Below are 57,671 nucleotides of genomic sequence, written 5' to 3' on the forward strand. Positions count from 1 at the left end.
GTGGGAGTGCTGGCTCTAATGATGTTGGCCAAGAGAACCGGCGCGCAGCAGAATATCAGTGGTTCCCTCGAGATCGGCCCTCGCCGCCAGACGAACGTAGACTAGAGTCTCCAACTAGGCGGGCGACGCAAGATCGGGAATCGCAGGCGCCTGACGATGAGTACACCCGAGTTGTTGAAAGATATCCACCGGTAGTACAAAAGGCCTTCGGACAGGGGCAAAGGGAAGAAGCCCGTGCGGTGCACGGACAAGTTTGTCCGCTAGCGTACCGACCTTTACTGGGCTTCCGAGGAGCATTGATCCGTCGGGACACCGATGAGGACTCTCTGCCCCCTACCATCCGTCGCTGGGTAAAGTTCACTTTGCGGATCAATCGAAATAGGAGTGAATATGCTCAGGATACTTACCTCCGCGAACCACGACAAATCGGAGGCCGCCGGTGGCAGTGCGAATGCGCTTTGTTTGAATGAGGACCACACCTACCAGGCTGCCGTGGACGCATCATTAGAGATGACGTTTCCGGCGAGCGATCCGATCGCTCTGTCCGCTGCGATGTACACCATCCGGGTCGCGACGCCACGTGACGAGACGGATTGGAAGCTGCCCGCTAGTGGACACAGTCAGCATGGTGCGATCGTCATGGTTCGGCATTGACGTGGATTCGCTTGGGATTTCTGTCCCCGCCCCCAGCGGCTGGAGCGTCAATATCAGTGCTTAACCGCTAGGCGCAACCTTCCCCATACTGTAGAAATAGCCGCGCCCATGCAGGTGGGAAGCCGCGATGACATGTTGGATTGCAACCGAGATAGACGGGGGGCGGCAGCTGACGCTACTAATATGGACCCTCGATAGGTGCGAACCTTTAGTCGCCGCTACGCTCCAGGAGTGCGAGCAGCGCTTTGATCGGCTTCGACCTCGCAACTGGTTGGCATAGTCGCGGCAGAATAGGACCACTGCACTTGGGAAGTGCGACCGTAGACCGAAACCCCAGGGGAGAGGGAGGTTCCGGGGTCGTAGCAACGGTATGCGTTGGCCTACGGTAGAATTGTTCGCCACGGCGCGCCTTCAGAGTCAGCCGGTGGGCCTGTCGTTACGAGTGCTACCCGCCCGCTGCATCAGATTTCGCCCTCCTTCAGCTGGAAATCGGCGTCACAGAGGACGCGGCAGTCGAACTTCAAAGGAGGTCTCGGCTTGGTCAGACCTCGCTTTGATCGACCCGTGATGGGCCTTGGCGATTTCGCTTGCAATATACAATCCCAGACCCAGTCCCGCCGAGTGCCTGTTGGTCTGATCGGGACCTCGCCACAGCGGGTCAAAGATCCGTTCAAGCGTCAGCCGATCAATAGCGGGTCCGCTATTACGGACTTCGAGTCGAATCTCTGCGTCATCTCCCGTAACTATGACGCAAACTGATTTGTCTGGCGCGCCATATCGCAACGCATTCAGTACGAGATTCGTGATCACTTGCTGCAGTCGACCACCATCCCACACACCCTTTACGTTGCCCAGAATCTGAAGGTCGATGCCACGGTCCGGATGAGCGGCGCGCAACTGTTCCACTACGTCTGCAACCACATCGGTCAGATCAACTTCGTCAGGAATGACGTTGATACCAAGTCCCAGTCTCGTTCGATTGAAATCGCATAGGTCTTCCAGAAGGGAATTCATGCTAACGCCGCTGCGAATCAATCGTCCCGCAGCTTCCGAAACTTTCTCCCCCGCATTTAATGCCGCCAGATATGATGCGGTCGCTAAAATGGTCTGTAGGGGGCTGCGCATATCGTGACCAAGCATTCCCAATAGTAGATTGCGAGCCTGTTCTACTTGGGCGTCGAACAAACTGACAGATTCCGCGACTGCTTGATCGATAGCTTCGTTGAACCGGATCATGTCGTCCAGGTTCGGGGAATCGGGATAACAGTCGCCTAACCACAAACGCAGTACGCTGGCGCGCAGTGCGCGATATTCTGCGACCATCTGGTTGATATTAAATCCATCGCGTGCCCTCATTAGAGCGTGTGTTTGCGCGGCAGTTTCTGAGGAATCAAGGACTTTCGGATGGCGCCCCATTGATTTTTCAGATTGAGTGTCACTTGTCTGTGCCGTCGATATATCTTTGGCCACCGCTTGGAGGATCTGCGGGGCATGATCGCGCAGGGTCCGGGAACCCAAGTTCCTCGCCGCCGGCAGGAGGCCAGTCGCAAACTCTTCCCATTCTTCCAGAATGCGCCCCGTATTCTGCTGAATGAAGTCGGCCAGTCGCATATTTTCTCCCGCAGAGATTGAGGTGCCAATTCCTTAGGAATCGGGCCTATCCTTGGCCCCACTCGTTGGCAATCCACCGGACTGGCATTGGGGCCAAAGCACAGTGAGGCATGCCCGTGGGTCGCTCCGGCAGGCGAAAAGGGATTTAAAAATCGTCGGAAATGAGGACGATAGGATCCAGTGATTGGTTCATTATCCATTTTAAGTGGGCGGCTTCTCGGATCTGATCTCGATGCTTATCGAAGACATCCCGTAGATTTCCGATATGACCGCCGGCTAGCTCATCAAGTGCCGATCGTGAAATGTACCCACTACTTTTTGCTGCATTTGCCTCGACCGTAAAATACACTCGCTCTCCGTCATCCGACGGTCTTGATGAGTGAATTGTAAAGGATGTTGACATTGCGGGCTCCTATGGTGGCCGCGGAAGTTCCACGTGTCCTGTGTGGATGAATCGAGAATTACAGCTGCGGCTCCATCGCAACCGAACCCGAGAAATATTGTCGTACAAACGCGCTCCTACATCCGTCCGACTCCGTACAAAAAATGGATTTTTCCAGGTTTGCGAACAATAATGTGACGCAGAGAAGGGTCGATAACGATTATCTTTGATGTGATGCCTAGTTATCTCGGTCTGCAAATCACACGCGATGGTAAAGGTAGGAACAAAGATTGCTCAGGTGGTCGGATCGGGCATTCGAAAGGGCCAGATGTACGCATAAAAGCGAAGTTGTCGTAACAAAGTTTTACCTCTTGTGATCTGTGAGTTATATCATTTCGTGAGCACCTTTTCATTTTTCCAGAGGAAATGTATATTAAATGCTAGATCAACTCGTCGATTTGGAGCGGGCGAATGTAATTCGCGCTCAGGTGCCTTTTTACTCTTATTAGGTGAAGCCGTGCCGTCTACAGATACCGCGAAAGCAAATCATCTTTTGTCTGTCCTGCCGGAAGCAGAGTGGTCGAAGATTGCGTCGCATCTGACAAAGGTTGACCTGCCGCTGGGCCACGTTCTTTATGAATCAGGAGATAAACTCGACTACGTTTATTTTCCGACGACTGCAATCGTATCGCTGCTTTATGTTATGGAAAACGGGGCCTCAGCGGAGATCGCAATCGTTGGCAATGAAGGTATTGTCGGCATCGCGATATTCATGGGTGGCGAGACAACACCCAGTCGAGCGATCGTGCAGAGTGCGGGAACGGCTTATAAATTAAGTGCTAGAATTCTAAAAAAAGAATTTGCCAGCGGAGGTCCCATCCAGAGACTGCTCTTGAGATATACTCAGGCGCTAATCACGCAAATGGCGCAGACTGCCGTTTGCAATCGACACCATTCCGTTATACAGCAGTTTTGCCGATGGTTGTTGTTAAGTATTGATAGACTTCCTTCCAATCAACTTAAAATGACGCAGGAATTAATTGCTAATATGCTTGGGGTTCGTCGATCTGGAGTGACGGAAGCTGCTTTGAAACTACAGAGTGCCGGAGTGATTAGGTACAGTCATGGCAATATCGAGGTACTGGATCGTCCCGCACTTGAGAGAAGCGTTTGTGAATGCTATGGCGTGGTAAAACGTGAGTTTGATCGGCTACTGCCCAATCAGCCCGCAGCCTGAAGTAATTCCAACGTGTGATCCATCTCGCTGTCCATTTCTACGCGTAGGAGAATCGTATTAGTGCGCGCGAATTGCTATCGAAGAGGCAGTCTGATGGGAGGGTGAGAGTATTTCTGCGTGATGGAGATGTAATGAACTGAAAAAGAAGCCCCCGGTCGGAGACCGGAGGCGCGACGAAAAGCAATTTTGTCCAGTATAAGTATGCACGCCCCGATAAGATCGTCGGCACCCACATGACTGGCTTTCGATATAAACCTCTACCCGCCCCCCTTTTTTCCAGCTTACGACTCGAACCCTCTCCAATTGACAGGAGATGGACTTCGGCCCCCGTGAGAAGCGGAATTTCGAACCAATTCCTGACGTTAACATAAGTCCACAATCGATTCACGTCGGTACGCTAACGTACCGGATGATGCTAAGCACGCCCTTATTTCAGGCTGCTGCAAGCGCTTGCGATTGGGTGGAGCGGAGCGGTCGACAATCTGTCGCCCGGAGCGGACCCACGGAAGGACTTGATTCAAGTGGCGACAGGTGCATCGACGAGTAAGGATGCTCCATATACTGCTGAATAGCGGAACATAGTTCCTGGGGGGTGGTTGATAACCCTTCGCGAGCGTGCTGTTAAACGCAGCCCGAAAGTCCCCGCGTCTCCCACCTCTCCGGGAGCGCCAACCTTTCCTGAGTCGCCGGCGGATTCTTCGCCAGCGGCGGCATCTGCGACGTACCTGGGACCGGTGTCGTTCGGCCACACCCAGCGCGTCATCAAGCACTGGCCGTCGGCCAGCAAAGTGGCCTTCAGCTTTGCGGACTCGGCGTTCTGCCTGTGGGGGGACAATTCTCAGCAATTTCGCGCTAGTTGGCGGCGGCATGACGGCGACCAGCTCCACGGCAGACAGAGCGGGCCCGCCTCCCGCGGCCCTGACGGCACAACTTGCCGGTATCCGCTTCTCGTTTGCCACCGAAGGGGGGCGATGTAGGGCGGGCTTTCCGGGATCCCCAATTTGCTGCCGGCCCGCTGCAAGCTGGCCGGAAATGTCTATGCCGGATTTACTGAGCAGGCGTTGCCGAGCTTTGTTGTTTTGAATGGTGCCGTTTACCACGTGATCCGGGTTCAGACGTACTTCGATGCAGTCACGGGCGCGCCCCTCGGCCACTTGCCTATGCTATGGCGCAGACGGGTGTGGGCAACTATTCGGGAACCAGCGCTTTGAAGTTCTGCTGGCGTGAGCCCTTCGACGCTGGATCGTGCTTCGGATTCGAGTATTTGACCTTAGCCTGGTGGACCAGACCCGTTGTCCGCGTGCGTTCGACATCTATGCAGGGCGCTATATATGGATACCAACGGCCGGTTGAGCCTGGACGAGAAGCAGTACAGCTTTATAGAAGGCCGCATGTCCACGGGGGCGTGGACGTTCGTGCCGCCCAAGCCGATTACTGTCGGCGGCGCGTGGCAGTGTTCGCGGCCTGGCTGGGCGAGCAGGGCCGGTAGCGCGGCGCCGGATGGCTCCCTCGAGATTGACACGCTGAACATCGCTGGCCTCGCGGTCACCTCCGCAACCGAAGGCGAGATGCTCGGCGTGCTGAAGCTCAATGTCGCGACTGCGACAGGATGCGATCCCGAGCAGGCTTAGCAAGAAGTTGGGCTCGGTCTGAACCCGCGCGGTGTTCGGTCGAACTGAAGGCAAAGACACGCTGATCTGGTTGTCAGTTGTGACGGTCGAGTTGATCGCGCGCTCGGTTGCTTTCGGACTGCCGGGCAAATGCCGGCGCCAGTTGCTCTAAGGGGGCACCCAGTGTGGTCGATGGCAGTTCGCCGAACTGTTGGAAGTAGTCCTGAGCAAAGCGGGACAAGTGGAAGAAGCCCCAATGCATGGCGACCGCGGCTACCGTGGCGGTGGTGCCGCGTGCTGCCTGCAAGGTGCGGCGCGCGCCGTTTATCCGCCGGATCCTCAGGTAGGCCAGCGGTGACATCCCATAGATCTGCTGGAAGGCTCGCTGCAGCGTGGCACGGCTGACATGCAGCGCCTCGCATAGCATCATCACAGTCCACGGCTCGTTAGGGTTGCTGGCGATTAGCGCCCGGGCGCCCTCGGCAATGCGGTGGGCTCCGATGGTTTGGACCTGCGTGGTACCCGAAGGCGCCTTGATCAAGATATCGAGCGCGCGCTCGAGCACGACGCTATCGAGATAGTCGGGATCTATCGTCGCCTGTTGTCCAGATGCCATCCAATCGCCCAGGGCCATCACCGTATCGGCCATCGCGTTGAGTCCCGCTGCATCAAGGCCATCCAGGAAGATCGGTCGCTTGCCATTGGAGGGGATGTCGTAGCCCAGCGCATCAGCGGCCTGCAGCAGGCGGGATTGCTCGAAGCCGAAATACAGGATCTCGCTGGGCGGCAGCTGGACTTCGTAATCCCTGCTGCCTGGCATATAGCCGATGCTCTGGCCGGATAGCGTGTGCATCCCGCACCGCCCCCGGCCGGATACCTTTCGTATGAGGCTGATGGTGCAGAAGTTGGCTGGAAAAGCCTGCTGCTTCAGCACCGTGCGGTTCTGCAACTCGGTGGCGACGTGCATGTGCGCCGTCCGCAGCATCCTCACTCGACCGGAGAAGGCGCCGCCGTCCAGCTGGTCGTAGTCAATCGGCATGAATTGCCGCTGTATGCGCGCGGCCTCGTTGGCATCGGACGTGGTCAGGTCCAGCCAGTCAATGGCGGGGCGGGCGAGGGCGCGTCGGGTTTCAGCCATGGGCCAATGGGCGTATGAACAATTTCGGATAAGGTTTGGCGTTATTGTCCCCGCACATTGCCGGGTTGGAACATCCTCCCACAGGCAGTTGCGCCGCCGCAACGCTATCGTCGGCCCTTCAAACAGCCACCCCCTCAAAAAACATCGGGGGCGGCTTGCTTGCACTGGCCAACAGCCTTCCTAACGCCTTCCGCGCCGACCGGCTGTCAGCATCGTTCGATGCTTGCACCGTGGTTGTGCGCCTTCCGCAGTATCAAATGTCAGCGGAATATGTCTTGGCCAGTGGTCGACGGGGCACGCTACCGTACCGACGGGTCGCCGAATTCGTGTCAGCCTCGGCATGTTCATTTACCCATGCGTAAAAGTTGGCGAGGAACTCATCGTCCCATGCAGATCTGGACGCACCGACTTTTCGCGAAGTTCAGGAGTTGATTCGTGAATTCATTTGACCGTGCCGGAGGCAATGGTAGCCCGCGCGCAGCAATTCTCGGCGCCATCGATTCGAAGAACGAAGGGCCAGGTCCCTTCGTGATGGCCTCGGATACATTGCAAGATAACCCCGTCGTTAGTCCCAGCGGCGACAGGCTTGGTACTGTTAAACACATCATGCTTGACGTCGTCAATGGTCGTATCGCGTACGCAGTGCTGTCCTTCGGGGGACCCCTTGAGTTTGCCGAAAAGCTTTTCGCAGTGCCTTGGTCTGCCTTGACGCTTGATACGGCACGAAAGAAATTTCTATTGGGTATTGATAAGGCGAGGCTTGAGGGGGCACCGGGCTTTGATAAGGACCACTGGCCCAGTATGGCCGATCCGCAGTGGGGTAGTAGCATCCACGGATACTACGGCCTGTCACCGTACTGGAAAGACTACCGTTACGAACGAGAGGCCAATCCTTGATTTCGGACGAATTTTTGCGAGTGCCGGCGACATGCGAGCCGGCGCGGACCAGTTGCATAGCGAGGTGGAATCATGCGCACAGTGCTGTACTTCCGGCTTCGAAACGCGACTGTCGCAAGGAGTGTTCACGCCCGACTCATGGCCCTTCCTGCCTCCCCTGTGCGAGTAAAGGGTCCATGGTTCATTCACAGTGACGGTCATGCCATAGAGGGATTAAAAAATGCCGACTCGCATCAGACCACCTATCGTGGTGAATTCGGTGCCTTGGGCACCCTGTGCGGTGCCGTGTCAGCAACGCTTTCCCTAGTCTACTTGGGCAGCACTGGCGCGATTATCTTAACTATTCCCGCCTGCGTTGTCATAGGAGCAATGGGAGCGCTGATCGGCTGGTGGTTGGGGCGCTGGGTGGGGGGGCTCGTTCACCGTGGTCGCATCGCTCGAAGTCGAGCGAAATTGGTACTAGCCGAAACGCTGATGGTTGTCAGTTGCACTTCCGGAACCAAAGACTCGGTCAAGCTGATGATCACCGAGTTGGGTGGTGAAACTATCGGTGAACACAATAGAGTGCTGCCCGACTTCGATCGGGCATGAAGGACCGATATTGGCTGCACGAACCGGGAGAACGGCACCGGCAGCTCATATCGAAGAAAAGCTAACATTGAGAATGTTCATCGGAAGGATACCTATGAAATACGTTTCTGCACCGCCGATCCCTAGGACGCTCGTTCGCGTAGAGAAGAATCGCCACCCCGAACAGCCCGATGAAGGGCGCAAGACCGCACAATTGGGGCAGGATGATCCGATGAGCAATCAGCTTTCTGATTTGAGCAGCGACGACGATCCCGTGGAGCTGCTTCGGCTGCGGCGCCATTAGCGCCATCTCGTTGGAGCCTCGAGGCCGGCGACAACGTATCGTTCTGTGAAGGTAAGCAACACACCGTGTGAGTCCTAGGCCCAAGCGGCCCCAGGTTGTTCAAGTACTCTGGTCCGACGTCCGCGCGAGGTAGATGCGGCCGCTTCAGTTGTTCCGCTCACTATGCCGCCGTGGCGTGTCTTCAGTGAAGGAACGTAAATAACGTAGTGAGGGGATAAGCGGTGGAATCCCCGAATTTCTGGGCAATGATTAGCGATGCGGGCGACTTCAGGGACGATGGCCGGCTAGCGGTCAGTCGCTGCGGAACGTGCCAGTACCTGTCTTTCGGCTAGATCAATAAGCTAGCGAAAGCGGGATCGCCGAATCTGCCCCGCCCCCTATCGAGACTTCATGCCATGCAAACTTCGGATCTCAAGGGCAGAACGCTTCCCTTCTTGTTAAGGCTCCTTGCAGCGCTTCCATTGTCAGTTCTGCACGGGTTAGGACGCGCTCTCGGCTGCTTGGCGTTTGCGATACCGGGGCGATACCGCAGGAACCTTCAGGCAAACGCTGCTCAAGCTGGATTCGCAGATCCAGCTTTTGCGTGGAAGGCGGCGGGCGAAACCGGAGCAATGATGAGCGAGTTAGCGAAGATTTGGTTCAGAAGTCCAACATCTCTGTCCCGCGTTCAATGCGAAGACTGGGAGATAATTCAAGCCGCGCTGGCTGAAGGGCGAGGGCTTATTCTGCTGACTCCTCACCTGGGTTGTTTTGAACTAGCGGCCCGTTACGCTGCAGAGCGTATCCCCTTTACGATCATGTTCCGCCCACACCGGAAGGCGATTTTTCGTCAGTTGCTCGAATCTGTGCGGGATTCGTCCAGAATGACAGCAGTACCAGCGGTGTATGGGCGCCATTCTTCGGCAGGATGGCCTACACCATGACGTTGCCATGCAAGCTTGCGGCTCAAACTGGAGCACCGATGATCGTGGCTGCGGGTGAGCGCTTGCCAGCCGGACGCGGGTGGCGCATGCACGTCAAACGACTTGAGGGGCCCGTACCTGAAACCTCCGATGCACAGGCGGGATGGATCAATGCGGAGATGGAGGAAATGATTCTGCGTTTTCCCCATCAATATCTTTGGGGCTATAACCGTTACAAAACTCCCGCTCACGCCTCCCTCGCTCCAGATCGCTAACTCACGCACTCAGGTTGGTACGCGGGTAATGCGGTCTTTCGCGTCACGTATTGCATCTGACATCGCGAGTTCTCGCGTTGCAAAAGGCGCGCCTTCGTTCGAAAACGTATCCGCGCCGTCAATCGTATATGTCCAATGCCATGCGCCATACGTTCGCTCAGTCAGGGAGAAATTTATATGTCGCCCCATGTAAATTAGACTCTCAGCCATATTATGGTCCCCCGTCGCTACTAACAGTATTTTACTTCTGATAGTACGACAACTACGGATGCATTCTCAAATGCTTGTTTGCGTTGGGGGTGCACCGAGGGAGTGCCCGGTTTTTTCTGACGTAGCCTGCACTTATGCAGTCCTCTTATCAGTAGCTTGACGAAGGGGTGTCGGTGGGACCCTTGAGGAAGAGCGGTTCTCGAATGCAGTACGGTTCGCTCAATCGAACTCAGCCCAAGGCCAACGTGTGATAGAAGACATTGACAATCCTCAAGCGCATTCGAGAGTACAGCGAAGAGGGCGATCAGAGCTCGCATTCAGCGCCGATCTGTCGCCTTACTGGAGACCGAAGGCGGATCATTTTGGCCCACGCACAAGATCAACGGCGGATTTCCCGTAGTGGGAAGCTGCTTGTTGAGCGGCCGCTTTGGTAAAGTAGTCTTCCCCAAATGCTTTATCCTCGTCGTCGAGAGCGCCAAACATTGTTGCATCCTTCCTTGCTGAGCACCGTATAGCGAGCCGGTATTCCCATTTCGGACCGAGCCTCGGTACGACAGGATCGTTGGATTCAAATACGATCGTGTGTACATACATGCCCCTGTAGGCTAGGCACTCATGCTTCGCATGTATATCCATTTCTTTCTCAAGAGAAGGTGAAGGCAGTCGCTCTATCGGAAAATCATCACAACGCTTTATATTAATCGATATGGGCGCTAAGAAAAACCACGGCTATTGCACGGCGAAATTATCATGTTAATAAGTAATGCGTCGGATGTCGACAGGCCGGTCTAGACGCGCGGGAGGCAATCGTACGACAAAGGTGTGTGAAGTCCGGTCGGTCGATGAAAATGCCACCGATGTTATCGCCAAATATGACGACTTACTTTACGCTGATTTTCAGCCTGGTGGCCGTTATATTTTTTGTGGTCCTTTGTGCTTTTCAGCACCGCTCAGAGTCTTCGGATCGTTTTGCCTTTCTGCCATGGGGCTGGAAATTGACTTGAGATGATAAGGTGGACCCGTTGAGGATAAATAGCGCAGACATTTCCTAACGACGTGGCTGCTAAGTGACCTTTCTTATTTTCAGCTGCCGTCGGATTCCGTGCGACGCAGGGTTGTGGCATCCGGCAGCGAGTTGCTGCGGCGGTATCCGGAGCCTTTCGAGGACTTGTCCGAATGCGTTGAGGATATTAATTACTTCGGATGTAGGGCGACGTGCGAGTCGATTTGTCCCTCAAGGGCTGAAACTTGTTTTCTTAGGGATGTGGTCCCTGCACCGATCTGGTGGTCTCCTCTCCGCGGCATTTCGCTCTGAAGTGGAGGGAGCATCGGCATGGCCACCGGTGCTTACGGGGTCTCCGCGCGAGTCAGTTGTCGAACTCACTCAATTTCAAGCATGACGTTGACGATGCGCATTCCGAAAGATATAGCGGCTTGTTCTGCGGCGTCGCGAGTGAAAAAGTCCAGATCGTCTTCCCTCTCACTGTCAAAATCAATATTTATTGAGGGCACGGCGCTGCGTCCGACACCGACCATATATGCCCATTTTGGCCCCGGACATGCAAGGGCGCGCTCTTGCCGCAATTGAAACGCTATGGCGTGGATATAAAGGCCGCGGTGCGAAGTTGTGATCCAGCGTAGTCGTTGATCCATTCGGGAACCTTCTTGCCTAATAGGGGTACGCATATTGTTTTGACACGGAAGCTCTCAAGGCGGGCATGGAGCATGGTCGCAAATGTATCAAATAATGATATTTCCTCCCATCGGCCAAATGGTGGGGTCCGGCACGAGACGTTGCTTCATGAGGCTGGCATCGGAAGTGCACGACAAATGCGTTGCAGAGCGCATACAACGATCAAGACGGGAGCGGGCTCATCGCGCCGGTCACGAATGCCCCACGAGGCTTCAGACGGGATGGGGCTGGCCAATAGCGAGCGCATAAGGCTTCCCGCCGCAGCGGCGACCCTCACCGGTCGCAGATGGAATACTGGTAGTGGACTGGAGCCAGTCGGCTGACCACGGCCCGCCGCGGGGTGAGCGAAAGGGCGGCGCGATCTTTCCCGCCATACAGCAATATCAACTTTCACGCCTGAAAGTTGATGATCTACTTCACGTATAAAGTGATGGAAGTGCTTATTGGGTCTCTTTTTTAGGCGGCTGTCATGTCCGTGTGGCTTCGTCTCACGCGAGCGGACAATTGCCCCGCTTACAAGGAAAAACGTGCGATAGCCCCATCTCGGTGTGGATGTACAGCTTCGGTCTCGACAGCGAAAGCACCCGCTTAACCACCGCCGGCACCAGGTGTTTCAGTCCAGGGGACAGCCGGACATTCCAGCAATGGCTAACCATGCTGCGCAGTGAGGGAGCTCCAACGGGACCACCCTCGCAGCGCGGCGGATTTGGAGCGTTTGAGTTGACCGATGCAGGCCCTGCGGACGGTCGAGCACGGTCAATGCCTATGCGTTGCCAGAAGACGCCACGATTCGCGCCAGCTGGATTCTTGCTTGAGAACCGCAAGCATTAGGCCGAGGGGCAACCTGCGCCTCCTTGGCTCATATGCGATTCGCGAGTGGTGAGCGTTGATGCAGAAGCGTTCCACCTGCGCGCATCTATGACAGCAGCAATAAGGCATGGTAGTTCGCCGCGCGGGTCAGGTGGTAGGTGCTGATCGTGGCTATCGGGGCGTTAAGGCACGTGCTCCATCTTTCGGAGGACAATGCGCGCCGCCATCTGGCGCTAAAAAATGCGAGGCATGCTCCCAGTCCCACGCGCGACGACCTGCGGGTCGTCAGGCACGCATCGCGCTTTGCGTTCTTCCACCCCACGGGCTTCGTCAGCCTAGTGGTGGCCGCTACGACCGTTCGTCGTCCCTTTGGGGCGGGTATAGCGGATGGCGCAGCGCGGCGTACACCAAGATCACAGTGCAGATGGCCGTGAACCAGTCCAGCAGATCCATCATGGCAAGAATCCCCGTGCTTGTCGATGCTGCATCTTGTGGCCGTGGACACCCACCGCGTCAACGAAGCTTTCCGACTAAGCAAAACTGTTCAACGCGTGTGGCCGGCGCATGTGACGCCAAGCGGGCAGGGGGCATATCGTTATCGGCAATTGTTCGTTCCTGAGCGTGCACGGCCACCCGTATCCTCGGCCTTGGTTTCCTGTCCACGATTCACGAACGCGCCGAACGATGCCCCACTATCTCGACGATCTGCAGCGCAACGAGCTTGCGAGCGCGGCCCGACACTGGCTGTGGCGGACCGAGCTGCCGACATGGGCACTGGTCATTGCCGTGTATGCGTCCTGGTTCGGCGTGGCAATCCACACGCGGCAGCTCGGCTTGCCGCTGGCGTGCGTACTGCTGACGCTGTGCACCACGTGGTACCTGTCGCTGCAGCACGAATTGCTGCACGGACATCCCACCCGCCTGCCATGGCTGAATGCGCTTCTCGGTGCGGCACCGCTCGGTGTGTGGCTGCCCTATGCGCTGTACCGAAGGGGTCACCTGCAGCACCATGACGCCGACCTCACGCACCCCGTTGCCGATCCCGAAAGCTATTTTCTCGATGCCGACGCCTGGCAGGCCATGCCTCAGGCACGGCGTCGCATTTATGCGGCGCGCAACACGATGGCTGGCCGCATTCTGCTGCAACCGGCGTTCTCCATTGCATCCATCGCGATCGATGCGGCGCGCCGTGTCAGGGCAGGGGACTGGCGCGACCTGCCACCGTGGACGGCACATCTTACCGCGCTGGCCATGCTGCTGGCGTGGCTGCAGGTTCATTGCGGCATGCCGGCATGGCTGATGCTCGTGGGCGTTGCCTATCCCGCGCTATCGCTGGCGGCGATCCGGTCTTTCCAGGAGCATCGGGCCACCGACGCGGGCGAGACGCGCAGCGTGATCAACGACGCCGGTCTCGGCTGGCGCCTCCTGTTCCTGAACAACAACTACCACCTCGTGCATCACGATCTGCCGGCCGTGCCGTGGTTTGCGCTGGGGTGGGTCTATCGCCGCCGCGCGCACGACTACCTGACGCGCAACGACGGTTTCTTCGTGCAGGGCTATCGCGAGTGGCTGGTGCGCTACGCATGGCGCGCGGTGGCACCTGTGGTGCATCCGCGGTTCGACGCGATGCTGGACCTTCGCATCGAAGGAGCGGGCGATCATGGCGAGGCCTGAGCGCTGGGTGGCTGCGCTGCCCATGTACAACGTGTCGACACCGTTGCGTGACGACTGGCTACTGCTGATCGACCGCGTCGGCGATCTGTTGTCGCGCGCACGGTCACCGGTCAGGCTCGCGGCCGTGGACCCCGGCGAAGGCCCCGACGCGCTTCACGCCTTCTGGCGCCGCGACGACCTGCTGCTGTCGCAGACTTGCGGCTTTCCGCTGGTACACGGGCTGGCGTCATATGTGCGGCTGATCGGCACGCCACGCTTTTCTGTATCGGGCTGCCATCGGCAAACCTATCGCAGTGCCATTGTCGTGCGCGCGGCGGATGGACCGACGACGATCGCGGCATGCCGTGGGGCACGCGCTGCCTGCAACGGGCCAGACTCGCACAGCGGCATGAACGCGCTGCGGCACGTGGTTGCACCGCTTGCAAAGCATGGACGCTTCTTCGGCGACGTGCTGCACACCGGCTCTCATCTCGCATCGCTGGCAGCGGTCGGCGATGGCCGCGCGGACGTGGCGGCCATCGACTGCGTGACCCTGGCATTCGCTGCAGAACACCATCCGTCGCTGGTCACCGGTATCCACCAGATCGGCGTGACCCGGGCCGTTCCCGGACTGCCATTCATTGCGTCGCGGCGTGCCCGGATTTCTTTGGTGAGGCAGGTTCGCGCGGCACTACGGGAAACACTGCGCGACGACGCCGACCTTCGATCACGGCTTCACATGGACGATGTGGTACGGACGACTACGGCAGCGTATCTGCCGATTGCGTCGATGGCGCGGGACGCTCATCGGATGGGATACGGCAAGCTGGGCTGATGTTATTTTCCCGGTAGAAGTCCTGCCGGCGGCAGCGGCAGTCCTAGATGTTCGCGTAATGTGCGGCCCGCATAGTTGAGCCGGAAGACGCCGCGATCCTGCAAGATCGGCACGACCTCGCGCGTGAAATCTTCGAAGCCGCCGGGAAAGTACGCGGGCATGATATTGAATCCATCGGCCGCGCCAGCTTTTTCCCATTTGATCATGTGATCGGCCACCTGTTCGGCGGTGCCGACGACAATCTGGTGGCCGCGCGCACTGGCGACTAGATGATAGAGCTGACGCAGCGTCAGCCCGCGCTCGCGCGCCAACCTGATGAGCAGCGCACTGCGGCTGTGCACGACGACGTCGGTGGGCAAGGGCGGTAGCGGCGCGTCGAGTGCGAAGCCGGAGACATCGACGGCAAGTTGCTCGGCCAGGATCGCCAGCGCATTCGACTGGTCAGTAAAGGATTGCAGCAGCGCGAGCTTGTCATGGGCCTCTGCCTCGGTCGCGCCGATGATCGGCATCAGGCCCGGCATGATCAGGCAGTGACGCGGATCGCGTCCCGCTTCGGCCACCTGCTTGCGCAGGCCGCTGGCAAATTCGATGGCGGCGCCGAGATCCTGTTGTGCGGTGAAGACGACCTCAGCATGGCGTGCGGCCAATGCCTGCCCCGGCCCCGACGAGCCCGCCTGGATCAGCACGGGCTGACCCTGTTCACTGTTGGTGACATTGAGCGGGCCCGCCACCGAGAAATGCCGGCCCTCGTGATTCAGCGCGTGCATCTTTGACACATCGATATAGATGCCGCGCTCCTTGTCCTGCACGTACGGGTCCTGGTCCCAGGAACGCCAGAGTCCCTTAACTACCGCGACGAACTCTTCGGCTATGGCATAGCGCTCTGCATGGTCTGGGTGACGGCTGCGGCTGAAGTTCACTGAGCCATCCGCAAACGTGGTCACGATGTTCCATGCGGCTCGACCGTGCGACAGCTTGTCGACGGTCGCCAGGGTCCGCGCCAAGTTGAATGGCTCACTGTACGTCGTCGAGGCAGTGGCAGCCAAGCCGACATGGGTGGTCACCATCGACAACGCGGCGAGCATGGCCAGAGGATCGGGTCGCGTGATCATCGACGGGTGGGCGTCGGAAGAAGTCAGTAGCCGGTCTCCGAAGAACACCATGTCGAACTTTGCGCGTTCGGCGGCCTGCGTCATGCGCACCACGAGGTCGATGTTCTCGGTGCCGGATTCGGCGTCCGGAAAGCGCCAACCGGCTGCGTGATGCCCAGCCGCGAGTAGGAACAATCCAAGTTTCATAGTGGCTCCTGCTCAATTGCCCTGTGCCGCGTCCTTGACCACACGCGCGGCAATCTCATGCACCTGACGGATGCGCTTCGTGGTCTGTTCCGGTGTCAGCATCTGCACATCCACTTGCACGCGACTCAGGGCTTCAACGGTATGGGGCTCGGCCAGGATCTCGGCGAGCCATTGGCGCAGCTTTGCCAGCACGTCTGGCGGCACGCTGCGCGGTGCGGTGATAAAGAACGCGCCTGCCAGCGAGTCTTCCCAGTTCTTGATCCCGGCATCGCGGATGCTAGGCACGTTCGGTAGATCTGTCGAACGCGCACCGCCAAAGTAGGCGAGGGCGCGCAGCTTTCCCTGTTTGATGAATTGCGTGCTGAGCGGATCGAACACCACGTCCACGTGCCCGGCCACCACGTCGGCTACGGCCGGGGCGCTGCCCTTGTAGGGTACGTGGCGAATATCGACGCCAGCCAACGACTTGAGCAGTTCGCCGGCTAGGTGACCTGGTGTGCCATTGCCCGAACTGGCAAAGGTGAGCTTGCCAGGATTGGCGCGCGCGTAGGCGATCAACTCCGGTAGCGTGCGTATGGGTAGCGAGGGATTGATTGCCACGGTTGCGAGCGAGTTGCCGATGTACGCCACGGGCACGAGATCCTGGAACGGATCGAACTTCACGCTCATCAATTGCGGAGCGATAGCCAGATTTCCGATGGATGTATTCAGCAGCGTGTATCCGTCCGCAGGCGACGAGGCCACAAATCCGGCGCCGAGCGTGCCACCTGCGCCTGCCTTGTATTCGATGACTACTGGCTGTCCCGCCTTCTCGGCCAGCCGCTTCGAGATAATCCGAGCGACATTGTCATTGGTTCCGCCCGGTGTGTAGGGAACCACGTAGTTGATTGGCTTCGACGGAAAGGCTTGTTGGGCCGAGGCGGCCACTGTGCCCGCGTGGTACAAGGTGAGCACTACGAGTGCGGCGCGCAGGGATGCGGGAATAACGGGGAAACGCATGACGATCGAACTCAAGGGGATTGGATGCATGAGGGAAGGCCGACCATCGTAGGGCGATACAACTGGGTCCGGAACTGCCAATTCGTCATGTCGTTAGGCGTTCAGGTGATAAGTGGGTTCGGCCTTAAGTGTTGATCCGGCCGCTGGTACCACATCGCCGCCAAGTCACGCGTGGAGGTCACAAACGTCTCTACTGGTCAAAGACGGGAATGGGCAGGCTTGCAGCGCCAAATACTATCCCGTGATGGACGGGCGCCTCGGCTCCCGGTGGCCGTCTTGCGTTTTTGAGGGGTGCGGTTCAGATCGTTCATACCGCAGTTGCAGACACGATTGCGTCGTAGCGTCGTGGGCTGACAATGAATCCACCACCGGGGAAATCGGCAACTGATTTCGCGACTGCGGGACGACAAGACAATACTTCGGTTGTGCTTTCATGTCGTCGAATGGTTCTCGCTTCCCAGTTGTCGACTAGCGCGCAGCGGGCAGGCATGGTCAATGCGTGCGAGGACATCGCGCCGGGGCCGCGGCCACATGATGGCCTTGGCAATCAAGACTTGCCTGGAGCCGAATATGAAAGCCCTATGCTGGCATGGAAAACATGACATCCGCTGCGACACCGTTCCCGACCCGAGCATCGAGCACCCCCGCGATGCGATCATCAAAGTGACAAGTTGTGCCATCTGTGGCTCCGACCTTCATTTGTTTGATGGTTTCGTACCTGGCATGGAAAAGGGCGACATCATGGGTCACGAGTTCATGGGCGAAGTCGTGGAAGTGGGCGCGGAGAACAAGCGATTGAAGGTGGGAGACCGCGTTGTCGTCCCCTTCACTATCATTTGCGGCGAATGCGACCAGTGTCGCCGAGGCAATTTCTCGGTATGCGAGCGGACAAACCGCAATAAAGCCACTGCCGACAAAGTGTTCGGGCACTCCACTGCGGGATTGTTCGGATACACGCACTTAACTGGCGGTTATGCGGGCGGCCAAGCTGAGTTCGTACGCGTGCCATATGCCGACGTGGCACCGGTCACGATTCCGGAGGGCGTCAGCGACGAATCAGTGCTCTTTCTCGGCGATATCCTGCCCACGGGCTGGCAAGCGGCCGCTGTGTGCGAAATCCAGCCGGATGATATCGTTGCCGTTTGGGGTGCAGGCCCCGTGGGCCAATTCGCGATCCTGAGTGCGAAAATCATGGGCGCCCAACAAGTCATCGTCATCGACAACGTAGTCGAGCGCCTCGCCATGGCTCAGCAACTCGGTGCTTCACCGTTGAACTTCGACAGCGTCAACATTGTGGAGGCCCTGAATGAACTGACCCACGGCAAGGGGCCGGACAAGTGCATTGACGCGGTCGGCCTGGAAGCACATGCAACGGCCTCGCTCGATTCCGTCTACGACCGAATAAAGCAGGCGGTCATGCTGGAATCCGACCGTCCTCACGTATTGCGCGAGATGATTTACGTTTGCCGCCCCGCTGGCATTCTTTCAATTCCTGGCGTTTACGGCGGCCTAGTCGACAAAATCCCGATGGGGGCTCTAATGAACAAGGGCCTTACTCTCCGAACGGGGCAGACCCATGTGAACCGATGGACCGACGACCTTTTGCAACGCGTCCTCGACGGCCAGATCGATCCCACGTTCATCATCACGCACCGGGTCGCGTTAGAGAACGGTCCCGATATGTATAAGACGTTCCGCGACAAGCAGGACGGTTGCATAAAAGTCGTCATGACAATGTAGCGCTTCAGTTGTCAGCAGGTTGGAATGCGTCTTGCTGAGTAGGTGGGGGCGGCCGGTGATCTTGCCGCACCCAAACTTATAACTACCCCACCGCGAGATTTCATGGACAAATCCAAAGTACCCGTTGAACAGCGCGCCGCGCTGTCCCTGCTGGTGGACGATCACCGCAGCGTCAAGAAACTATTTAAGGCATTCCAGGAGTCAAAGAACGACGCTGAAAAGCGTTCAATCGCTTCCGAGACCTGTCAGCAATTGACAGTCCACGCGCAGATAGAAGAGGAAATTTTCTATCCTGCCCTGCGCGGCGCCAGCGGCAAGATCGATGACATGCTGGACGAGGCCAAAGTCGAGCACACAGTGGCGAAGGACTTGATCGCCCAGATTGAAGCCGGGACCAGCGAGATGCTGGAGGCTCACTACACGGTTTTGACCGAGTACGTGGGCCACCACGTAGAGGAAGAGGAAAGTGAGTTATTCCCGGCGGTGATTCGAGCCAAAGTCGATCTCAGAGACGTCGCACAACAACTCGAAGCGCGCAAGGCGGAACTTACCGGCCAACTGGCCTAATTCCCCTGTAGCGAACCGCAGTTCCGGAAGATGCCATCTATGATGCTGAGGCGCCATTGATTCCGCCGCAGCTGCGGCCACCGGCAACGTACTCCCCGCGTGAGCGCGGGGGGAAGGCGACCGCGGGGCCGTCAGTCAGTTAGTGGGGAGTCCGGAAATTGACATCCTCGGACTGTAAAAACAGGCCTCGCGGCTGCTCTGTTCGGCCGCGCCCGGTCGCAGCGGTCACACAGGCCCCTTTCCCTTTCCCCCAAAGTCTGCACTCAGCGTTCCGTTCAGTAGGGCAGGACAACACCTACACTCAACGCACGCGCGCGGGCAGCGCGGTACAGTCATCTAAACCGTGTCCTCCGCGAATAACAGAAGAGTCACCGGCAATCCTCCAAGTAATTCACATTGACGGCGCACCTGCAGCTTGCTTTCTCCACCGAAGCCTCTCACCGACACTAATTGGCATGTTTAGTGCGTGCTGGGAACCATCGGCGTGTTTGCCTCGAGCGCGTGCGGAGACGCGAAACACCGTGCGGAGACGGCCGGCGTGCGAGCTGAAAGCACGTAGATTCTGTCGGGAGTTCTGCAAGACCGACGGGGCTCAACGAGCGATATGAAACCCACCGCCAATCGATTCCAGCCCAATTCGCATGAAGGATGAAGACCGCCAGCACCCACTTGTACCTGAGGACCCGCTCCTCGCCGTGGCCGGGTATTCGGCAGGCAATTTCGTCCGCGTGCGCGGCGCGCGCGAGCACAATCTTAAGAACGTAAATGTCGATATCCCGCGCAACGCGTTGGTTGTTTTTACTGGCGTATCGGGTTCCGGGAAGTCATCCTTGGCATTCGGGACGCTTTACGCTGAAGCCCAGCGGCGCTACTTCGAGTCGGTGGCTCCCTATGCCCGGCGGCTGATCGAGCAGGTGGGTGTACCGGAAGTGGATGCGATAGAAGGGCTGCCGCCCGCCGTCGCGCTCCAGCAGCAGCGCGGCACCCCGAATGCACGCTCTACTGTCGGTAGCGTTGCCACGCTGGGAAGCCTTGTCCGCATGCTCTATTCGCGCGCGGGCACCTATCCGCCTCGGCAGCCGATGCTGTATGCGGAGGATTTCTCGCCCAACACGGTCGAGGGCGCCTGCCCTACGTGCCATGGTCTGGGGCGTATCTATGATGTCACCGAGCAGTCGATGGTCCCCGACGATTCCCTGTCGATACGCGAGCGCGCGATCGCCGCGTGGCCGCCCGCATGGCACGGGCAGAACTTGCGCGACATCCTGGTCACGCTTGGCTATGACGTGGACAAGCCGTGGCGCGAGTTGCCGAAGAGGGATCGCGACTGGATCCTGTTCACCGAGGACCAGCCCACGGTACCGGTGTACGCAGGATTCACGCCTAAGGAGGTACGCGCGGCGCTCAAGCGCAAGATGGAGCCGAGCTACCAGGGCACGTTCACGGGTGCACGTCGCTATGTTTTGCAGACCTTTGCCACGACGCAGAGCGCGTTGATGAAGAAGCGGGTCGCGCAGTACATGCTGGGGCGGGAATGCCCGGCCTGTCACGGAAAGCGGCTCAAGAAGGAAGCCTTGTCGGTAACGTTCGCGGGCATGGACATCGGCGAGTTCGTGAGCCTTTCACTTACCCGGGTGTCGGAGATCATGCGTCCGATCGCACACGGCGAGTGGGCCAGCCCGGCGGCAGCCTCCGGCGCGGTGCTGAGCACGAAAGCGATGCGCACCGCCACGGCGCGTCGTGTCGCGGCGGGAGGATCCGCGCACAAGGCGGCGCCCGATGTGCGGCGTACGCCCAACCTTTCCGACGAAAAGCAGCTGGCCGCGCAACGCATTGCAGAAGAGTTGATAGAGCGGGTTGCCACGCTGATCGATCTCGGACTGGGCTATCTGTCGCTGAACCGCAGCACGCCGACACTGTCCTCGGGCGAATTGCAACGGTTGCGCCTGGCCACGCAGTTGTCTTCCCAACTGTTCGGCGTGGTCTATGTGCTAGACGAGCCATCGGCCGGGCTGCATCCTGCCGATGGCGAAGCGCTGCTGGTGGCCTTGAGACGATTGAAGGCGGCGGGCAACTCCCTGTTCATCGTCGAACACGACACGCAGACCATGCGTCACGCGGACTGGATCGTAGACGTGGGGCCGGCCGCCGGCGAGGGCGGTGGGCACGTGCTCTACAGCGGACCGCTTGACGGGCTCGCCGCCGTACAGGCGTCGCGTACCGCGGCCTATCTGTTCGGCGAACAGCAGATGCCACCGCGAGACGCTCGCGACCCTGCCAGTTGGCTCAGACTCGTGCATGTATCGCGCAACAATCTGCATAAGATCGATGCGGCGATACCGCTGGGCTGTTTCGTGGCAGTGACGGGCGTCTCGGGGTCGGGGAAATCGAGCCTGATCAGCCAGGCATTGCCGGAGCTGGTGAACCGGCATCTCGGCCGCGCAAACGATAGCGATGCCGACGAGGAACGCGATCCGCTATTCGCGGTGACGGATGCGCCCATTACGGGGCGCATTGCGGGTGACATGGGGACGGTGCGCCGGCTGGTGCGCGTCGACCAGAAGCCGATTGGCCGCACACCGCGATCTAACCTCGCCACCTATACCGGCTTGTTCGATCATGTCCGCAAGTTGTTTGCCGATACTCCCGCGGCGCGCAAGCGACGCTATACGCCAGGCCGCTTCTCCTTCAACGTTGCTCAAGGCCGTTGTCCGACATGCGAAGGCGAGGGCTTCGTCAGCGTGGAATTGCTGTTCCTACCGAGTGTGTATGCGCCGTGTACTGCTTGCCACGGCACGCGATATCAGGCGCAGACGCTGGAAATCACCTGGCAGGGCAGGAATATTGCCGAGATCCTCGACCTGACCGTCGATGCGGCATGCGAAGTCTTCGCGGACGAGCCTTCGGTGATGCGATCGCTGAAGGTGTTGCGGGACATCGGATTGGGATATCTTCGATTGGGGCAGCCGGCCACCGAGCTCTCGGGCGGGGAGGCGCAGCGGATCAAGCTGGCCACCGAGCTGCAGCGCGCCCAGCGCGGCGACACGCTTTACGTGCTGGACGAACCCACCAATGGGTTGCATCCGGCCGATGTGGACCGCCTGCTGGTGCAACTCCAGGAGCTGGTGGATGCGGGTAACACCGTCGTCGTCGTCGAACACGAGATGCGTGTTGTGGCGCAGGCGGATTGGGTGATCGATATGGGTCCGGGTGCCGGAGAAGAGGGCGGCCGGGTCGTCGCGTGCGGTCGTCCCACCGAGATCGCCAGCGTGGCGACGAGCCGCACTGCCGAATATCTGGAAAAGGCTCTGCGTCGATCGGGTAATTGATGCAAGTCCCCGACGGCAATTTCTCACATTCTTGTCACGCTCTAGCTCGATGCAGTCAGAGTTTGGAACTTTGGCTATATCGAGGCTGGCCGACCTACCTAGGCGTTAAAAATTGTCCAGCGCCTGGCTGATTTCTTTGGCACTTTGCTCTGGTAACTCAGCTTGCCTAGCAAACTTCGGCCACTGAGCCGCGGCCGCCCGCACGTCGGCAATGATGTCAGTGCATGCGCCGAGCAATTCGTAGCGATCCGCGACTTCGCGGAAGTCCCGCTCGGTGATTCCATCGAACTTGCCGTTCACCGACATCAGATGCTGCTTGAGCCATTTATTGTTCGGATTGCAGGCAAAAGTGACATCGTAAGCTGGTGCGAGTTCCCACGCCCCTCCCTTCTTTAGGAGAAAGGAGAAGTTCTTCGTGTGATCGTCATGGTTCGCCGCTAACACGTTGAAGATCATGCGTCGTAGTGTTTGTTCCAACTCTGCTCGGCCAAGTCCGAGAGCAATGATGGTCTGGAACAATTGATGGTAGCTGTGGGCCCCGATCTGATTGAAGTCCAGGTGAGCAATGGCACAAAGCGTCTGCATGTGGTGCCGCTCGTTACCTGTGCGGTCGAAGCGTTTCGTCATGAAGTGCGCCCGGCCCTCTTCCTCTAGCAAATGGCAGTCCGACATGGTGATACCTGCAGCCTTGGCCATCAAAGAGTAGGCGTATTCAATGCGGCCGTAATTACGCCCTTCGCCCAGTTGTTCGTCCGCGCCGATACCGTCGAACTTCAAGAGCCAAGCATCGAATCCAGACGGAATCTCAAACTGGCCCGTCTTGACTTCCTGCGTCCGCGAATTCCAGGCAATTGTTGCCTTGGCCCGCGCGCCGCCGGCAGAGGTGCCCACCTGGATAATCTGGCGCAGCACCTCCCCCGCATGGTCGCCAGTCTTAAAATCCCCCTGAATGACACTGCGCGCCTGTTTCACTAGGCCGGACAGCTCTAACGCGGTAGACGCCGATTTGGTTGGACCACGGTTGGGTTTGAAGATCATGGCGCCCATCGAGCGTTGTCCCATGTAGGCCAGTCGATCCAGAGCCGTAACGTTACGATTGGCTATGCCTCGGTCGGCCATCCATGCATTAATCAGCGCGTTGCCAAACTTGTCGGGAAGCGCGTCGGCGATCATGGCGGGAAGGCGCTGATATGTCTCGATCGAGAGACTCGGAAACACGAACGGCTCGCTGGCTTCCGACAGTGGCATCTGCAATGGAGCCAGGTTGATTCCCGATCTTGCAAACTTCGGATCGAATTCAAATGCGTAGAATCCAGAGTCCGGATCCAGCGCTACAGCACCAACCGGTTTCCCCCAGATCTCCACGGTAACCGCATCAACGGGCCGGAATACAGCCATCACAAATCCTTTTTCTTCGCGGTCAAAGCAATTAAGCTGCGGCTACCGCGCTGTCGTTTCGGCTTTCCTTGTGCAATTTGCAAAGGACTAATCTTGACCGCAGGCCGGAAGCTTTCAAGCCATGCAACACGGCCGAGCGCTACAACTACGCGGATGAGAGACTCCACCCGCGCACCCTTTCCGGCCTCAAGCGCTCGAACAGTTTGATCGGACACTCCCGCCTTCACGGCCAGATCTGCCATCGTCATATTCTTGCGAAGGCGCTCGGCTCGGATCTGTTCACCAAGGGAAGCCTCAAGCTCTGCTGGCGTCACATTGCTCATAACCTATGATTTTTGATGGTTTGTTAATTATTCTGAGGATAAGCGATTACTTTTCATAGTTTATATGCCTGCTAACATGCATGCAATCGGCGGGACTCATCCGCCATAGAACCATGATTTTTCATAGATTATGGCAGAATAAAGCTATAAACTATGAATTTACATAGGTTAATGTGGCCGGCGGCACAGATGGGATAACGTCCAACACCCTGCGGAGTGTGGATGGTTGGCCCCCGGGCGAGCCCCAAGGATTTCCGCGCTGGTCATGGAAAGCCCTGTGATGTTGCGCGGCTTGGATCCTTGCGCCGCTAGGCGAGGGTGGTCCAGGAGGTAGCGGCTAGGGCCGCGGAAGTCGAGGCCAGCCGCCGGCAGGCCAACAGCCCGATGTCATCGACATTACCGAGCCGCAGGCATTGGCCGATGGCATCGAGATAATTGGTATCTCGTTCGCAGGACGGCGATTCGTCGTGTTCTTTGCGGATGTTCTCGTTTATGCGCTGGGGGACCCGGAATTGTGGGAGGAGACGGCAAACGAATGGGCGAATGGATTCCGGCCGGCCCCGGCTGCGCGTTTGGTCAAGTTCATGCGAGCGGATGCCGACGTCGATACAATGTTTGATCCGGAGGTGTGGCCATTGCCCCATCCGCGGTTGATCTGGCAATTCTGTGAAGTGCTTGATAGAGCACCCTCTATCCGCGCGCAGTTTTTCCCCACATCCCCCAGTATTTCTATATGACGCAGTCGAGCCATCTCGATCTGATTTCCAATAGACTTGGAAGGCGTTTCGAGGCTGGTGCATATGGCTCCAGTTCGAATGCGTTACGCGCCCGAACGCAGACACAGGAGGTTTCTATGGCTTTGAACGCAGGTAAGTCGACGAACGTCGGTCTGACGACCGCGCGCAAGTCGAGCAAGCGGCTGCGGACGGAAATCGTGACCATGCAGAAGAGTGGCGTTCAAGTGCTGCTATCGCGAGTTGAAAAGTCCGATAGCGTGAAGGCGCGTACGCCTGCACGCAGTGCGTACAGCGGCAAGCTGCGCGTTGCGCTATCCGATCTGTACTCGGTTTCTAAGTAGTGCAGCGCCACTAACGGATAAGCCTCCTTCGGGAGGCTTTTTTCTTTGTAGCACGTTGACTTAAACCTGGTGCGCCAATCGCGTACCCCGTCCAGAGAGCTTCAGACGATGTTCAATCTGCGCGTAAAGGGCCTGCCCTGGGAAGCCAGTTGTCTCATTCGGCGCGAGGAAGCAGTACCACGCTGCGCTTTTCGTCTCTGGGCTTGTGGAATCGCTCCGTCAACGGATGATTCTCAGCGTTGAGCGTTGGCATCGTTTCTCAATAGTGGTAACTGTTACTAAAAGTCCTCTAGCTCTGCCGGCAAGCGCCCGAACGATTCCCAGCCCCCGATAAGGCGGGGCCAGCCAAGCAGTAGTCGACCCAAAGTTGCCGATGGCTCGTGCCAAGAGAAATGGCGACCAAGGATACGTAAGCAGCCATTTCGCTAGCTACCTCACTTCCCGTTCACCCGATACCGCTTTTCAAAGTTGGAAGCGGCACGTATGCATCCATGTCCAGAGAGAACCTCCGATTCGGTCGCTCGGCGCTCTGGATGAGAGATTCTCGGAAATCGGATGGCCGCTGCTAGGCATCAAGCCGCCATTCGAAGCCGTTTCGGTCAGGGACTGTTCCTGGCCGGCAAGCGACCTTCCGCCATTCGAAGCTCCACTTTTGAGCCCGCTTGGCTGTCTCAAACGCATCGTTTGTGCAGCGCGCGGTATATCTCCGGTGCTATCCCAAAAGCCAACCGAACCAATGCGAGCATGGGGTCTTCGTGCCGTTTCTGCGCCACCTTGAAGCCGTCAATAGGTACGGCCCATATGCAAAGGCGCTCATGCTCTCGACTATGTGACTGCGATTGGTATGTACTTCCACCTTGGACGACACCTGCGCGCGTGTTCAAGTGGGTCGTGCAGATTCGAGGAATGAGTAGGTTCGAGTATTGTTGCCGAAGGTCATGCAATCAGGGCCGTTCGGGCTATAGGTCCGACAGGCCGAACCGGCGCAGTGCCTCCAGGTCCGTCACGCGGATGGTCTGGTACGACAGCCCGACCATGCCCTCTGCTTCGAGCCGCCGCAGTGCCTGGTTCACGCGCTGCCGAGACAGCCCGGTCAGCAGGCCGATTTCTTCCTGCGACAGTTCCAGCACCGCGCTGGTCTTCGGATACAGCGCCGGGTGGAACAACTGCGCGATGGCCTGCGCCACGCGCGCATCGGCGCCCAGTAGGCGGTCGTTCTGCACCATGGCGATGAACTGGCCCATCCGCTCGTTGAGCTGGCGCACCACGTAGCCCGCGAACGGCAGGCTGTCCGCCAGCAGCGTGTTGAAGACCGTCTCGGCCACCAGCAGCACGCGCGATTCACGCACCGCGATCACGTCGTAGCGCCGATCCTCGCGCTTGATGACGCTACCCTCCCCACACCAGCCGCCGGCCGGCACCCCGCAGAACGTGCAGCCGCGCCCGTCCGGCGTATAGACGGCCAGCTTGATCAGCCCGGCGTCCACGCCGATCCAGTATTGCGAATACTCGCCACGGCGCGCGATATAGCTGTTGGCGGCCACCGTGCGCGCGACCGTGCCCGATGTGGCCAGCGCCTGATGTGCCGGCGCCATCGCGCGATACCAGTCGTGTTGTGCAAGCGCTGCGTGTACGTCCATGGGGAAGATGGGAAATCTGACGTGAAACTGACGTGAAACCGATGCCAACCACCGCGCGGCGGGCGCGATATGGCGGCTGCGGCCACTCTGTCATCCAGACGACAGAGTGGCCGGCGGCACAATGATAGCGTGCCCCCAATAACACACCACGCATCCGCAACGGATTCCAGACAGGAGACAACCACCATGCCGACCGACTACGACACCGGGCTGGCCCGCAATGCCGCCAACTTCGTGCCGCTGACGCCGATTGACTTCATCGCCCGCGCGGCCGAAGTCTACGGCCAGCGCCTGGCCATCGTGCATGGGCCGACGCGCCAGAACTGGCGCGACACGTACACGCGCTGCCGCCGGCTGGCCAGTGCCCTGGCGCGCGCCGGGATCGGCAAGGGCGACACCGTGGCGGCACTGCTGCCCAATACGCCGGCGATGATCGAAGCGCATTTCGGGGTGCCGATGGCTGGTGCGGTGCTCAATGCGCTCAATATCCGGCTCGACACCGCCAACCTGGTCTTCATGCTGCGCCATGGCGAGGCTCGCGTGCTGCTGGCCGATACCGAGTTCGCCGACGTGGCGCGCCAGCTCGCGCGCGAGGTGCAGGGCCTGAAGGTCATCGCCGTGCACGATGTGCTCGGCCCCGAGCCGGACGCGCCGTTTGGCGACACCGACTACGAAACGTTCCTGGCCGGCGGCGACCCCGATTTCGCGTGGCGCATGCCCGACGACGAGTGGGATGCCATCGCGCTGAACTACACGTCGGGCACCACGGGCGACCCCAAGGGCGTGGTCTATCACCACCGGGGCGCTGCGATGAACGCGGTGTCGAACATCCTCGAATGGGACATGGCCAAGCATCCAGTCTATCTGTGGACGCTGCCGCTGTTCCATTGCAACGGCTGGTGCTTCGCGTGGACCGTGGCGGCCCGCGCCGGCGTGAACGTCTGCCTGCGCAAGTTCGATCCCAAGCTGGTGTTCGACCTGATGCGCGACGAAGGCGTGACGCACTACTGCGCCGCGCCCATCGTCCACACCGCGCTGGTCAGCGCGCCGGCCGCCTGGCGCGACGGCCTGCGCGGGCCGGTGCGCGGCATGGTGGCCGGCGCCCCGCCCCCGGCGGCAGTGCTGGCGCAGATGGAAGAAATGGGATTCGAGCTTTCGCACGTCTATGGGCTGACCGAGGTCTACGGCCCGGCCGCCGCCTGCGCCGAGCAGGACGACTGGCGCACGCTGTCGATGGAGGAACGCGCGGTGCTCAAGGCGCGCCAGGGCGTGCGCTACCACCTGCAGTCGGGCGTGGCGGTGTTCGATGCCGACACCATGGAGCCGGTGCCGCGCGACGGCGAGACCATCGGCGAGATCATGTTCCGCGGCAACATCTGCATGAAGGGCTACCTGAAGAACGACCGCGCCACGCGCGACGCGTTCAAGGGCGGCTGGTTCCACACAGGCGACCTGGGCGTGTGCATGCCCGACGGCTATATCAAGATCAAGGACCGCAGCAAGGACATCATCATCTCGGGCGGCGAGAACATCTCCAGCGTCGAGGTCGAGGATGCCATCTACCGTCATCCGGCCGTGATGGCCGCCGCCGTGGTGGCCCAGCCCGACAGCAAGTGGGGCGAAACGCCGTGCGCTTTCGTCGAACTCAAGGACGGCGCCAGCGCCACGGCCGACGAGATCATCGCCCACTGCCGCACCTTGCTGGCCGGCTTCAAGGTACCCAAGGCCGTGTACTTCGGGCCGCTGCCGAAGACGTCGACGGGCAAGATCCAGAAGTTCGAACTGCGGCGCCAGCTGCAGTCCGCGTCGGCCATCGACGTCTGAGTCGCGCGCTCAGGGCTTGGGCGCCGCCGGGGTCTCGGCCGGCGCCTTGCGGCCCGCCATATGGTGCAGGTAGGCCAGCAGGTCCTTGAGTTCGGTGTCGGACAGCGTCTTCTCGTCGATCGAAGGCATCTTCGAGCCCGGCCACCAGTGCAGCGACTGCGGGTTGCGGACGAGCGCGGCCAGCCGCTCGTCGCCCAGATATTCCACCGGGTTGTGGGGCACGTTCAGGTCGGGCCCCAGATGGGCGTCGCCGGCGCGGTTCATCGAATGGCACGAGAAACAGACCCGCTGGAACGCGGCAAAGCCGCGCATTACCGGGCCATCGGCCGGCTCGCCCTCGGCCGGATGGATCACTGCGAAGCGTTCGGCTGCCGTGGCACCGACGTCGATGCGGGCAATCGCCCAGGTCCACAGGCTTTCGGTAATCCTGACCGTCTGGCTCGACGCCTTGGGCACGGTCCAGATCAGGCGATAGGGGCCGATGTCCTGGCCCTTCAGCTTCGGCCACGGCCGCGCCGGGTTCTCCACGGCCAGCCAGGCACGCGGGCCGTTGGGCTGGTCGGCCAGTAGCAACGCGAGCGGCAGGTGCGAGACATAGCCATCGGTGGCGGCCGTGGTGGCGCTGCCATCGGCTGATGTCGGCAAGCCCGCCAGCAGCGCCGCCATCGGGATGGCCTTGAACGTCATGTGGCGCTTGTAGTTGTCGTCGTCGACGGCCACGCTGACCAGTCGAGGGTCCTTGAGCAGCGCGTCGCGCGTCAAGGTCTTCTGCTGTGTGCCGGCGGTGATGGTCAGCGTGGCTGAGGTGTCTGCCGCCTGGGTTGGAGTGGCCAGGCAGGCAGCAGCGCAGGCGAATGCCGCCGCGACGCGGGTGAGCCAGGAGGTCATGTTGTTCTTGTTGGAAAGGGTCCGGTGGGTATGGTCGCATGGACTGGCCCTCGCGTGCCCCCACTGGTTAGCTTCTCTCCCGCGCGGCGGAGAGGGAAGCTAACCAATCGTAACGCCTAAACAACTACGCCAACGCCAACCTCCCGCGGTACTGACCACCCCGCCGTTCTGACCGCAGCCTGCCAGAAGTACTACGATCATTTTGGTTGGGGGAAATACCATCTGATGTGATTTCGCCAACAGGCTGTAGCCCGAGTGTGGATTCAACCGGCACTTTGCAACGAGCGGCCGCTGTGGGCCAATGAACAGTCGTTCTCACTGCGGGCGACTCTGTCAGCTCAGAGGTTTGCTGAATGCGTGGCAGAGCAACTGTTCTGCGAAAATTGAGACTACCCAATCGACGAACGCCGTGACTTTGGGTGGCATGTGCTTGCGAGCAGGGTACAGAACCGAGAGGGGTGTATGCCTCGCGTTCAAATGGGTGAGTAGTGGCGTTGCCAGCTAATCTTGCGCCCCGATCCGCCTTCGCTTCGACGTACCCGGAAAACCCCTTGAGCCCAGCTACCAGCGGCCTGTGGGTCGAAGCGCGGGTGACGCTTGTCCCTCGACTAGGGGACACGCACGTCGTCCCGGCTTTGCTAGACTCACGCGGCGTCGCCCTGGGTCGAGCGGGAATTCCAACGGATTCGGGTCCTGTTCATGCTGGCATGTGCCCCAAGTTACTACGGCAAATAACAAGAAAGAATAGAGAGGGAGTTATGCAAACGATGAAGCGTCCTGCGCGGACATGCGTGAGTGATTGGTCCAAGAGTCTGCTCGGTTTGTCCTTGTGCGTGGCCCTGACTGCTTGCGGCGGGGACGACAATGGCGACACGCCAACCGCTCCCGCATCCTCCGTCCCCCCCGTAGCCGGCGGTCCGGCCCCGGAGGCACCTGTCGCAAAGTACTCCGTGACCGGCACGATCTCCGGCCTGGTCAGTGGCACACAGATGACACTGCTGAACAGAGGTGGTGATGCGCTGACCGTTAACGGCAACGGCACGTTTGGCTTTTCGACCAGCATGGCATCGGGTAGTGAGTATGCCGTCGGCGTGGCGACGCAGCCCAAGGGGCAGACATGCACCGTGTCCAACGGATCCGGCACGATAGCCGCAAGTAACGTTACCAGCATCGGCGTGACCTGCACGCGCATCGTCTTGGTCTATGTGACAAACGCAGGAAGTAGCGCCGTCTCGCAGTACACGATTGGAGAGGGCGGCACCCTCACGCCGATATCTCCAGCCAGTGTCGGCGCTGTTTCCACACCCTATTCCGTTTCCGTGGATCCATCCGGAAAATACGCCTATGTGGCGGGCTGGGGCGGTGTCGTCTCCCAGTACACGATCGGAGCCAGCGGCGCGCTGACCCCGATGACACCAGCCAACGTCACGGCTGGCCCCCAATCCCAAGCTGTCATCGTGGATCCCTCTGGCAAGTATGCTTATGCGGCAAATGTCGGGGATAGCACCATTTCGCAATACACGATTGGCGTCAACGGTGCGCTCACGCCGATGCCTACCGCCAAATTCAACGCTGGAAGCAACCCAAGCTCCATCGCTGTAGATCCGACTGGCAAATATGCCTATGTGACAAGCTTTAACAACAACACCATCTTGCAGTACACGATTGGTGCGGATGGTGCGCTCACGCCGATGGCGACGGCCGGTGTCTTGACGGGGCCCTTCCCGTATTCGGTCACGGTGAGCCCTTCTGGCAAGTATGCGTATGTCACTAGCATGGGGGGAAGCGGCGTTTTTCAGTTCACGATTGGTGCCGATGGCGCGCTCACGTCCATGACGACGGCCAGTGTCGGTGCTGGCTTGAGTCCGACTTCCGTCACCGTGGATCCCTCTGGCAAATATGCCTACGTGGTAAACCAGACCGATAACACCGTCTCGCAGTACACGATCGGTGCCGATGGTGGGCTCTCACCGATGGCTACGGCCAGCGTCGCCACCGGCATTGTTCCGAACGCCATCACCGTGGATCCAACTGGCAAGTATGCCTATGTGACGAATTACACAAGTAACACCGTCTCACAGTTCAAGATTGGAGCGGACGGCGCACTCACGCCGATGACCTCGGCGTTTGTCAGCACGGGAAATGGGCCGATTGCTATCGTAACGACATACGCTGCCACGAATTGATACCACGAGAGTTATTGCACTTGTCGGTCATATCATCCGCCGGATCACATAGGGAATTCGCCTGTGAGTCCGGCTGGGCGCTGCCCCAGTGCCAGAGGAATACGACACATGACATGTTTCCTGCCACGCATCTGCTGGTACATTTCGCGTCCCAGAGACTGCCCGCGCCTATCTCCCGGACGGGTGGCATCCAGAACCATGTGCAACGCCTCCGAGTTTGGCTTGCTTCAATTCTTTTGCAAGCTCGATCGAACCGGCGGTACTCGCGCAATCCACACGGCGCGCCGACGCTGGCCGGCGCGCCGACTTGGGAGTATCCGTTGGACGTATTTCCCTAGGCTTAAGGACGTGAACGGCTCGGGCGGCACACTCACTGGTGGTCGACGCGATGCGAACGAGTCCACGCTGGTACTTCGGATAGCAGTCGGAGGTACCCTTAACCCTCTGATCAGGAGGATGGTTCCATTGACGAGTCCGGTCGGATTACTCCGTTATGCCATGCGTCCAACCTGGGACATTTACAAAATAGCGCAGCGCTTTGCCGGCACCATGACTCCACAGTTGCCCGCTGGCGACCATCGCTGCAAGGTCGCGGGTGGCCGTCGCCTTTGAAACCCCGGTCATCTTCATGTACTTCTCAGCGTTCAGCCCTCCCAGGAAGCCACCATCGCCATCGTCCAAAAGTCGCTGCAGCACTTTGCGCTGCCGCTCATGAAGAGCGATACCCTCCTGCTTTTCCCAAAATCGCCGCTTCTCGATCGCCTGGTCAATGACCTGAATGGCGGCATGACAGGCCGCAGTACTTTGATGGGCAAACCACTGTACCCATGCCGTGACGTCGGTCTGGCTGCGCTGGGCTTGGTTCAGGGCGTCGTAGTAGGCCGCACGTGACGAGAGCAACTGCCGCGAAAGACTGTACAGCCGCACCGGTTGCCGCAAGTGCTGCGCCATGGCCATGTCCGCAATCGCGCGGCCGATACGCCCATTCCCGTCCTCAAAAGGGTGGATAGTTTCGAACCACAGGTGAGCAATGGCGGCGCGAGCGAAGCCATCGATAGGCTTGCCTCCAACTGACATCGCCGATGTCGAAGTCGGCGAGGTGTCGGCGAACCAGAGGAGAAATCGCTCCATTTGCATCGACACGTCTTTCGAGGGTGGCGCCTCGTAGTGGACGACTTCGCGCCCCGGTCGACCGCTCACTATCTGCATGGGATCGACGTGGTCTCGATAACGACCGACCGCTATCCGGTGGATGCCGGATGTGCCACCAGGAAATAGGGCAGACTGCCACCGACATAAACGGTCTTCGTCCAATGGCGTATCAATCGCCGAGGTTGCGTCACTGATGACATCCACCAGACCGTCGACGCTGCGGTTAAATGGCCCGGACGTTGCCAAGCCAAACCTCCTCAAGACCGACGAACGGACAGCATCGAGCGGTAGGCGCTCGCCTTCAATGGCGGCTGTGGCTAGGACTTCGTCGGACAGTGCATCCAACGCGACTTCACTCGTACTGCCAAGGCCGAGTGTCGTGGCCTTGCCTTCCAAGAGGCCGTACGTGCGATAGGCTTCAGCTAGGTCTGGGGCAGTCTTGTGAGCGTCGTAGGCGAGGGCGCCTTCGGGCCAATCCGCTCGTCGCCAGATCCAAAAGGAGGAAGTAGTGTCCATGAGCCGTATCATCCCACATGCGGCTCAATTCATGAGTCGAATTTGGAGGGATGCGGATCACAAGCCTAAAAAAGCGCCTAAATATTAACTATTATGACGTTTATGGCGCCAACATGTTAGGTTTGCTTCTACGCCGAGTGCCTGACCATGCGCCCAGAAAACTCCAAAAATTTACTTGCGGCAGCGGATCGGAGAGACAGCGGTGGACGCGGCATCGGCCACTGCAGCAAATTCCGACCTTTCCGCGATAGCATGATGGCGGCCAGCCACTGTGAAATTCTGCTAATGCTCCGGCCGCTCGATGGCCGGTAGGATTGCCGTATCCTGAATAGACACAACACACTGAGACGGCCTTCCAAAATCGGTCCGGCAGACTGGATCTAGGATGGCACGTGGTCGGCAGGAAAGCAGGTCGGTGACTCCTCGCAGACGCGCCAGTGGTTGTGAACACCCGCGCGCAAACGGCACCGGCGTACTGAGAGCAGGGCGCCGGAGTCAAAGTCGCGCGGCATTGCGTCAACAAAAAGAGCAATGGCCCTCCGGCTTAAAAACTGCTCGTATTCTCCTTCACACGGCCTTGCCATGTCGGAGTTAGGCATTATCAGTACCCGGAGGGTTGGAGCAGAACGTTAGGCAACGACTGCTTCAGTTGCCGCAGGAGCGGGCACAACGCTCGTCTTCGTCCGGCGAGTCGCCACCGCCGGCTTTTTGACTGCTTTCACTTTCGTCGCGTCTACAGACTTCGCAACGCCTGCGACTCGGACGGCCTTTTTGGGCGCGGCATTGTTTGCCGTAGCTTTGACTGCCTTCGCCGGCTTAGCTGCAGTTCCTGCCGCGACGGGCTTCGCTGCTTTGGCGCTCACCTTCGTGGTCGCTGCCTTCTTAACCAGCGTTTTCTGAGCCTTGGCCTTGACGGCAGCTTTCGCAGCTGCCTTCTCGTTGGCCAACGCGACGCGGGCAGTGTCCTTCAGGTTCTTAAGCTCAGCGCGCGCTTTGATAATGGCTTTCTTGCCAGCGGCGACTTGCTTTGTCAACTCCGCGCGCAGTTTGTCCAACTGCTTTTGTGCGACCTTGACCTCGCGAGCCAGGACGCTCGCCTTTCTTGCCGGTGCTGCGGCTTTTTTTGATGCGCGTACTTTGGTAGTTGCTGCAGTCTTGGCGACGGCCATGTATTTTTCCCGTTGAGATGTATTTTCGACGGGGGCGGAGTGTAGCAGCGAATGGTTACTGACACCATTACCGCTACGCAATCTCACGTTACATGACCAGTTCTGTGGAACCGCTATTTATCAGCGCTTCGGCTGATCACCAAAAAATAGCCCCGGCCCCTCGAACGACATTTCCAAAAATTTAGGCGGCATCCTCTGGGATCAGGAAACGCTTTGGATTCTTGCCCAGCCAGGCCGGGGCGCGTCCTCGACGCGGGAAATAATAGCCCGCCGTGCCGAGGCTCCGTCTGAGAGGGGCGCTGTGTATTTATACAGCATTCCGCCCTCTGTCCAGCTTCCGCAACAATCCAGCACACAGGGTCACGTAGTCAACTCCGAATGATGGTTGCCCCCTTTTTGTAGGGTCTTTGTCAGTACATTTTGCGCCGAAAATGTCACTATCGTGACTTGACCCCACGATACAACCCGTTCCATTCCCGCGCCTGGCCGCGGGATTTTTTTTGCAAAGGCGGACGACTACGGCACGACCAAACGCTGGACGTAGGCATGACTGGTCCACGATGCCAGTGGTCTCACCCAGGCCCAATGCGCGCGGCAAGACGAAGTCAACCTGGCCGACCGGAGTCCATGCCTTGCCCTCGGGCTTGATGGCCGACGGGGCAACCGGCGGAGCGCCGTCCAGCAATGATTGATGCGAGACCCGGCCGCACAGGGACACCGTCTTCCTCGGTGCGGGATCGGGTGCTCTGGTGCTAACCGGCCAGCGTGTCGGCGGCTACCTGCAGGCCGTTGAGAATGGCGTCGGCCACAAGCATCGGAAATCGTCCGGAAGTCGCGCGCGAACTGTCGCCATGACCCCGGGCGTGCGCGCCACCAGGTTGTCGACTACCGCCTCCACTCCGCGGCCATCGGGCCCTACTACACCATGATCTGCGCTGACGGTTAGCCAGTGCCGGCGCAGGATGTCCCGCATGACCCAGTGCGTGTTCCTTGCGCGGACGGCCATCGACATTTTCGCCTTGAAGGGCGACAACTGGTTCGCGCCCTTGCCGATGACCGGGTAGGCCGAGAGCACGTCGTACAGCGGGGTGAGCCTGGAGCTGCCGAAGGCGTTCAGGAAAATACTGAAGTTCTTTGCGTGGCCATCGGTGGCGCGCAGCATCCAAAAGAGGACTTGAGCCATGAAAAACGTGCGTCGGTCTTCATCCGAATTCTGCGAGGTAGCCAGCAGCTTCATGATGGGGCGTACTCCAGGACCGCCATCGGACTCCTACTTTAGGTGCGGCGGCGTGGCAGTGGCTTGGCACATGTCTTCCTGCGGCAACCGGATGAGCCAGCTCTTCCCGTCAGGGTCAGTCCACCACCGACGGTCAAAGCGCTCGACCGCTAGCACCTTCATATCCTCGAACTGGAGCGCCTGCGTGCGCGCCACTGGCAGACCGTAGGCGTGCAAAATCTCGGGGCACAACCACTCCCGCCTAGGCCGGCAACAGAGCGGCCCTTGGCTTACGAAGGGGACTTCACCTGAAGCTGCGGACACTGGAAGCATCTGGAGGCCAGCGCGCGGTGCTAGTCGACCCCAAGTCAGCATCGCGCGCTGCGATGGTGCGCGATGCAGTCGAGAAGGACGACGTAGCGCGGATTGCTCGGCTACCGTCGGACAAAGACTTTTTCGAGTTGATCGGCGCGCTGTACGTCGTCGTCGTGCAGATACCGAGAGGTCGTCGTGATGGACGCATGCCGCAGATTGTCGCGCACTGTGATCAGCGATGCCCCCTGCGCCAGCGCATGGGTCGCATGCGTGTGGCGTAGCCAGTGAGGGGTCGCGCGCCGGAGTTTGTCCGCCAGTGGAGGATGGTCCGACTCGATCTCACCGGCAGCAAGTGTGAGAAAGCGCCGTAACACCGCCCGCAGTCGTGGCGTCGTAATCGACGACCCGTCTTCCAGATGCGCCAGGATGGGACTATTACGGTCCCATCTCGCAGGCGTGACAGGCAATCCTCGCGAGACCAGATACTGGTCCAGCGCCTGGCTAGCCATGGAAGGCAGGGCGACCTTGCCCGGGCGATCGCCTTTACCGACCAGGTGGAGCCAGCGCTCGCCACGCGGGCCAATCTCGATGCCGCCGAGCGTCACTCCGACCAGCTCCGAGGCCCGCAGCCCCGTCGCATACCCGAAATCTAGCAGGAACCGTAGACGCGTCGCGGCGTTATCGGTCCATTGATGCGACCACTCGAGGCCATCGGCGAGGGTTCGCACCAGCCTCCATTCGCCTTCTGTGAAGGCACGGGATGTATCCAGGTCTGCGACGCGCTGGGCGCCCCGTACCTTGAGCCCTGCAAACGGGTTGGCGAGCACATAGCGCTGGGCGATCAGCCAGCGGAACAGCGCGGCGATGACACCCAGGGCGTAGACGATGGAACGGGGTGCCAAGGCCCCCGCGAAGGGCCGCCATTCGGGCGATGGCCGCGGGCGAGCAGGGCCCACCCAGCGGGCGGCCGGCGCGCGCAGGAAGGCGCGGTAGGCCGTCGCATCTTCGGCGGTTAGGGACGATAGCGGCTTCGCGCGCTCCAGGATCGCCCACAGCAGCAACCGCTCGGCCTCCTTGCGATAGGCCCGGGCGGTGGTGGGTGTCTCGTGCAGTCCGAGCCAGGCGTTAATGGCGTCGTAATCATTGTCGGCTGCGAGGGCGCACATTGGGCGCGGAGCGCGGAACGCCCCGTGCGAGCCGTCCACCGCCTGCGGCAGCTCGATGCGCTCCCACGGCACGATCTGAGGACCCGACTCAGCCATTGCACTGCGGGAGATCAGGGCGCGCGCTCGCTCGGTCAACTGCGGATGCGCAGCGAAGAACGCCTCGATAGCGCGGGCACTGCGCTCTCCAAGTCCGTCGATGGCGAGCCACCAACGCCGGCGCCGCGGGATCCTCACGGTCAGGTCGGCCAGCGTTTTCAGCCCTTGGGCTTGGAGAGCCGCCGCGGCGCGCGCCGGCAGCCACACGTGGACGGGGTCCGTGATCTGAGGGAGGGCCGCCGGCAAGTTGCGCAGGGTCTCCAAGGCTCGGACGACCGCTGGCGCATGCGCGGTGCGGCCTTCTGCGGGACAGACGAAGAGGGCGGCCAAGTCTTCGCGCTGGCGTAGGAGCGCTGCTTCGGCCAGTTGCCGCCGAAGGGCACCGATCACGCCGCGTGCGGAGCGACCCGGCGTCAGCACGTCGGGCCAGAAACGGGCCACGGCCGCGCGCGACGGCGTGCCTTCATACCAGGCACGCAGGGCCGCCAGAGCATCGGCGCTGGGCCACAGTGCAGCGGAGGGTGGAGTCAGCGAAGCGGTGGCGGATCGAGGGAGGGGCATCGTGGAAAGGATGAGGCGCAAACTGCGTGCTCATAGTTTGCCACATAAATGCACTAGTATCGATAATGTTTGTTATCGATACAGCGGCGTGTTGTGGGATGAAACTCGCCGCCGGTACAAACTAAATGTGTCTCGGTTTTCAGCTAAAGTTGCTACTTAGTTGGCTCCCCGGGCCCCGGGACACGCCACGGTCATTCAACAGACATTGACGTTCTGCGCCCGCATGCCAAAGATATGAGTCGGGGATGAAGCGCCAGATCAGTTTTGCGGAAGCGGAAAGCCACGGCAAGAAGCGGGTGACACGCCGTCAGCGCTTTCTGGCGGAAATGGAAAGCGTGGTGCCGTGGTATCGCGGCTGATAGCGGCAGTCGAGCCGTACTACCCCAAGGGCAAACGCGGGCGGCCGCGGATCGGACTGGAGCGGATGCTGCGCATCTATTTCCTGCAGTAGTGGTATGGACGTAAGCACCCGGCGAAGTCATCTTGAAGAGAAACAAGTGAGCAAGGATCTGATCCAATCGGCCAGGCTCAACGGGCACGATCCGTATGCCTATCTAAAAGACGTACTCACGCGACTGCCGACCCACAAAGCGGCCGACATCGCCGTACTGCTTCCGCATCGGTGGGCGCCCGGCCCTACCTAACTGGCAAGATGACTCCGCCGGGTGCTTACGTATGGGCTGTCTGACGAAGCGCTGGAAGACGCGCTGTATGACAGCAAGTGCGCCTAATGGCCGCTTTTAAGGAGGAACAGCATCACCTGCAACGTAACAACAAAAAGCCCGCCATGGTTGGCGGGCTTCGACGTCATTGTAGGTCGGCAAATGCTAACGCCCCACGAATTTGAGGATGGCCTTGGCATCATCATAGGATGCGACCGATGTATTTGGCGCGTGGTTCAACTCGGCGATGACGTCTTCGTACGCCCGCGTCAGTAGCTTATCGTCGGCCGGAGGCTCGTTCACTGCCAGCATAACTTGATTCGGTAACAAGCCTTCGCTGTGAAGCCGTTTGATCTTTCCTAGCCATTCCCAGCCATGATCAAAGATGGCTGCTGCATCTTCTTGAGCGAGGTGGAGTGGCTTAATCGCTTGCACCGGCAGATCGTCGCCTCCCATCCGGACGAACGGAAACATTGCGTGGTACGCCTCGTTTCCTATCTTGCGTGGTTTGAAAAGCGTAGATAGGTCCGCTGCGCGCAACATCGTCTGAATGTGCCTCTCGAGTATTTGTTCCTGGTAGACCTTTGTTGCGAATGCTCTTCCCACAACGTGCTCATAGACCCTGACGAGCTCATCGGTAGGGCTCTCAGTGAGGATCACGCGAACGTCAGCAAATCGAATCATCGACTCGCGAGGGCGGACGAGCTCGTCGAAGAGTCGAGTACCAAGGGTGATGGTTCCAGCCGTCCGTCCGAATAGCTCTTTTATGCGAAGCAACTCGGCGCGCAACGCTTCCCGAGCCGTACGGTAAACGCTCGCATCCAGTTCCTCAAAAAATGCCGTGATCCGGCGTACACGAGGAAGCAGTTTGAAATCAAAGAAGCCCGTTTTGGGGCACGCGAGTACGACGCCAACGTTTGCGAACTCTTCCGTTTCGACATATGGCATGAAGCGGACGATCGCGTACTGACATGCATATTTCATTTCGCCCCTCCCCATAGTCCGTCGCCTCGTAGGCTTACTTGCAATTGTTCGTAAATAGCCGTCCTGTCGAAGGACGTAGGCACATCGTCAGCTACCCACCACCATTCTGGCGGAGCGCTCTCGCATGCCTCAAGGAATTTCGGCGCTACCGCTTCTAGACGCTGTTCGTATTCTGCACGAGTGACGCAGTCGCCGGCGGCCAGCGGCCAGTCATCGCGAAAAATGTGGCTTTCAAGGAACAAATCGTGGTCAAAATCCGCATCGAAGGCCTGATTCTGGTCGATTACAACCACGCTCTCCCATGAAGGATTCCAGAGCAAGTTGGGGTTCCCGCCCAGTTCTGTGAGAATACGGTCACCATTCCGGACCCAGCGGTCGAATACCAGTATATCCGAACGCACCTTCTGAGGGACCGACCTGACCAGGGGCCAGGTCATCTCGATCGAGTGGACGTGGGCAAGCGAGCCAAACACAGGGCCTGCGCCCAATTCCTGCCAGTGTGGGGGCAGTAATTCAATGATTGCATCAGGGACATCGAGCACTAAGAAAGGCGGGATCGGCAGGCCCAACGCTTGGCCCATATGGCCCGCTACCCATTCGCAGATTTGGCTGCGACGTGACGCGTGTTTGCCCTTGACGTAATAAAGGTTGCCATCCTCAGCTCGGCAGCGGAATGGCTGAGTGACGCCCTGGTCAGCGCGACCTAAGACTTCGGTGATGCCTAAGTGTGCCATCCGTCAAAAGTAGTTTGTCCCTGTCTGTCCTCGCGGCGGGACGTGGGGAGGTCGTTCGGTCATTCCACACGACAGGCGCTTTCATGCTGCGGATTTTTGATGAACCCATTGATGTTTCGAGCGGTGCCTACCTAGCAGGCTCGCCCGCCGCCGAATCCGGCACATTATAAGCGGGGGTGGGTAGTTCGGTGTTCGTGCCAAGTTCGAACCGCATCAGCAGGACTTTGGCCTCGCGCGGTGACAATTCGTCGAGCGACGGCTCGTATCGCACCTGCGTCGGCTCGTGCCTGGGCGGCCACGCCCTGATACTGCTTCCCGCTATCGTGCGCGAAGCTTGCGCGAACGACTCGATTTACAACCTCAAGCTCCGTCGAATTGCTGCCCGACTTAGAAACTAACTCCTGAGGCGGCCTTGCGGCCTGCGGTGATGAACGCCCAGCAGAGCAGGCCGAGCCCTTACTGAAGGCGCTTGGGGGCAGCCAAGCACCGGAAGACGGCGGAGGCGTGGCCGCGACAAAACAGATCGGAGTGACGGGACGGCGCTAGACGGATCAGAGGACCATGCGGTCCCACCAAGAGCCGTAGCTCGGGTTGAACGGCGCCTTCCATCCTTTATGCACGCGTTTAATCGCGGCTTTCTGACAGACACCTACCGAGATAAGGCGGCGCAGCTCATCTTCAGCGGCGTCGCTTTCAAAAACGCGTGCTTTGAGTGGTTCGACGTCAGTCGGGCACACCTTTTCCGGTGGACCGACAAAGCCGATTCCCTTGTCCGGGATCATGTCGCAAAACCATGCACGATCGTTGCACGGTCTCTGTTCGTCTCTGTGCCAGTAGGAAAAAAGGCCTACAGCTATGACAGCAACAAAAAGCAAGGCCGCTCTTCGGCTGGCGGTCTTCCAGAGGTACAGGGTCATGCCGGCGACAGCAATTGCGCCCATGCCAAGGTCTCCTCACGGTGGAGTTGTGAGCAGATTGGGATAGCGCAGGTCCATTCGTCTACCGCGGTTACACGCAGTAACGACTCGCGTCATGCAGTCCTACGGCCTGGCCATGGATAAAGAGGGCACGTCGAGTGGCCAACACCCCTATCCATCCGATCAAAGATCGTTCCCGTACGGTGGGCACCGTGAGCCTCCGCTGCTCGCGAGTAAGACAACCGGCCGGCGAGAACACCGGTCGGTAGCCCTCTTGCTATGCGGAACTCGCCAAGTCCTTTGCGCCCTCCTTGGCAGCTCCGCTACAGGAATGCCTCGTCCCGAATTGCCTCTCCAAAATGACATGCCAATTGAGATCCCAGCATCCATCTTCGGACGTCGTTCAACGCTCGAGGAACAGCCTCAACTTGCAGCACGGACTGGATGCTTCAGCCTGCGCATCGCCTTGGCTTCAATCTGTCGGATACGTTCACGGGTCACGTCGAATTGCTTGCCGACCTCGTGGTTCTGTCGCGTGTCGTCGGGATATCCACCGCGCTTGAGTGGTGCTTTACCGGTCGGGTGTTCGGTGCACAGGAAGCGTTGGAAAGGGGGCTTGTCCGTTCGATTCATCGTCCCGAAGACTTGCTTCCGGCTGCCTACCTATCCACTATCGCCCGGGAAATTGCGGGCAACGCCTCACCGGTCTCTGTAGCGTTGGCGCGCCGAATAATTTGGCGCATGGCGGGGGCTGCCCATCCCATGGAAGCGCACAAGCTAGACAGCCGGGCAATCCAGTCACGTGGCCCGTCTGAGGACGCCAAGGAAGGCATAGCGAGTTTTCTCGAGAAGCGACCGGCAAACTCTTTGGACAGTGTCTCCGTCGATTTGCCCGATTTTTTCAACGAGCGAACCGGACTTCGAGCAACGAGGGTGAGCGGCGGAGGCGAGGGCGTTTTCCGCAACGCTCCGCTTCGGAAACTCCCGACTTGCTTTGTCGAAAGCTCTCGCAGCGGAGTGACGTTGTTGCCGTGGCAATTTGCCGCTATCATCAAGGCAGATTGCCGGAGCAAACATGCATACGATCTCTTTTAGCCCTAGCGGCGCGCACGCTCCCCACGAACGCTACCTGGAGAGGTTAAGTGTCTTTTTGAGCACTACTATCCGTACCGGCGCCGATCTTGCGACGCTCGCCCATGATCGGCTCCCCGTTGACACGCTTGAGCGGCTGCTCGAAGCCGGGCTGTCGTGGGACGAAATCACCTTCATCATTCCGCGTCGCACACTCAGTCATCGCCGTGAAAAGGGGCAGTCGCTGACCGTCGATGAGTCGGACAAGGCCATTCGACTAGCCCGCATTCTTGCACAGGCCGCGAGCACATTCGGCGATATGGAGCGCGGGCTGCGCTGGCTGCGTTCCAAGCAGCAGCGCCTTGGCAACATTGAGCCGCTGGCGCTGGCAGGAACGGAGCAAGGCGCCCATCTCGTTGAGGATCAATTGGTGCAGATCGACGAGGGGTACTTTGCCTGATGATTCTTTGGCGAATTAGTAACTACGCCGATCTCAAGGGTGTGGGTGGATTGCGGGCGGGTGGAAGATGGCATTTCCCGGGCCAGCCTGTGGTGTACCTCGCGGAGCATCCCGCGTTGGCACTCCTGGAGGTACTGGTACACCACGAAGTGTCGAGGCTCGAGGATCTCCCGACCAACTATCAACTTCTGAAAGTCGAGATTGACGACGCCGTCGCATTGGCCAACATGCCTGACTTGCCGCAGGACTGGAAGGAGAACGTGAGCTGGTCGAAACGCGCCGGCACGGAATGGCTATCGATCAAGTCCAGCCTGCTATTGAAGGTGCCGAGTGTTCTCGTGCCCTACGCTGCGAACTATCTTTTCAATCCAGCACATCCCGACGTGGTGAAGGGCCGGATCATTGAAGCGAAGCGCGTTGAGCATGACCCGCGCATTTTTTCGTTGCTGTCGGAGCCGCGGTCTTGACCGCGCAGTTGGGACCCGGGCAACGCCATCCTGCATTCAGTGCCTTATCCTGATAGCTTGCTACAGCTGACAAGAGGAGGAAAGCAGTCGCTGCGATGAACGTGACGCGCTTATGACTCGACTTCATGAGATTCTTCCGATTCAGAGGTGCAGAGTTGAGACGGCGTCCGACATCATGTGTTTGATCTTTCCGGCGATGGGCGAACAGCGGCAGGCTTGCCCTGTGAAGAGGCAATAGTGGCAGCTGAGAATTCGTCGTCGTGAATGTTGAAATCGGAGCAAAAGTATTGAGCATGAAGCCTTGGTACGGCCACCGTCTCGCACCTTCCCAGTTCAGGCGGAATTGGCTGCTTGTTAACCGGCTCTACCTTGAGGCCGTCTAGTTGTTTGCATTCGTTCGTTGTGTCGCGCTGTTTTGTCTCGCACTGGCCTGCGCCAGCGTCCGCGCAGACTATCCAGACCGTCCCATTTCGATTGTCATCCCCTATCCGCCTGGTGGAACGGCTGATGTCTTGGCTCGGCCGCTCGCTGCCAGTATGCAGAGGGCTCTTGGTGTGCCCGTGGTGTTGCTCTACAAACCTGGAGCAAGTGGAACCATTGCGACGCAGTATGTCGCCAGAGCTGCGCCGGACAGATACACGCTGCTCATGGCTGCCGCCGCGCATGCGATCAATCCGAGTCTTTATGCGAGTCTCCCTTACGACTCCGTTTGCGACTTCTCGGCGGTCTCGTTGGTCGCCAAGGTTCCTCTCGTCATGTATGGGAACCAGAGCAAAGGTCTTTGCTCGGTTCAGACTGTGGTCCGCTATGCAAAGGAACACCCGGGCAGACTCGCGATAGCATCCGCCGGACACGGGAATACTAGCCACTTGGCGTTGGCGCAGTTCACCCAAGGTGCCGGCCTTGATGTCATCCATGTGCCCTACAAAGGCGGCAGCGACTCGGTTCAAGGGGTGATAGCTGGCGACACCGATGCCGTGTTCGCCGGGGCTGACAGCTTGAAGTACGTAGGAATTGGGCGACTGTGCGCGATCGCGGTCGCTGGGCCCGCAAGGCTGATGATGGCGCCTCAGGTGCCAGCACAAGAGCGAATTGGCGGGCCAGGCGCTGCGCTACGTTGCGAGCTTGTACGAGATCGAAGGCGAGCTGCGCGATAGCGAAACGAAGCAACGCCTCGATGCCCGAAAGCAACGGGCCGGACCTATCCTGGTCCAACTGCGCGCGTGGCTTGACGAACAACGACGCCGCGTCCCGGAAGGCTCGGCGATGGCGCGAGCCATCGATTACAGCCTCAAGAGGTGGACTGCGCTCGTCCGTTACCTCGACGACCCCGCGGTACCCGTTGACAACAACCACGTCGAGCGGCAGATCCGTCCAGTCGCGCTTGGGCGCTCCAACTGGTTGTTCGCGGGCTCACTGCGCGCCGGTCAACGCGCGGCCGCCGTCATGAGCCTGATCCAATCGGCCAAGCTCAACGGGCACGATCCGTATGCCTATCTAAAGACGTACTCACGTGACTGCCGACCCACAAAGCGGCCGACATCGCCGAACTGCTTCCGCATCGGTGGGCGCCCGGCCTACCTAACTGGCAAGATCACTTCGCCGGATGCTTACGGATGGGTTGTCCGATGAGTTGTCGGATGGGAGTGCTCGAGCGGAAACCTGTGCATCCTTCCTTAGCTGGCAGCCTTGGACTGTTCGGGGATGGAGCTGCCCGATTGTGCGGTTGCAGTTGTGAGCGCCTCGCTAAGTGCCCAAAGCCGCTTTGCGAGCATTGGATCCGCCGCCCACGGAAGCACTCCGTCTAGCTTCTTGTGGTCTGCGTCAACCGCTTGGGCAATGTCGCAGTCCTCGCAATAGACTCCACCACTATCCGTCAAACATGGACTAGTGGCACACCACACGGTAGTCGCGGCGCCTTGACCAATGGTCTTATACATATGGACTTGTCCCGCAGGAATCTCGCCGTTCTCGTCCCTCAGCCCCAACGATTGAAGGTCTTCGACGCTGATATGTCGTTGCAGGTCAGTTTCGATACGACCAGGGTGCACAGAGAGTGCTCGGATTCCCTCGGATTCGCCTCGGCGGTCAAGTTCTATTGCAAACAGCGCGTTCGCCGTTTTGGACTGTGCGTAAGCAATCCATCGATCGTAGGCACGCTCAATAAAATTCGGGTCGTCGAAATCAAACGCGGCACGCCTATGTGCACCTGATGAAAGGCAGATCACGCGTGCACCCTGCGCCCTCTGGAGCGCAGCCCAGAGGCCATTAACCAGTTGGAAGTGACCCAGATGGTTGATAGAGAACTGTGACTCGTTACCCCGAGCATCGCGACTCAGCGGCGTGGCCATTACCCCGGCATTGTTGATGAGCAGCTCTAGAGGAAGACCGTCTTGCTGAAAGACATCGACGAAAGCGTCAATCGAGTTCGCATCCTCCAAATCCAATTGTTCCAGTCGAGCTCGAGGAATATGTTGAACTGCACGACGTGCCTTCTCAATATTGCGCGCCGGAACGATAACTGTGGCTCCCGCTTCTGCAAGCACACGTGTGGTTTCCAGGCCGATACCCGAGTATCCCCCGGTCACGATAGCTGTTTTCCCCGTCAGATCAATACCTTGTATGACGTCAGAAGCGGTCGAGTGGAAGCTGAAACCGGAATCGATTGGACGCTGGAGAGTTGTCATGAATAGAATCCTGGTTGTTGCTCATGGCGAACAAACTCGCCACAGTGGCGATCCTTGAAGCCACAAACTATCGATGGATATTGATAGCATCTACATTCGAATGCCCAATCTCGAAAAGGTTCGAGGGATGACGTTTTGACGTGCAGATATCGCCAGAGAACGTGGCGGAAAATGCCAAGGCGTCACGCGATCTCGCCGAGGGGGAACTGGTCACGCAAGTGTTGGCGTCGAACGATGCTCAAGCTAGCCACGTCGATCCGCCGTGGCAGGTGCATCTAGCTTTTCCTGGAAGAAGTTGGCGAGTTTCGATACAGCATCATCAACGTATTGCTCTTTGTCGTACAGATCGACATGAGTTGCTCCTTTAACCCAAACCAGTTCCTTTGGTTCATGTGCGTTGGCGAATGCCTCCGTAGACATCCATGAGGTAACGGCCTCGGTGCCAACAATCATCATCAGCGGACGCGGTGCAATCATGCTGATGAATCGGAACGCGTCAAAAGAGGCGATACGATCGACGCTGCTCCAGGTAAAGAATTTGGCTGAACGCGGATGCTGCCCACGCGGAGAACAGTAGTACTCCCAGCCCTCGAATAGATGCTTGCCCCCTGCGCGTGCGTCCTCCTCGGTCGGAAAAAGCGGAAATACGCCAACACCCTCACCGCGGCCTTCCGCAGTACGAGCCGCTGCTGCCGCATCGAGCATCCCCAGAAGCAGGTCGGGACTTTGCTTGCCGTCGGCGCCGACACGAAACTGCAAGTTGATGTCGGCAGCACTAATTGTCGCCACGGCCTTGATACGGTGGTCGGTGGCAGCAGCGGGAATCACGTAGCCACCGGACGCACAGATGCCTAACGCACCGATGCGATTCGGATCAACGTCGTCTCGTGTGGCAAGAAATGAAACAGCAGCCTTGATATCTTCAACACGATGCGCGGGATCTTCCAACCCGCGTGGCTCACCTTCGCTTTCTCCTTGGAAGGCCGCATCGAACGCGAGCGTGATGAATCCCTGCTGAGCCAAGCGCTTCGCATACAAACCTGCGGTTTGCTCCTTTACACCAGTCCCTGGATGCCCGATGACAATCGCTGGAAGGTGCGACACATCCGCTTTGGCTGTGGGGTGGTACAGATGGCCAGCAAGCTTCACACCTGCGCTTTCGAAGGTAACGGTTGTTCTCATATTCGATCCAATGGGTGTTAAGGACGGGACAGCAATGCTGCCTCTTGACTCCATTGAACGTCCGATTCACCTACAGCCAGTAGATGAAAACTGTCGGATTAGTGCACAATCCTACCAACATTGGATGTATTGAGCGTTTTGACAGATGGATACCACCCTGTTGTCGGAGTTACGAGCGCTGATTGCCCGCCACGCCGAGCCACTGGTGGCGCGCCAGCTCATCACTGGATTGTTGGTTGCCGCTGCGGATCGGCCAAGTCCGCTTTTTGCTTACGTGGTTGAACCTGTTTTTTCACTCGTCGCACAAGGTGCCAAGCGTATCCTGCTGCGCGAGAAAGTATTCGACTACGCGGCCGGCGAATACCTCATTTCCTCCGTTGACCTGCCCGTCAGTGGCCACATTACGCAGGCCAGCGTGGATGCGCCATTTCTCGGGCTCAGCCTGATGCTCAAACCGGAACTCATTGCTTCGCTTCTGCTTGAAACCGGCACGCCGCGGCAGGGCGAGGCTGAAGTGGCCAGTGTCGCTGTGAGTAACCTGACAGAGGATTTGCTCGACCCTATCGTAAGGCTGCTTCGGCTTTTGGATCGACCGGACGATGTCCGCGTGCTGGCGCCGGCCATCGAACGAGAGATCTATTGGCGGCTGCTAAACAGCGAACAGGGAACGTTGATTCGCCAGCTCGGTTTGGCTGACAGTCGCATGGCACAGATTGGCCGAGCTATCCGTTGGATTCGAGAACATTACGCCGAAGCGTTTCGGGTTGAGCAACTGGCGGCGTTCGTTGGGATGAGCGTGACCTCTTTCCATCGCCATTTCCTACGGGTCACTTCGTTCAGTCCGCTGCAATTCCAGAAACGGATACGCTTGCAGGAGGCGCGCTCGCGACTTCAATCCTCATCGCAGGATGTCGCAACCATTGGCTTTGCGGTGGGATACGGCAGCCAATCACAATTCAATCGTGAATACCGGCGAATGTTCGGCGTTTCGCCGGGACGAGATGGTCGCGGCGAGCGTCAAGCATAAGTGCTGGAGCAGCGCGTACCGTTCCGTGCTGATAAATTGCTTCAATCTGAGCTGAGCACCAGCGTTGTCACGCAGACTCGGCCATAAGCGGGCTGCGCGCGGGTCCGGCTGCTTCGATACTTGAACGAGACAGACAGAAGAGTTTCCGCGACTAGGCTACGGTGCTGACCGTCACTTGGCCTCCCGCCTCTGATACCGGCTGCCGCCTGTTTGCGCCAAGAGAACGTGACCTAGCAATCGATGCTGTAGTCAGACGACGAGAAAAGTGATGGGGTAAAATCTGATAAGAATTATCTACTTACGTAGACTTTGTCGCTGCATTCAACACATATTTTCGTCTTTTTTGGGGATGAAATATTCTATCGGTTCTACGCCGAAGATGTAATTGTGTGTCTTTTTCGGGAGCGACCGCAGCCGTTGTCATGCTGCCTATGTCTCCGCTGGCGTGTGAGCGCCGCCTACCCGCCCCTACCTCCCTTGAGCTTGCAGGCAAACGGCGAAAGCCTTGGTTCTGCGCTCTTGTCTCAGAGCTCCTAGTAATCGCCTGCAGTTCATGGAGTTCATTCCGCTCCACTCCACACATTGTCCCCGCAACCGAAAGTATTTTTTTGGGGAAAGTCCTTGGGTTTAAATGCGAATTTTGCGATTTTCTGATAATAAAAAATATTAAAATTATGCGCACTATGCAACCAGTTTCATAGGGTTACTGATACCGTTATCTACTCACAAAATTTTCTACCATATATTCTCCAAGACTCGCCGTTGTGACTCATCATGTATCACGCCGCAGACCAGCACAGATTGAGCCCGGCTGAATTTGTTAGAAATCCAAATCGCGGCCACGCGTCGGTCTATTTTTTTGATTCCCCAAAAAATGATCGTCGCTTTGGCATTTTCGGCGTGGTTGCATTTTCGCATTTATTGCTAGCCGAAGGAAATCCTGAAATACTGTCGTATCTTCCATCCAGGCCACCAAAAGAAAAATCTGAAAAAAAATACAAACAAACAGTTGATGTTTTATATCAGTCTGGCAAGACGGAGTGTTGGCACTTCAATCACTCTAGGAACGGGGAACCCACGCGACACAAGAATAGGATAACCAAGACCGAAGGCGAAATCCGAATGGCGCAATGGCTGCCCCATAATTGGATGTTGCTATGTTCCTATCGAACACGCGTTAGAGGAGCTATAGACCCGAATCCCAGGGCCCTCCCAGGATTAATTAGCGCCAGAAGTAGCTTCACGCTCCAGGAGGTTCTCGCACTAGAAGATTGTGATCCCGCACACTTACTTGCTAGTGTGGCGCGCTACTTGGCAAACGGGAAACTTAAAACCGAACTTCGTACTAGCGCATTTCACCGACGTTCCCTTCTAGAACGGGTTGAATAATGGGCGGGGGCGCGCGGAGATCGTTGATTCAACAATATCACGGTGAGCTTGTCGACTGGCCCCATCCCGATATCACCGTTCTTGACGATGCGACTCGTCGAACGTTTCTGAATCGAAAGCTTGCCGTTGAGTTATATGCTGCCGATATTCCCTACGGTGAGATTCAAGAACAGACAAAATTCTCGCCAAACGAAGTGAGGCGCTTGCTCCGACGATGCGTGGCATCAGCAGGGGAGGGGTGTATTGTAGGATTTTATGCGTTGCTTCCGAGTTTTCGCATTAAGCCTTACTTCAGAACGAAACCCATTATTGCGAAGCATCCATTGGCCGATCAACGCTCTAGTGGTTACGCTGGCGCGCTGGCGCAGTTATTCGAAAAGTTTCCTGATGTCAAGAAAGATTTAATACAAAAATTCTTTCTGCAGCCGGATAAACAAAAGAAGTCAAAAAATAGCCGTTCGCCGCAGTTAGGGCCGCAGCCTTATATTGAAATACATGGCGAGTTTCTTTCTGAATTACGGACAAAAGGGGTTGGAGAGAATGAATGGCCCTTCCTGACGGAAGACAAGGGTAGACGATCCCTTTTGCGCTTCCTTCATTCTTTGAAGAATGAAAGATCAGAGCGTGCGGTAAAAGCCAGAATGGGTGCTGAGGCGACTAACAATCTAGGACATGGTATGGGTCCTAATGCTCTCATATCGCCACTTCTCCCGTTTGCAGTCGTAGAGCTTGATTACACAGTTATTGATATTCCCACTCATGTTAGGGTGATTGATCCCAACGGTACAGGGCATTTGATACCTATATCTCGTTGGTATCTAGGGTTGCTGGTCGAGGTAAAAACAAGCGCAATTTTGGGCGCACATATCTCTCTGGAAGTTAACCCGAGCGCCGATTGTGCGTTGCAGACGATGTTGAGCAGTGTGCCTGTCGTGTTAGACGCACGGAATTCTGGTGACGTTCGCATTGAGGTACGTAGCACCAATATGGATTTTGTTGCACGCGGCCCCACCTTGATATGCTCGTTGATACCGCAGTTGGCAGGGCAAGCATTCAGTTTGCTTAGGGTGGATAACGGTTGGTGCAATATTGCAAATGATTTTGTAAATAACGTTATTGATGTATTTGGTTGTGCCATTGAGTTCGGCCCCCCACGTGCCTGGTGGGGAAGGTCGTTAGTCGAAAGGATCATTGGGGTTTCAAAAGAACGCGGAGAGCATCGCCTGAAGGCCACATACGCGTCGGGCCCCGACGATGTTCGCCGGCCCCCCGATGTCGAACAGCTCGGTTTAAATGACGGAATCGACCTTGATTTTGTGGTCGATATGTTGAATGCCGTTGTCCGTGAACATAATACTATCTCAACCGGTGATCGACTTAATGGTGCAACTGTAATTAATGTTCTGCAAAGATTCGTAGATAAGCATGAGCTTCTATGGGTTCCACAGCCTCTACCAAGATCTATCAATTCAAATGATCGACTCCTTATGCACCGACGAAAGGTGGAGGTTAGGGGAGAATGGGGCGTCCATACGCGTAGGCCGTACATTAATACGGCATACTGCCGATATACAAATCCTCGTATCGCTTCTGATTTTTCTATGATAGGAAGAAAAGTGTTTGTCTACATCAATCGTCTCGATGCGAGAGAGGCATGGGCAAGTGACGCGGAAACTGGCGAGAATTTGGGCAAGCTATACGGTGAGGAAAAATGGGAAAACTGGCGATGTGCATTGCGGGTCAGAGAACTGGTAGGCGCAAAAGCAAAGGGACGGCCCCGAGGCCGGAGCCCCGATATTTATGCTAGATCCGGAAAAGTAGATTATGAGTTTGTAACGAGCGAAAATAGCGGCGAAAATATCGGAAAAAAAACTGCGCTTGCGATAGCGAAAGTAGCTCGGGATAGCTTTACTGGTTCGAAATCAGCATCCCTAAAGCCGGCCGAAGAAGATAACCACAATAATAATGTTGGGAGTGATAACGATCTGCTTCCAAATATAAATCCGCGCGGAATATTCAAGCTGGATTCGGGGAATAAGAAATGATTGCGTGCGATCGTGGAGAAAGAAATGGATGAGGGTCATCTTCGAGCATTAATGCTGCAGCACCCGATTATATCCAAGAAGAGCAGAGCGGAATCACCATTATGGACACTCCCGATATCGAATTTTTATGACAACGCCAGAACTTTATTGTTTCTCAGGCAAAGTTTTTTCATAGAAGAGATCGCTGGCGAGGGAAAAACCATCATGATGAATGTCCTTCGTGAGCGGTTACCAAGAGATCTCAGCGAAATTCACGTACTCTCTTATAGAGGCTTAAATAGGGAAATATTTTCTCATGGTGGATTTGTGAGGGATTTGCTTTATACGGTTAATCATGCTGCTCTTGATGGAAATTCATACGAATTAAGTCGGAGATTGATTAATGACATTGTGGCTTCTGCACTGGAGACTAATTGGAAGCTAATTGTGATGCTGGTTGACGAAGCGCAGGCCCTTCGTCCTATAGATTTCGGTTTTATCAAAGATCTGCATAATGAATTAGAAGAGGTGAGGATTGATTTCGTCGTGATTTGTTGTGGCGAGTCTCCAAAAATTCGTGAATTATTCAGAACCTTATCCAGTGAGCAGCAAATAGGCTGCCTGGATCGGTATTTTAGGCATCGGCTGAGACTCAGCGGATATGGATTGGAAGAGCTGCAAGATCTGCTTGAGGTGATCGACGTGAAAAGATGGCCGACGGATTTTGGACCAACATGGACAGAATTTTGTTTTCCACTCGGATATGCCTCTGGCTTTCGCCTAGCTAATCAAGCCAGTTTATTTTGGCAGGCAATGAAGGAGGTACATCTTATAAGAGACGATAAAATATCAGAACCAAGTCAAAATGGAAAATTGCTTTCGAGGCGTATTTTCGATGCTCTTGGGTTTTTAGCGTTTAAGGGTATGGATAAAGATTGCCCAAACTTCGAGTTTCCAAAGGAAGATTGGCAGAGTGCCGCTAAGTTTGCAGCTAAATCGGCCTGGGATGAAAAACCGGATGCCACGGATAGACCAGACTGCTCTCAAGCTTAGGCATGAAAGACGCTCACTGGTGCGGTGGTGGATTAGATTCGATACCAAATGAGTCTTCATTCGGGTATTTTCATCGGTTGTGTTGGCTGAATGCAGTTGGCATGCAAGCCGCAATGAGGTTACTCGATGCTCCGAATTTTCCCACGCGCACGCAGACTTTTTTCGGCAAGCTGAAACGAATCCGCCATGTCATAGAGCGAGTTAACTTCAATAGTACTAGGTTTCCAGAGGAGCGTTCGCTGGTGGCTGGGGAGGTTTCAAATTTGTTGGGCGCCATTTTTACTAGTCGCCTTAGATTTTGTCCCGTTTGTTTGGAGTCCGGATATCACTCGATCTGGTTTCAGTGTAGCAAGTTAGCGCGATGCCCGATTCACAATGTTGATATACATGATCGTTGCATGAAGTGTAGTAGCCTTCTCTCCGATATAGGTATTTTGGAAAACTTCAGAGAGGCGCTTCATTGTCCGGTATGTCACTGTGCATTATCGGGGGCGCCCCTTAGTCCAGGAGTTTTTGTCGAAAGCTACCTCCACGAACATCGAACCCACGTAAAAATATATCGACAAGCATTCTCTACGTTGAATGAGTGGGTAGAGGATGTCTCCGCTCGCGGTGACAGTTGGATCGCCTACTCCAACGTCGAAATATGGGCCGCGGATGCGGAATGTGCCTTTGCGATTGCATGTGCGCTGGCAAAGCCTCCGGAGATATTGGAACGGCCATCATGCAACGGCGTAGCCCTGTTCTGGCAACGACATTTGGCGGGAAATATGTCATTCGTGCCTTTGTTTACTATTAGACGGCGCGAAGACGAGCTTATACGCGTTGTCTATTGCTGCACTTTGCGGCTTCTGCGTTCTTATGCTGCGGGTATTGCGAGCTCCGGGAGGGTTCCGCTGAAGCAATTTGTCGTCTTCAGGAAGGGCGACGGAATACAAGTCAGCACAGGGGATGCACGAGTACAGGCCTACCTGCTGCTACGCTATTTTGTGGAACAACCTGCCAATAGTGTTATCGCGCTTGATTCAGCAGTAGAACAGGTGTCGCCAAGTAGAGATTTGGGATGGTTTCTCTCCAGGGACGAGAACTCGAGAGCATCGACCCGAGCAGGAATTCTATTGGCGTATGCGACAATGCATCGTGCGATTCGAGAAGCAGCGACCTCCGGATTTGTGAAATGGGATCGTCTGATCGAACTGGTACAAGGTGTCGTCATGGCCCATCAATACTCGGAGACTGTCGAGCGGGGAGTCGTAGTATTCCGGATGCCCGTGGGAATGCCTTTGGCTCCGTTTCGGCCTTTGCCGAATCTTCCCCGCATTTCTGCGTAAGAAATCTGAAATCGGGCATCGCACGGTGGTGGTCGGAGTCATGCGCCAACTCGCCAGCAGCGAAAGCACCTTGAAAGCGGGAAAGCCAGCACGCCCCTTATGATCCCGAGAGGGCGTGGTCGGACCTTCAACGGGCCGATATTTGAGGCTGTGTGGCCGAAGGAAGCACAGTTTAGACGTCCGGCCGTTTCTCATGAACTCGCCGGGCTTTGCGTCAGTGCCGCTGCAGCGTTTCGAGCTTCCTTGGCGGGTATCCGCCATCACTTTGTTTTCGTTGGAGGCAGGCTGGAACGAAAACTAGTTCCGGAGGTAGCGAATGTCACCCGATCGGCAGCGATGTCTTGCCTCGAACTGTTATGGATTCTGTGCGGGCCAGCTTCTCCAGGGCATACCGACCAGTAGGCCGAGTGCCCGATCAACTCTCGGCAACTGACCCAACGTTGGACATTGATCGGCGCTTTCAATGGCTGGAACGCCGCCGCACGCTCCAATACGAGTGATTCTAAGAAAGCTGACGGTACATGCGACGTGAGCCACTCCGCGTACGCGCTGGTTGCGCTAGCGTAATTCGTATTGTGCAGAGCCGGTCCAACCCTGTGCATGGGAGCACGTGCGATACAACTTGTTGCCTCGGATTTCATATTGAGGAACTGCGCTCCAGCTGTCTGCATGCGACACGGTACGGTACACCTTATCGCCACGGATCTCATACTGAGGCAGGCCAGTTCAACCGCTAACATGGGACACCGCCCGGTAGACCTTGTTGTCGCGAATCTCGTATTGCGGGAGGCCAGTCCAGCCATCGACGTGGCTCACCGTTCGGTAGCTTTTTGCCATCACTTTCGCCAGATATGTCCCACACCAAAGCCACATCGGCCCAGTCATTCGGCAATGCCTGACGCGCGTGCTAGGTCGGGAGCGTCAGGGAGGCTTGATAGCCGCCGCCAAACGCGCCCTCGAAGTCATACTCATACAAGGTTGTTCGTCCCATACCCGGCTGACGCTGGCCCAGGAAGAACGTAAAGGCGTTGGGCGCCGCAATAAAAATATGCATTGGAGGTTTCACGTCCTTCCGCTCCATATTGATGCGCTGAACCAAGGCTTCGGCGAGTTCGAAAGCGTGCCTGCCGCTTGCGACCGACTGCGCTCCCGATCCGCACGACGGTTTCGCGACTAATAGCTTGCTGACGCCAGGCAAGGCGGTGGCAATATAGCCGCGCACCGCGTCGGGAATATCGTGGGTGAGCGCAACAGCCACGGCCATCTCTCCTGACTCTGACGTCAAGTCTTCCACTTCAAAGTTCCACGTCGGCCAGTCTGGATTGGTGAAAGTGTCCGTCGCGCTCCAGCTTTGCCGGTCGATCGTACGCTGCTCGATTTCCACGTGCCGTCCAGACTTGATGTTGACGACGGACCCAGCGGCAAACGCCAGCGTCAAGTGGGCGTCTAGCGCCAGGAGTAACGGTTGCGGTTCGCGCGCCGCGTCAATGAGAAAGCGCTTGAGCGCGGGGTACAGGTTGCCGGTCCAATCTTGCTGGTCGCGAATGGCCCGATCGTTGAAATACGGTATCAAGTCCAGGACGGTGCTGCATCGTTCCTCTAGTCGGTCGAACGCGTGCTCGAACGACTTGACACCCACTAGTGTCCTTGGAGAGTTCCTTTTCGCAAACAGATTCTCGCGCTGGCAGGCGTCCCGAAAGGTGTCCCGCGTGAACTCGAGGCGACCCTGGGCGAGCCATTGGAAGACGATGTCGTCATACCGGAAGCTACTCTCGTTCAGCGGTATGCGAAGCAGTCCCCGGTTCTCGAAGTGCATGTCCAACAGTTCGCGGAGGTCATCCAGCGATGTGGAGTCGGTGTCGAGCGAAAGCGTGCGGGCCAGTAGACGCAATTCGGCATCGTCGATGCCCAGATGTTCCCGCCACAGTTTCCGGATCCGGCCTGTCGCCGACGCATCGGTCTTCGTGCCAAACAACTGCTCCAGGCGAATGGCTTTGTGACGCTGATGGATAAGGGGTCGGAGCGGGTCGGTCTGCGCGATCCGCCAGTTGGTTAGCAATTTGAATCGGACCCCGATCCCGTCTTTCGCGTGGGCGTGCTGAGCATTTCGGGCCCGCTGAAGAAAGGAAAAACGATTGGCGTTGATCCACTCGGGATCTATGAGGTCGCTATGTCCGAAGTCGCTTACCGAAACGTGCCACTTGCATTGCGTGTACTCCCGCAGGATTGGTTTTCCTTCTGGGTCATTTGGTGCACGGCTGGGGTCATATTCCACCCATACGTCGTCGAAGCCTTTGGGACCGGATTCGAAACCCACGCGAATGACGGGGCTGTTAGGGTCAAGCAGGCAAACGGCCTTGCGCCAGAAAATCCGGGCCTGGAAGTTGTCGCCGTCCCGACGCACAGGCGCTTTAGTTATCGGCAGTCGATAGCTGACGCGCGGCGGGACATGCATCCGCATCGATGCCGTAGCCCAGCAAATGCAGGGCCGCGGCATGGATCGACGCGTGTTCGTTCGATATAGCTCCCGCGAAGCTTCCATAATTGCGAACTTACGATAATTTCGATTATGGAAGGGCTTCCATAATCGAAAGGCATGGCTCTTCGCAGACACCGTGGCCGGCGCCAAGGCAAGCGCCATGATCTATAGCCTGATGCTGACGTGCCGGGCCTGTGACGTCGAGCCATATGCCTATCTGCTCCACGTGCTCACAGAGTTGCCACAGCGAACGCCAGACGCCGACATCAGCGACCTGTTGCCGTTCAGCTTCGCCCCGCCGAAAGCCGCCCCGCCGCATCCTGCCTGAATACGCTCGTCGCACTCAAGGTGTGCCGAAACTGGCGCTTACGATGGGCAAGCCCTTTCGATGCCGGGCGCCATAGTTGACCAACGTAGACGCGTTGCTCCGCAGGTACCCGCAGACCTTATCTAGATTCCACCACAGCGTACTGAATTCATACCCCGCTCTGGTCAGGAGCTGCGCGTCCAATGCCTTGATGCGCTCCAACGCTTTGCGGCCCTTGCCATGCCACGCGAGCCACTTGGCGTGCGTGATTTCGGTCTCTATCGACTCTCGTTCCAGTGAATCGATAACCTTACTGCCGAACACGGAACGCTGCGCCGCTTTGAACTTCATAGCGATGTGGAACCAATCGAGAATCCTGCCGCGTGCGAGCTGACTGCCCCGGATGGTCTTCTCAAATTCACCGGCGTCGTCGCTGATCACGGTAACGCGCTCGTCGGTCGCCACACCGTTTCGAGTGAGAAATTGATCCAGCCGCGCTACTGCCGAGGTAACTTCCCGGTGCACATAGGCATAGAACTTTGGCGGCCTGTCGGTGAACGTCGCTCGTCCAGCGATGAGGTTGACATGTCGGCCAAGGCCCCTCACCGAGTCGCAATGCCGCAACCACGCCGAGTCAACGCTCACGGTCGCGACA

The 57,671-nt window shown here is 58.0% G+C and carries 43 protein-coding genes and 9 pseudogenes (2 of these 52 cut by a window edge); 29 read left to right on the plus strand and 23 right to left on the minus strand.

Annotation, left to right across the window (positions count from 1 at the left end):
• Positions 1 to 105, plus strand: the final stretch of a protein-coding gene (gene nhaA / locus GA566_RS29360; RefSeq protein WP_160475072.1) for a Na+/H+ antiporter NhaA. It extends 1,266 nt beyond the left edge of the window; the window shows 105 of its 1,371 coding nt (coding positions 1,267–1,371); its start codon lies beyond the left edge, outside the window; its stop codon occupies positions 103 to 105.
• 285 nt (positions 106 to 390) lie between these two features.
• The gene (locus GA566_RS33055; RefSeq protein ID WP_202126997.1) at positions 391 to 654 is read left to right on the plus strand and encodes a hypothetical protein; all 264 of its coding nucleotides are present in this window, start codon (positions 391 to 393) and stop codon (positions 652 to 654) included.
• A 495-nt stretch (positions 655 to 1,149) separates the two neighbouring features.
• Here the strand turns inward: GA566_RS33055 and GA566_RS29365 are convergent, their stop codons facing one another.
• Together GA566_RS29365 and GA566_RS33775 are read right to left on the minus strand one after the other, a co-directional pair.
• Positions 1,150 to 2,265: a sensor histidine kinase gene (locus GA566_RS29365; protein WP_160475073.1), complete on the minus strand. Its 1,116-nt coding sequence runs from the start codon at positions 2,263 to 2,265 to the stop codon at positions 1,150 to 1,152.
• A gap of 145 nt (positions 2,266 to 2,410) precedes the next feature.
• Entirely contained in the window at positions 2,411 to 2,668 is a 258-nt protein-coding gene (locus GA566_RS33775) for a DUF1488 family protein (protein WP_160475074.1), read from the minus strand.
• Positions 2,669 to 3,164: 496 nt separating this feature from the next.
• Between GA566_RS33775 and GA566_RS29375 the strand changes: the two genes are divergently transcribed.
• Entirely contained in the window at positions 3,165 to 3,884 is a 720-nt protein-coding gene (locus tag GA566_RS29375; RefSeq protein WP_160475075.1) for a Crp/Fnr family transcriptional regulator, read from the plus strand.
• Positions 3,885 to 5,215: 1,331 nt separating this feature from the next.
• Complete coding sequence (locus tag GA566_RS29380; RefSeq protein ID WP_160475076.1) at positions 5,216 to 5,515, plus strand: hypothetical protein; 300 nt, start codon at positions 5,216 to 5,218, stop codon at positions 5,513 to 5,515.
• A gap of 73 nt (positions 5,516 to 5,588) precedes the next feature.
• Here GA566_RS29380 and GA566_RS29385 read toward each other — a convergent pair whose 3' ends face one another.
• On the minus strand, positions 5,589 to 6,632 hold the full coding sequence (locus GA566_RS29385) for a helix-turn-helix domain-containing protein (protein ID WP_160475077.1): 1,044 nt from the start codon (positions 6,630 to 6,632) through the stop codon (positions 5,589 to 5,591).
• Between the two features lie 435 nt (positions 6,633 to 7,067).
• Between GA566_RS29385 and GA566_RS29390 the strand changes: the two genes are divergently transcribed.
• The 4 genes and pseudogenes from GA566_RS29390 to GA566_RS29405 all read left to right on the plus strand — a co-directional run bounded on the left by GA566_RS29390 (position 7,068) and on the right by GA566_RS29405 (position 9,580).
• Positions 7,068 to 7,529 (plus strand): PRC-barrel domain-containing protein, encoded by a 462-nt coding sequence (locus GA566_RS29390; protein ID WP_370459386.1) that lies wholly within the window; start codon positions 7,068 to 7,070, stop codon positions 7,527 to 7,529.
• A gap of 138 nt (positions 7,530 to 7,667) precedes the next feature.
• Positions 7,668 to 8,120 carry an NAD(P)(+) transhydrogenase (Re/Si-specific) subunit beta gene (locus tag GA566_RS29395; protein ID WP_160475078.1) on the plus strand — a complete coding sequence of 151 codons (453 nt, stop codon included), beginning with the start codon at positions 7,668 to 7,670 and terminating at the stop codon, positions 8,118 to 8,120.
• A 94-nt stretch (positions 8,121 to 8,214) separates the two neighbouring features.
• The gene (locus GA566_RS29400; RefSeq protein WP_160475079.1) at positions 8,215 to 8,403 is read left to right on the plus strand and encodes a hypothetical protein; all 189 of its coding nucleotides are present in this window, start codon (positions 8,215 to 8,217) and stop codon (positions 8,401 to 8,403) included.
• Positions 8,404 to 8,798: 395 nt separating this feature from the next.
• Positions 8,799 to 9,580 (plus strand): annotated as a pseudogene (locus GA566_RS29405) (lysophospholipid acyltransferase family protein).
• A gap of 1,590 nt (positions 9,581 to 11,170) precedes the next feature.
• On the opposite strand, the gene GA566_RS29410 reads toward GA566_RS29405, so the two are convergent.
• Entirely contained in the window at positions 11,171 to 11,443 is a 273-nt protein-coding gene (locus GA566_RS29410) for a hypothetical protein (protein WP_160475080.1), read from the minus strand.
• A 1,534-nt stretch (positions 11,444 to 12,977) separates the two neighbouring features.
• On the opposite strand from GA566_RS29410, the gene GA566_RS29415 reads away from it, so the two are divergent.
• Positions 12,978 to 13,967 (plus strand): fatty acid desaturase, encoded by a 990-nt coding sequence (locus tag GA566_RS29415; protein ID WP_160475081.1) that lies wholly within the window; start codon positions 12,978 to 12,980, stop codon positions 13,965 to 13,967.
• Positions 13,954 to 14,781 carry a phosphate/phosphite/phosphonate ABC transporter substrate-binding protein gene (locus tag GA566_RS29420; RefSeq protein ID WP_237380912.1) on the plus strand — a complete coding sequence of 276 codons (828 nt, stop codon included), beginning with the start codon at positions 13,954 to 13,956 and terminating at the stop codon, positions 14,779 to 14,781. The genes GA566_RS29415 and GA566_RS29420 overlap by 14 nt, the downstream gene beginning before the upstream one ends.
• A 2-nt stretch (positions 14,782 to 14,783) precedes the next feature.
• On the opposite strand, the gene GA566_RS29425 is transcribed toward GA566_RS29420, so the two are convergent.
• Together GA566_RS29425 and GA566_RS29430 are read right to left on the minus strand one after the other, a co-directional pair.
• Entirely contained in the window at positions 14,784 to 16,079 is a 1,296-nt protein-coding gene (locus GA566_RS29425; protein ID WP_160475082.1) for an LLM class flavin-dependent oxidoreductase, read from the minus strand.
• 12 nt (positions 16,080 to 16,091) lie between these two features.
• The gene (locus GA566_RS29430; protein WP_160475083.1) at positions 16,092 to 17,078 is read right to left on the minus strand and encodes a tripartite tricarboxylate transporter substrate binding protein; all 987 of its coding nucleotides are present in this window, start codon (positions 17,076 to 17,078) and stop codon (positions 16,092 to 16,094) included.
• A 570-nt stretch (positions 17,079 to 17,648) separates the two neighbouring features.
• Between GA566_RS29430 and GA566_RS29435 the strand changes: the two genes are divergently transcribed.
• From GA566_RS29435 to GA566_RS29445, 3 genes are all read left to right on the plus strand, one after another.
• Positions 17,649 to 18,818 carry a zinc-dependent alcohol dehydrogenase gene (locus GA566_RS29435; RefSeq protein WP_160475084.1) on the plus strand — a complete coding sequence of 390 codons (1,170 nt, stop codon included), beginning with the start codon at positions 17,649 to 17,651 and terminating at the stop codon, positions 18,816 to 18,818.
• Between the two features lie 102 nt (positions 18,819 to 18,920).
• Positions 18,921 to 19,385, plus strand: a complete 465-nt coding sequence (locus GA566_RS29440; RefSeq protein ID WP_160475085.1) for a hemerythrin domain-containing protein — start codon at positions 18,921 to 18,923, stop codon at positions 19,383 to 19,385.
• Positions 19,386 to 20,026: 641 nt separating this feature from the next.
• Entirely contained in the window at positions 20,027 to 22,714 is a 2,688-nt protein-coding gene (locus tag GA566_RS29445; RefSeq protein ID WP_160475086.1) for an excinuclease ABC subunit UvrA, read from the plus strand.
• Positions 22,715 to 22,819: 105 nt separating this feature from the next.
• On the opposite strand, the gene GA566_RS29450 is transcribed toward GA566_RS29445, so the two are convergent.
• The gene (locus GA566_RS29450) at positions 22,820 to 24,112 is read right to left on the minus strand and encodes a type II toxin-antitoxin system HipA family toxin (protein ID WP_160475087.1); all 1,293 of its coding nucleotides are present in this window, start codon (positions 24,110 to 24,112) and stop codon (positions 22,820 to 22,822) included.
• The gene (locus GA566_RS29455; protein WP_160475088.1) at positions 24,112 to 24,435 is read right to left on the minus strand and encodes a helix-turn-helix transcriptional regulator; all 324 of its coding nucleotides are present in this window, start codon (positions 24,433 to 24,435) and stop codon (positions 24,112 to 24,114) included. Before GA566_RS29455 ends, GA566_RS29450 begins: the two co-directional genes overlap by 1 nt.
• Before the next feature lie 413 nt (positions 24,436 to 24,848).
• Between GA566_RS29455 and GA566_RS33060 the strand changes: the two genes are divergently transcribed.
• Positions 24,849 to 25,172 (plus strand): hypothetical protein, encoded by a 324-nt coding sequence (locus GA566_RS33060; protein WP_202126983.1) that lies wholly within the window; start codon positions 24,849 to 24,851, stop codon positions 25,170 to 25,172.
• A 116-nt stretch (positions 25,173 to 25,288) separates the two neighbouring features.
• Positions 25,289 to 25,513, plus strand: coding sequence for a hypothetical protein (locus GA566_RS29465; protein ID WP_160475089.1), 225 nt, complete (start codon positions 25,289 to 25,291; stop codon positions 25,511 to 25,513).
• A gap of 959 nt (positions 25,514 to 26,472) precedes the next feature.
• On the opposite strand, the gene GA566_RS29470 is transcribed toward GA566_RS29465, so the two are convergent.
• A complete protein-coding gene (locus tag GA566_RS29470) occupies positions 26,473 to 27,153 on the minus strand; it encodes a Crp/Fnr family transcriptional regulator (RefSeq protein WP_160475090.1) in 681 nt (226 codons plus the stop codon).
• A gap of 186 nt (positions 27,154 to 27,339) precedes the next feature.
• On the opposite strand from GA566_RS29470, the gene GA566_RS29475 reads away from it, so the two are divergent.
• Positions 27,340 to 28,977, plus strand: coding sequence for an acyl-CoA synthetase (locus GA566_RS29475; RefSeq protein ID WP_160475091.1), 1,638 nt, complete (start codon positions 27,340 to 27,342; stop codon positions 28,975 to 28,977).
• A gap of 9 nt (positions 28,978 to 28,986) precedes the next feature.
• Here the strand turns inward: GA566_RS29475 and GA566_RS29480 are convergent, their stop codons facing one another.
• A complete protein-coding gene (locus tag GA566_RS29480) occupies positions 28,987 to 29,865 on the minus strand; it encodes a cytochrome c (RefSeq protein ID WP_160475092.1) in 879 nt (292 codons plus the stop codon).
• 950 nt (positions 29,866 to 30,815) lie between these two features.
• Between GA566_RS29480 and GA566_RS29485 the strand changes: the two genes are divergently transcribed.
• Positions 30,816 to 32,051: a beta-propeller fold lactonase family protein gene (locus GA566_RS29485; RefSeq protein WP_160475093.1), complete on the plus strand. Its 1,236-nt coding sequence runs from the start codon at positions 30,816 to 30,818 to the stop codon at positions 32,049 to 32,051.
• A gap of 483 nt (positions 32,052 to 32,534) precedes the next feature.
• Here the strand turns inward: GA566_RS29485 and GA566_RS29490 are convergent, their stop codons facing one another.
• The 5 genes and pseudogenes from GA566_RS29490 to GA566_RS29505 all read right to left on the minus strand — a co-directional run bounded on the left by GA566_RS29490 (position 32,535) and on the right by GA566_RS29505 (position 38,242).
• Positions 32,535 to 33,719, minus strand: a complete 1,185-nt coding sequence (locus GA566_RS29490) for a Fic family protein (RefSeq protein WP_237380913.1) — start codon at positions 33,717 to 33,719, stop codon at positions 32,535 to 32,537.
• A gap of 629 nt (positions 33,720 to 34,348) precedes the next feature.
• The gene (locus tag GA566_RS29495) at positions 34,349 to 34,888 is read right to left on the minus strand and encodes a fumarate hydratase (RefSeq protein ID WP_160475095.1); all 540 of its coding nucleotides are present in this window, start codon (positions 34,886 to 34,888) and stop codon (positions 34,349 to 34,351) included.
• A 517-nt stretch (positions 34,889 to 35,405) separates the two neighbouring features.
• Positions 35,406 to 35,597, minus strand: a pseudogene (locus GA566_RS33450) (alkene reductase); the annotation flags it as partial.
• Between the two features lie 66 nt (positions 35,598 to 35,663).
• Positions 35,664 to 36,479 (minus strand): annotated as a pseudogene (locus GA566_RS29500) (HipA domain-containing protein).
• A 59-nt stretch (positions 36,480 to 36,538) separates the two neighbouring features.
• Entirely contained in the window at positions 36,539 to 38,242 is a 1,704-nt protein-coding gene (locus GA566_RS29505) for a phage integrase family protein (protein WP_160475136.1), read from the minus strand.
• Positions 38,243 to 38,487: 245 nt separating this feature from the next.
• On the opposite strand from GA566_RS29505, the pseudogene GA566_RS29510 reads away from it, so the two are divergent.
• Both GA566_RS29510 and GA566_RS29515 read left to right on the plus strand, forming a co-directional pair.
• Positions 38,488 to 38,690: pseudogene (locus GA566_RS29510) on the plus strand (IS5/IS1182 family transposase); the annotation flags it as partial.
• Positions 38,691 to 38,751: 61 nt separating this feature from the next.
• A pseudogene (locus GA566_RS29515) lies at positions 38,752 to 38,886 on the plus strand (transposase domain-containing protein); the annotation flags it as partial.
• Positions 38,887 to 39,069: 183 nt separating this feature from the next.
• Here the strand turns inward: GA566_RS29515 and GA566_RS29520 are convergent.
• The 4 genes and pseudogenes from GA566_RS29520 to GA566_RS33640 all read right to left on the minus strand — a co-directional run.
• Positions 39,070 to 39,888: a DUF3037 domain-containing protein gene (locus GA566_RS29520; RefSeq protein ID WP_160475096.1), complete on the minus strand. Its 819-nt coding sequence runs from the start codon at positions 39,886 to 39,888 to the stop codon at positions 39,070 to 39,072.
• The gene (locus tag GA566_RS29525) at positions 39,885 to 40,622 is read right to left on the minus strand and encodes a HipA family kinase (RefSeq protein WP_160475097.1); all 738 of its coding nucleotides are present in this window, start codon (positions 40,620 to 40,622) and stop codon (positions 39,885 to 39,887) included. Before GA566_RS29525 ends, GA566_RS29520 begins: the two co-directional genes overlap by 4 nt.
• Positions 40,623 to 41,173: 551 nt before the next feature.
• On the minus strand, positions 41,174 to 41,563 hold the full coding sequence (locus GA566_RS29530; RefSeq protein ID WP_160475098.1) for a hypothetical protein: 390 nt from the start codon (positions 41,561 to 41,563) through the stop codon (positions 41,174 to 41,176).
• Positions 41,564 to 41,942: 379 nt separating this feature from the next.
• Positions 41,943 to 42,061, minus strand: a pseudogene (locus tag GA566_RS33640) (sigma factor-like helix-turn-helix DNA-binding protein); the annotation flags it as partial.
• A gap of 6 nt (positions 42,062 to 42,067) precedes the next feature.
• Here GA566_RS33640 and GA566_RS29535 point away from each other — a divergent pair.
• The 5 genes and pseudogenes from GA566_RS29535 to GA566_RS29555 all read left to right on the plus strand — a co-directional run.
• A pseudogene (locus tag GA566_RS29535) lies at positions 42,068 to 42,476 on the plus strand (enoyl-CoA hydratase-related protein); the annotation flags it as partial.
• A gap of 138 nt (positions 42,477 to 42,614) precedes the next feature.
• Positions 42,615 to 43,070, plus strand: coding sequence for an antitoxin Xre/MbcA/ParS toxin-binding domain-containing protein (locus tag GA566_RS29540; RefSeq protein ID WP_160475100.1), 456 nt, complete (start codon positions 42,615 to 42,617; stop codon positions 43,068 to 43,070).
• A complete protein-coding gene (locus tag GA566_RS29545) occupies positions 43,067 to 43,537 on the plus strand; it encodes an RES family NAD+ phosphorylase (protein ID WP_160475137.1) in 471 nt (156 codons plus the stop codon). Before GA566_RS29540 ends, GA566_RS29545 begins: the two co-directional genes overlap by 4 nt.
• A 536-nt stretch (positions 43,538 to 44,073) precedes the next feature.
• Positions 44,074 to 44,694, plus strand: a complete 621-nt coding sequence (locus GA566_RS33780) for a tripartite tricarboxylate transporter substrate-binding protein (RefSeq protein WP_370459389.1) — start codon at positions 44,074 to 44,076, stop codon at positions 44,692 to 44,694.
• Positions 44,606 to 45,111, plus strand: a pseudogene (locus GA566_RS29555) (transposase); the annotation flags it as partial. The gene GA566_RS33780 and the pseudogene GA566_RS29555, both read left to right, overlap by 89 nt.
• Before the next feature lie 102 nt (positions 45,112 to 45,213).
• On the opposite strand, the gene GA566_RS29560 reads toward GA566_RS29555, so the two are convergent.
• Positions 45,214 to 46,224 carry an oxidoreductase gene (locus tag GA566_RS29560; protein WP_160475102.1) on the minus strand — a complete coding sequence of 337 codons (1,011 nt, stop codon included), beginning with the start codon at positions 46,222 to 46,224 and terminating at the stop codon, positions 45,214 to 45,216.
• Between the two features lie 243 nt (positions 46,225 to 46,467).
• Entirely contained in the window at positions 46,468 to 47,406 is a 939-nt protein-coding gene (locus GA566_RS29565; RefSeq protein ID WP_160475103.1) for an alpha/beta hydrolase, read from the minus strand.
• A 145-nt stretch (positions 47,407 to 47,551) separates the two neighbouring features.
• On the opposite strand from GA566_RS29565, the gene GA566_RS29570 reads away from it, so the two are divergent.
• The 4 genes from GA566_RS29570 (at position 47,552) to GA566_RS29585 (ending at position 54,230) form a co-directional block, all read left to right on the plus strand.
• Positions 47,552 to 48,433 carry an AraC family transcriptional regulator gene (locus tag GA566_RS29570; protein ID WP_160475104.1) on the plus strand — a complete coding sequence of 294 codons (882 nt, stop codon included), beginning with the start codon at positions 47,552 to 47,554 and terminating at the stop codon, positions 48,431 to 48,433.
• 1,412 nt (positions 48,434 to 49,845) lie between these two features.
• The gene (locus tag GA566_RS29575; protein ID WP_124684261.1) at positions 49,846 to 51,867 is read left to right on the plus strand and encodes a hypothetical protein; all 2,022 of its coding nucleotides are present in this window, start codon (positions 49,846 to 49,848) and stop codon (positions 51,865 to 51,867) included.
• Positions 51,868 to 51,891: 24 nt separating this feature from the next.
• Complete coding sequence (locus tag GA566_RS29580; protein WP_124684262.1) at positions 51,892 to 52,899, plus strand: ATP-binding protein; 1,008 nt, start codon at positions 51,892 to 51,894, stop codon at positions 52,897 to 52,899.
• Between the two features lie 578 nt (positions 52,900 to 53,477).
• Complete coding sequence (locus GA566_RS29585) at positions 53,478 to 54,230, plus strand: hypothetical protein (protein WP_137924358.1); 753 nt, start codon at positions 53,478 to 53,480, stop codon at positions 54,228 to 54,230.
• A 907-nt stretch (positions 54,231 to 55,137) separates the two neighbouring features.
• Here GA566_RS29585 and GA566_RS29590 read toward each other — a convergent pair.
• Positions 55,138 to 56,871 carry an SAVED domain-containing protein gene (locus GA566_RS29590; RefSeq protein WP_224039289.1) on the minus strand — a complete coding sequence of 578 codons (1,734 nt, stop codon included), beginning with the start codon at positions 56,869 to 56,871 and terminating at the stop codon, positions 55,138 to 55,140.
• Between GA566_RS29590 and GA566_RS29595 the strand changes: the two are divergent.
• Positions 56,819 to 57,037: pseudogene (locus GA566_RS29595) on the plus strand (transposase domain-containing protein); the annotation flags it as partial. The gene GA566_RS29590 and the pseudogene GA566_RS29595 sit on opposite strands and share 53 nt — an antisense overlap.
• Positions 57,038 to 57,052: 15 nt before the next feature.
• On the opposite strand, the gene GA566_RS29600 reads toward GA566_RS29595, so the two are convergent.
• Positions 57,053 to 57,671: the 3' portion of a hypothetical protein gene (locus tag GA566_RS29600; RefSeq protein ID WP_043355374.1), read on the minus strand. Its footprint extends 608 nt past the window's final position; 619 of the gene's 1,227 nt are visible here — the last part of the coding sequence; the start codon falls outside the window, past its right edge; its stop codon occupies positions 57,053 to 57,055.

The sequence above is a fragment of the Cupriavidus sp. SW-Y-13 genome, assembly GCF_009793345.1.
Classification (GTDB): Bacteria; Pseudomonadota; Gammaproteobacteria; order Burkholderiales; family Burkholderiaceae; genus Cupriavidus.

Coding starts and splice junctions, on each gene's coding strand:
- GA566_RS29430 (WP_160475083.1), bottom strand. CDS start 17,078: ATGCGTTTCCCCGTTATTCCCGCATCCCTGCGCGCCGCACTCGTAGTG.
- GA566_RS29580 (WP_124684262.1), top strand. CDS start 51,892: ATGGATGAGGGTCATCTTCGAGCATTAATGCTGCAGCACCCGATTATA.
- GA566_RS29410 (WP_160475080.1), bottom strand. CDS start 11,443: ATGGATCAACGACTACGCTGGATCACAACTTCGCACCGCGGCCTTTAT.
- GA566_RS29505 (WP_160475136.1), bottom strand. CDS start 38,242: ATGCCCCTCCCTCGATCCGCCACCGCTTCGCTGACTCCACCCTCCGCT.
- GA566_RS29400 (WP_160475079.1), top strand. CDS start 8,215: ATGAAATACGTTTCTGCACCGCCGATCCCTAGGACGCTCGTTCGCGTA.
- GA566_RS33780 (WP_370459389.1), top strand. CDS start 44,074: ATGCAGAGGGCTCTTGGTGTGCCCGTGGTGTTGCTCTACAAACCTGGA.
- GA566_RS29475 (WP_160475091.1), top strand. CDS start 27,340: ATGCCGACCGACTACGACACCGGGCTGGCCCGCAATGCCGCCAACTTC.
- GA566_RS29380 (WP_160475076.1), top strand. CDS start 5,216: ATGGATACCAACGGCCGGTTGAGCCTGGACGAGAAGCAGTACAGCTTT.
- GA566_RS29480 (WP_160475092.1), bottom strand. CDS start 29,865: ATGACCTCCTGGCTCACCCGCGTCGCGGCGGCATTCGCCTGCGCTGCT.
- GA566_RS29530 (WP_160475098.1), bottom strand. CDS start 41,563: ATGGGCGCAATTGCTGTCGCCGGCATGACCCTGTACCTCTGGAAGACC.
- GA566_RS29450 (WP_160475087.1), bottom strand. CDS start 24,112: ATGGCTGTATTCCGGCCCGTTGATGCGGTTACCGTGGAGATCTGGGGG.
- GA566_RS29525 (WP_160475097.1), bottom strand. CDS start 40,622: ATGGCACACTTAGGCATCACCGAAGTCTTAGGTCGCGCTGACCAGGGC.
- GA566_RS29415 (WP_160475081.1), top strand. CDS start 12,978: ATGCCCCACTATCTCGACGATCTGCAGCGCAACGAGCTTGCGAGCGCG.
- GA566_RS33775 (WP_160475074.1), bottom strand. CDS start 2,668: ATGTCAACATCCTTTACAATTCACTCATCAAGACCGTCGGATGACGGA.
- GA566_RS29395 (WP_160475078.1), top strand. CDS start 7,668: ATGGCCCTTCCTGCCTCCCCTGTGCGAGTAAAGGGTCCATGGTTCATT.
- GA566_RS29445 (WP_160475086.1), top strand. CDS start 20,027: ATGAAGGATGAAGACCGCCAGCACCCACTTGTACCTGAGGACCCGCTC.
- GA566_RS29560 (WP_160475102.1), bottom strand. CDS start 46,224: ATGACAACTCTCCAGCGTCCAATCGATTCCGGTTTCAGCTTCCACTCG.
- GA566_RS29565 (WP_160475103.1), bottom strand. CDS start 47,406: ATGAGAACAACCGTTACCTTCGAAAGCGCAGGTGTGAAGCTTGCTGGC.
- GA566_RS29520 (WP_160475096.1), bottom strand. CDS start 39,888: ATGAAATATGCATGTCAGTACGCGATCGTCCGCTTCATGCCATATGTC.
- GA566_RS29470 (WP_160475090.1), bottom strand. CDS start 27,153: ATGGACGTACACGCAGCGCTTGCACAACACGACTGGTATCGCGCGATG.
- GA566_RS29495 (WP_160475095.1), bottom strand. CDS start 34,888: ATGGCCGTCGCCAAGACTGCAGCAACTACCAAAGTACGCGCATCAAAA.
- GA566_RS29420 (WP_237380912.1), top strand. CDS start 13,954: ATGGCGAGGCCTGAGCGCTGGGTGGCTGCGCTGCCCATGTACAACGTG.
- GA566_RS29465 (WP_160475089.1), top strand. CDS start 25,289: ATGGCTTTGAACGCAGGTAAGTCGACGAACGTCGGTCTGACGACCGCG.
- GA566_RS29590 (WP_224039289.1), bottom strand. CDS start 56,871: ATGGCGCTTGCCTTGGCGCCGGCCACGGTGTCTGCGAAGAGCCATGCC.
- GA566_RS29540 (WP_160475100.1), top strand. CDS start 42,615: ATGCATACGATCTCTTTTAGCCCTAGCGGCGCGCACGCTCCCCACGAA.
- GA566_RS33055 (WP_202126997.1), top strand. CDS start 391: ATGCTCAGGATACTTACCTCCGCGAACCACGACAAATCGGAGGCCGCC.
- GA566_RS29385 (WP_160475077.1), bottom strand. CDS start 6,632: ATGGCTGAAACCCGACGCGCCCTCGCCCGCCCCGCCATTGACTGGCTG.
- GA566_RS29570 (WP_160475104.1), top strand. CDS start 47,552: ATGGATACCACCCTGTTGTCGGAGTTACGAGCGCTGATTGCCCGCCAC.
- GA566_RS29435 (WP_160475084.1), top strand. CDS start 17,649: ATGAAAGCCCTATGCTGGCATGGAAAACATGACATCCGCTGCGACACC.
- GA566_RS29365 (WP_160475073.1), bottom strand. CDS start 2,265: ATGCGACTGGCCGACTTCATTCAGCAGAATACGGGGCGCATTCTGGAA.
- GA566_RS29490 (WP_237380913.1), bottom strand. CDS start 33,719: ATGGACACTACTTCCTCCTTTTGGATCTGGCGACGAGCGGATTGGCCC.
- GA566_RS29440 (WP_160475085.1), top strand. CDS start 18,921: ATGGACAAATCCAAAGTACCCGTTGAACAGCGCGCCGCGCTGTCCCTG.
- GA566_RS29455 (WP_160475088.1), bottom strand. CDS start 24,435: ATGAGCAATGTGACGCCAGCAGAGCTTGAGGCTTCCCTTGGTGAACAG.
- GA566_RS29425 (WP_160475082.1), bottom strand. CDS start 16,079: ATGAAACTTGGATTGTTCCTACTCGCGGCTGGGCATCACGCAGCCGGT.